Raw genomic sequence first — 57,671 nt, 5'->3', positions numbered from 1 at the left:
ACGAACGTCATGCGCGTGGACGAGGTCCGTCCGTCGCTCACCCCCGAGCAGGCGCTCTCCGGCGCCCCGGCCCAGGAGCAGCAGCGTTTCAAGGTGCCGCAGATCCTGGGGGAGGACTAATCACCATGACGGACACCAACGTCAACATCATCAAGCTCACCGCGGCCGAGATCGCCCAGAAGATCGCGGCCGGCGAGCTCACCGCCGTCGAGGTCACCGAGGCCCACCTGGCCCGGATCGAGGCCGTCGACGAGAAGGTGCACGCCTTCCTGCACGTCGACCGCGAGGGCGCGCTCGCGCAGGCCCGCGCCGTGGACGCCAAGCGCGCGGCAGGCGAGAAGCTCGGCCCGCTGGCCGGCGTCCCGCTCGCGCTGAAGGACATCTTCACCACCGAGGGCATCCCGACCACCGTCGGCTCGAAGATCCTCGAAGGCTGGATCCCGCCGTACGACGCGACGCTCACCAAGCGCCTCAAGGCCGCCGACGTCGTCATCCTCGGCAAGACCAACATGGACGAGTTCGCCATGGGGTCCTCCACCGAGAACAGCGCGTACGGCCCGACCGGCAACCCCTGGGACCTCACCCGGATCCCCGGCGGCTCCGGCGGCGGCTCCTCCGCGGCCCTCGCCTCGTACCAGGCGCCCCTCGCCATCGGCACCGACACCGGCGGTTCCATCCGCCAGCCGGCCGCCGTCACCGGCACGGTCGGCGTCAAGCCGACGTACGGCGCGGTCTCCCGCTACGGCATGGTGGCGTTCTCCAGCTCCCTCGACCAGGGCGGCCCCTGCGCCCGTACGGTCCTGGACGCGGCCCTGCTCCACGAGGTCATCGCCGGGCACGACCCGCTCGACTCGACCTCCATCGACGCCCCGGTCCCGCCGGTCGTCGAGGCCGCCCGCAACGGCAGCGTCTCCGGCATGCGCGTCGGCGTCGTCAAGCAGTTCCGCGGCGAGGGCTACCAGGCCGGTGTCGTGCAGCGCTTCGACGAGGCCGTCACCATGCTCAAGGAGCTGGGCGCCGAGATCGTCGAGCTGGACTGCCCGTCCTTCGACCTGGCGCTCTCCGCGTACTACCTGATCGCCCCGTCGGAGTGTTCGAGCAACCTCGCCCGCTTCGACGGCCTGCGCTACGGCCTGCGCACGGGCGACGACGGCACCCGCTCCGCCGAGGACGTCACGGCCCTCACCCGCGAGGCCGGCTTCGGCCCCGAGGTCAAGCGCCGCGTCATGCTCGGCACGTACGCCCTCAGCTCCGGCTACTACGACGCGTACTACGGCAGCGCCCAGAAGGTCCGTACGCTCATCACGCGCGACTTCGAGAAGGCGTTCGAGCAGGTCGACGTGATCGTCTCGCCGACGACACCCACCACCGCCTTCCCGATCGGCGAGCGCGCCGACGACCCGATGGCGATGTACCTCGCGGACCTGTGCACCATTCCGACCAACCTGGCCGGCAACTCCGCCATGTCGCTGCCCTGCGGTCTCGCCCCCGAGGACAACCTCCCGGTGGGTCTGCAGATCATCGCCCCGGCGCTCAAGGACGACCGTCTGTACAAGGTCGGAGCCGCCGTCGAGGCCGCCTTCGTGGAAAAGTGGGGCCACCCGCTGCTTGAGGAGGCTCCGTCGCTGTGAGCAAGGCAATGTCCAAGGCCAAGGGTTTCAAGAAGTCCAAGTCCGGCACGTATCTGTCCATGGCGGGCACGGCGTTCGGCGCCCTCGGTGTCGCGAAGCAGGTCAAGAGGGCCCGCAAGGAGAACGACACGCTGCGCCTCATCGACGCCGCCGTGTCCGCCGCCGCCATCGTCACCGGCCTCGCCATCCTCTACCGGGAGCTCAAGCGCCTGGGCGACGACGACGTCCTGCTGGGCTGAGAGGGAAGTTTTCACCGTGACCACCACGATCGACCTGGTGTCGTACGAGGACGCGCTCGCGTCGTACGACCCCGTCATGGGCCTCGAAGTCCATGTCGAACTCGGCACCAAGACGAAGATGTTCTGCGGCTGCTCGACCGAGCTGGGCGCCGAGCCCAACTCGCAGACGTGCCCGACCTGCCTCGGCATGCCCGGCGCCCTCCCGGTCGTCAACGCGACCGGAGTCGAGTCCGCCATCAAGATCGGCCTCGCGCTGCACTGCGAGATCGCCGAATGGTGCCGCTTCGCCCGGAAGAACTACTTCTATCCGGACATGCCGAAGAACTTCCAGACCTCGCAGTACGACGAGCCGATCGCCTTCAACGGCTATCTGGACGTCCAGCTCGAGGACGGCGAGATCTTCCGCGTGGAGATCGAACGCGCCCACATGGAGGAGGACACCGGTAAGTCGCTGCACGTCGGCGGTGCCACCGGCCGCATCCACGGCGCCTCGCACTCCCTGCTCGACTACAACCGCGCGGGCATCCCGCTCATCGAGATCGTCACCAAGCCGATCGAGGGCGCGGGCGAGCGGGCTCCCGAGGTCGCCAAGGCGTACGTCGCCGAGCTGCGTGAGCTCATCAAGGCGCTCGGCGTCTCCGAGGCCCGCATGGAGCAGGGCCAGATGCGCTGCGACGTGAACCTCTCGCTGCGTCCGCACGGGCGTGAGAAGTTCGGCACGCGCTCCGAGACGAAGAACGTCAACTCCCTGCGTTCCGTCGAGCGTGCCGCCCGCTTCGAGATCCAGCGCCACGCCGCGGTGCTGAACTCCGGCGGCACGATCATCCAGGAGACCCGTCACTTCCACGAGGACACCGGGTCCACGACCTCGGGCCGCGTGAAGGAGGAGGCGGAGGACTACCGGTACTTCCCGGAGCCCGACCTCGTCCCCGTCGCCCCGTCCCGTGAGTGGGTCGAGGAGCTGCGCGCCGGACTGCCCGAGCAGCCGCTGGCCCGCCGCAACCGGCTGCGCGAGGAGTGGGGCGTCAACGCCCACGACATGCAGTCGATGCTCAACGCCGGTGCCATCGACTCGATCGTCGCGACGATCGAGGCCGGTGCCGACTCCACCTCCGCCCGCAAGTGGTGGATGGGCGAGCTGGCCCGCAGCGCCAACGAGTCGGCCACGGCCCTGGAGGACCTGCCGATCACCCCGGCACAGGTCGCCCGGGTGTCCGAGCTGGTCGCCTCCGGCGATCTGAACGACAAGCTGGCCCGTCAGGTCATCGAGGGCGTCCTCGCCGGCGAGGGCACCCCGGACGAGGTCGTCGACAAGCGCGGTCTGAAGGTCGTCTCGGACGAGGGCGCGCTGACCGCCGCCGTCGACGAGGCCATCGCCGGGAACCCGGGCATCGCCGACAAGATCCGTGGCGGCAAGGTCCAGGCCGTCGGCGCGCTCGTCGGCGCGGTCATGAAGGCCACCCGCGGCCAGGCCGACGCCGCTCGCGTCAAGGAGCTCATCCTGGAGAAGCTGGGCGTCTCCGAGGGCTGAGATCCGGGTTTTCCCACATCCCAGGGGGTGCGCCGTGACCGGTGCACCCCCTGGGGTCTGTGTCGGCGTGCTCAGGTCAACGCGCTACGCTCCCGCGCCATGAGTGGAAGCACCGACTCCGAGACGCACGACGGCACGGCCGGAACGCACGACGGCACCAGCGAGACGCACGACGAGACGCACGACGCCACGACCGGGACGCGTGACCGTACGGCCGGGACGCATGACGGCACCGCCGAGACCCGGGACCGCGCGCCGCGTGACCCCGACGGCCGCGAGGACCCCGACCCCGCCGAGCCGGAGGACGAGGCCGAGGGCGGGGACGAAGATCCGGAGGACGAGGGCGAGGACGAGGACGGGGACGAGGATCCCGAGGCGCGCCGGGCGCGCTGGACCGCGATCGGCACCGGAGTCCTGCTGACCGTCGCCGGACTCGCCGCGTCGGCGATGCGCACCGGCGGCTCGGGAAGCGCGCTCATACCCCTCTCCTACGCCTCGGGGGCCATCCTGTGCGCCGGCGCGTCGGCGCTCGGCGCCAGAGGCCGCACCCGGCGGGCCCTGTGGCTGATGATCGCCGGAGTGATGGTCATGGCCGTGGGTGACCAGTTGGACTGAGCTGTGGCCGGTGGGGTGACGGAGGCCACGCGCATGCCGTGTGACATCGGTCGCCACCCTGTGAGTAAGCCCACGAATGCGACAAAGGATCAGTTCGTGCTGCAAGAGTGATGACGCATTAGTCATGTGTTCTTTGCGGGCAGTTCCCGATAAAGATCCACAAATCCCCCAGGGAGCTCGCTCGTGGCAGCCCTTGCACGGTGGTGCGTCCAGCATCGCCTCGTCACCGTCCTGCTCTGGCTTCTGGCCTTCGGCGGTGTGACCGCGGCCGCGTCCGCGGCGGGCTCCTCGTACTCCAACGACTACGAAGTCCCCGGCACCGAATCGGGCCGTGCGACGCAGCTCCTGAACAGCGGATTCCCCGGGCTCGGCGGCGACAGCGACACCGTTGTCTGGCACACCGGCTCGGGCACGGTCCGCTCCGCCGACGTCGAACAGTCGATGACCCGGGCCCTGGACAAGATCGAGAAGCTTCCCGGAGTGGCCTCCGTCGACAGCCCCTACAAGCACGAGGGGTCGGGCCGGACGGGCACGGACGGCGGGATCAGCCGGGACGGCCGGACGGCGTACGCGACCGTCACCTTCGCCGACCGGGCCGAGAACCTCGACAAGGGCGAGGTCCAGGCCGTCGTCGACACCGCCAAGGACGCCGAGGCCAAGGGACTCGACGTCGAGCTGGGCGGCACCGCGATCTCCCTGACCAAGCCGTCCGGCGGACACACGGCCGAGATCGTCGGCGTGGCCGTCGCCGCCGTCGTCCTCTTCCTCGCCTTCGGCTCGCTCGCCGCCTCCATGCTGCCCATCGCCACCGCCCTGGTCGGCGTGGGCACGGCGTACTTCGGCATCGTGCTCCTCGGACACGTCATGACCGTCGCCGACTTCGCCCCCATGCTCGGCATGCTGGTGGGCCTCGGCGTCGGGATCGACTACGCGCTGTTCATCGTGACCAGACACCGGCGCGGCCTCAAACGCGGACTGCCGGTGGCCGAGGCGGCGCGGAACGCCGTGGCCACCACCGGACGCGCGGTCGTCTTCGCCGGCGCCACCGTCTGCATCGCCCTGCTGGGCATGCTCATCCTGCGGCTCAGCTTCCTCAACGGCGTGGCGATCGCTGCCTCCCTGACCGTCGTGCTCACCGTCGCGGCCTCCGTGACCCTGCTGCCCGCGCTGCTGTCCTTCATCGGCCCCCGCGCGCTCAGCCGCCGCGAGCGGCGGCGGCTGGAGGAGCACGGGCCCGAACCGGAGATGGCCACCGGGTTCGCCGCCCGCTGGTCCGCCTTCGTGGAACGCCACCCCAAGCTGCTCGGTGTCGTGGCCGTCGTCGTGATGGCCGTGCTCGCCCTGCCCACGCTCTCCCTCCACCTGGGCACGTCCGACCAGGGCAACGACCCGAGGACGACGACCACCCGGCAGGCGTACGACCTCGTCTCGGAGGGCTTCGGCCCCGGCGTGAACGGGCCCCTGACCCTCGTCACCAAGGTCGGCGGCGCCGAGGACCGGCTCGCCCTGGACAACCTGGACGCCACGCTGCGGTCCACCGAGGGCGTCGCCTCGGCGACCCCGGTGACGTACAACGGCGTCGGCGACACCGCCTTCCTCACCGTCGTCCCCGACTCCGCCCCGCAGTCCCAGAAGACCAGCGACCTCGTCGACCGGCTGCGCACCGACGTCCTGCCGCGCGCCGAGTCGGGCACCTCCCTGGACGTACAGGTCGGGGGTGTGACGGCGAGCTACGACGACTTCGCGGACGTCATCATCGGAAAGCTCCCGCTCTTCGTCGGTGTCGTGATCAGCCTCGGCTGTGTCCTGCTGCTGCTCGCGTTCCGTTCGATCGGCATCCCGCTCAAGGCCGCGGCCATGAACATCGCCGCCGTCGCCGCCGCCTTCGGAGTCGTCGTCGCGATCTTCCAGTGGGGCTGGGGCAGCGAGCTGCTCGGGCTCGGCCGGGCGGGCCCGATCGAGCCCTTCCTGCCCGTGATCATGGTGTCGGTGCTCTTCGGCCTGTCCATGGACTACCAGGTCTTCCTGGTGAGCCGGATGTACGAGGAGTGGCTGGAGACCGGTGACAACCGGCGTGCCGTACGCGTCGGCCTCGCCGAGACCAGCCGGGTGATCAACTCCGCCGCCGTCATCATGATCTCGGTCTTCCTCGCCTTCGTGCTCAGCGGCGACCGCGTGATCGCGATGTTCGGCATCGCCCTGGCCTCCGCCGTCGCGCTGGACGCCTTCGTCCTGCGCACGCTCCTCGTCCCCGCCCTCATGCACCTGCTCGGCGACGCCAACTGGTGGCTGCCCCGGGCGCTCGACAAGAGGCTGCCGCGCATCAGCATCGAGCCGCCCGAGTGCCGGGCCGCGCATGAGAGGCTGGCCGAGGCCACGGACGCCGAGGCGGCGGACGTACTGGGCCCCGCGGCGACCGACGCCGGGGCGCGGGGCGTCGCGGTGCCGGACGCCGGGGTGAAGGACGTGACGACGAAGGAGCGGTGACGGGATGTACGCGATATCCCTGGGCGACGACGGAGCGGAACTGCGGCCCCTGGAGCCCTGGCACGCGGAGGAGTTCCTCGCGCACCTGGACCGCGGACGCGAGTTCATCGGGCAGTTCATCCCCTTCGGCGCCCGGTCCACGGACGTGCCGTCCGCGCGGGCGCAGCTCCAGAGGTACGCGGACATGCGCTGCGCCGACACCGGTTCCCTGCACGGCCTGTGGCTGGACGGGAAGCTCGTGGGCGGTGTGCTCTTCCTGAACTTCGACGCGGCCCAGGGCAACTGCGAGGTCGGCTGCTGGCTGGAGCCCGCCGCCTCCGGACGCGGTCTGGTCACCCGCGCGATGCGGATCCTCATCGACTGGGCGGTGGAGGAGCGCGGCATCCACCGCGTCGAGTGGGTCGCCGCCGCGGGCAACGTCCCGAGCCTGAACGTGGCCCGGCGGCTCGGCCTGAGCCGGGACGGCGTGCTCCGCGAGAAGCACCCCCACCACGGGGTCCGGCACGACCTCGAGGTGTGGTCCGTACTCGCCCCCGAGTGGCGTGCCGCACGCGGGCACACCCCCTCCGCGGAACATTAAGGAAGCTCTCAGACAGCGTCCGTACGGTGCCACGCATGGGAACCAAGACAGTTGACGAGACCGGGGCCGACACCGGTACCGAGGCGCAGCGCGACGAGCAGACCGTGGACGTCACCAAGGCCGGAACGGCCGAGGCGGCCGCGGACGAAGGGACCGTGATCCCGGCCGCGGCCGACGAGAAGCCGGACGAGGCCGACGAGGACCTCGACGAGCAGGCCGACGACGACCTCGCCGCGCTCGCGGACGCCGAGACGGCACGGGACGGCGGGGTCGGCCAGGGCGCCGCCGCCGTCGTGTCCGCCGCACTCGGCCTGGTGTCGCTGACCGGGAGCTGGGTCGCCACCGTGGCGGCCGCCCGCGAGACCCTGATCGGCCAGCTCCAGACCTCGTCGACCGCGAGCGTGGCCACGCAGGTCAAGGAGGTCTACGGCGACGCCTGGGCGACCACCGCCCTGGTCGGCGGCCTCTTCGCGCTCGCCGCGCTGATCGTCGGCGTCGTGGTGCTGGTCCGGCCCGCTTTCGGCGCCCCCGGCAGGCCGCAGGCCGCCTGGATCAAGTCCGTCTCCTGGGCGGGCGTCTCCCTCGGCGTCGTGGGCCTGGTGCTCGCGGTCGCCAAGTACTCCGACATCCTCCTCGGACTGCCCTCCACGAGCTGAGTCCCGGGCCCGGCACCGCCGGCGGACCGGCACCTCAGAGGGGCCTTAGGGCCGGCACGGGAATCCGGCCGCCGCCCTAAGGCCCTTCGCGTCCCCAAGATGCGGAACTCTCCCGATGTGGCGCACCCCCCTGGGAGACGAAGGTTGAGGCATCGCGAACAAGCGAGACCGAAACCGACTCTTCACGAGGGGTACGAGATGTTCGAGTTCGAGCTCCAGCAGATCCGGTCCGACGAAATGATCCGCAGGGCCCAGACCTACCGGCTCGCCAAGGAAGCCGCCGACGGCCGCCGGGCCGCCCGCCGCGCCGCCCGGCGGTCCGCACAGAACGACGGCGAACGCGCCCATAGCGACAGCCCCCGCAGGCACCGGTCGGCCCGCACCGCGTGAACACCGGGGCTCCCGTGGACGGCCCGGCGCCATCAGGCCGCCCACGGGCCGTGCGGGACGGCCACCCCGCGGCGGCCGTCCCGCACCCACCGTCCACCGGCCGTCCGGCGGGCGGGGCACTGATCGCCGTACCGGCGACCGGTGCCCCCCTGCCGGACGCCTGTGCCATGCTCGGGCCCGTGGAGACCAGGTCCGTCAGCCCCGTGTTCGTCGGACGAGCCGACGAACTGGGTGTGTTGAACGACGCGCTCGCCCGCGCCGCCGCCGGGGGAGAGCCCCAGGCGTTCCTGCTCGGCGGCGAGGCCGGCGTCGGCAAGACCCGTTTCCTGGAGGAGTTCTCCGGCGCCGCCACCCGCGAGGGCGCCGTCGTCGCCTCCGGCGGCTGCGTCGAGATCGGCGCCGACGGACTGCCCTTCGCACCCTTCTCCACCGCCCTGCGCGCCCTGCGGCGCGCCCTGCCCGACGAACTCGCCGCCGCGGCCGCAGGACAGGAGGAGGAACTCGCCCGCCTCCTCCCCGAGCTCGCCCCGACGCCCCGGGGACGGCAGTACGAGGAGGACGGCATGGCCCGCCTCTTCGAGCTCACCGCCCGCCTGCTGGAACGCGTCGCCGCGGACCGCACGGTCGTCGTCGTGCTCGAGGACCTGCACTGGGCCGACGCCTCCACCCGCCATCTGCTCGCCTACCTCTTCCGCATGCTGCGCAGCGGCCGCCTCGTCGTGATCGCCACCTACCGCGCCGACGACATCCACCGCCGCCATCCGCTGCGCCCCCTGCTCGCCGAGCTCGACCGCCTCCGCACGGTCCGACGCATCGAGCTGAGCCGCTTCAACCGGGCGGAGGTCGGCCGCCAGATCGCCGGGATCATCGCCCGCGAACCCGACACCGCCGAGGCCGACGAGATCTTCGCCCGCTCCGACGGCAACGCGTTCTTCGTCGAGGAACTCGCCGTCGCCGCCCGCGAAGGCTGTCGCACCGGACTCACCGACACCCTGCGCGACCTGCTCCTCGTCCGCGTCGAAGGACTGCCCGAGAGCGCCCAGCGGGTCGCCCGGATCGTCGCCGAGGGTGGCAGCACCGTCGAGTACCCCCTGCTCGCCGCCGTGGCACGGCTCGCCGAGGACGACCTCATCGAGGCCCTGCGCGCCTGCGTCGGCGCCAACATCCTCATCGCCACGCCCTCCGGCGACGGCTACCGCTTCCGCCACTCCCTGGTCCGCGAGGCCGTCAGCGACGACCTGCTGCCCGGCGAACGCTCCCGCTTCAACCGCCGCTACGCCGAGGCCCTGGAGGCCGACCCGACGCTCGTACCGGCCGACGAACGCGTCACCCGGCTGGCCAGCTACTGGTACCACGCCCACGACGCCGCCAAGGCCCTGCCCGCCGTCCTCGACGCCTCGGTCGAGGCCCGCCGCCGGCACGCCCACTCCGAGCAACTGCGGCTCCTGGAGCGGGCGATGGAACTGTGGGAGGCGGTCCCCGACACCGTACGGGCCGAACTGCGCCCCATCGACTACGTGGAGGCCTACCCGCCTCCGCTGCCCGAGGGGCACGGACAGACCCCCGCCGGCCCCGACTGCGCGGCCACACCGCTGAGTTATCTGGACCTCATGGCCGAGGCCGCCGTCGCCGGACGGCTGTGCGGGGAACGCGAACGCGCCCTGAAGACGACCAGACGGGCGCTGCACCTCCTGGAGGACGAGCACGACCCGCTGCGCGCCGCCTGGTTCTGGATCCAGCGCTCCCGGCTCGTGCAGGCACAGGTCCGCGGCAACGGCTGGAAGGAACTCGCCACCGCCCAGGACCTGGTGCGCGGTCTGCCGCCCTCCCAGGTCCACGCCGAGGTCCTGTCCATGGTCGCCGCCTGGTGCATGGTGCACCAGCCGGGCCACGGCGCCCTCTCCGCGGCCGAACGCGCCGTGGAGTACGCGCACATGGTGGGCGCCCGGGACACCGAGCTGAACGCCCGGCTCACCCTCGGCGGCCTGATGGTCGACGCGGGGGAGACCGAGGCCGGGCTCGCCGAGATGTACCGGGTCAGGGAACGGGCCAACCGCCAGGGCGCCGCGTACGTCGTGGGCCGTCTGCACATCAACCTGCCCTCCCACCTGGAATCGGTCGGCCGCTCCCGGGAGGCCGTCGCCATCCTGCGCGAGGGCATAGAACTCGCCTGCCGGAACGGCCTGCTGGACACCCAGGCCTGGGTCTGGGGCAACCTCTCCGAGTCGCTGTACGCGCTCGGCCGCTGGGACGAGGCCGCCGAGGCCGCCCGCAACGCCCTGGCCATCGGACTCGGCGGCAAGGCCTCCGGGGTGGGCGCGTCCCGGCTCGCGCCCGTGGCCCTGGGCCGCGGGGACCTCGTCGAGGCGGGACGTCAACTGACCGCCGCCCGGGGCCACTTCGGCACCCATGATCCGATGCCCCAGCACTCCCTGCCGCTGCTGTGCACCACCATCGGCATCGCCGCGGGCGAGGGCCGCTTCCTCGACGCCCGCACCGCCCTGGAGGAGGCCCTGGCCGCGGGCTTCCCGCCCGGCACCCAGCGCTACGCCTGGCCGCTGCTGCTGGCCGCCGTCGCCGCGGAGGCCGACGCCCGCGGCCTGCCCGTCGCCGCCCCGGGCCGCGCCCCCACCCTGGACCGCGTCCGCACGGCCGCGAGAACCCTGGCCACCGGAGCGCCCGTCTGGAGCGCCCACGCCGAATGGCTGCGCGCCGAACTGAGGCGGGCCGACGGCGCGAGCAGCCCCGACCAGTGGTCCGAGGTGGTCGAGGCCCTCGAACCCCTGGAGCGCCCCTACGACCTCGCCCGGGTCCGGCTCCGGCTCGCCGAGTCCCTGCTGCTCACGGGCGCGGACGACGACGAGCGCGGCCGTGCCGCGGAACTCCTGCGGCTGGCCGGCGCCGTCGCGGGACACCTCGGGGCCCGTCCGCTTGCCGACGCCGTCGCGCTGCTCGCCCAGCGTGCCCGCATCACCCTGGAGCACCCGCCCGGACCGCCCCGGACCGCTCCCGCCGACCCCGCGGCCGCGTTCGGCCTCACCAGCCGCGAGCGGGACGTCCTGCGCCTGGTCGCCGCCGGCCGCAGCAACCGCCAGATCGCCGAGGAACTCTTCATCTCCCCGAAGACGGCCAGCGTCCACGTCTCGAACATCCTGGCCAAGCTGGACGTCTCGGGACGGGGGGAGGCGGCCGCGCTCGCGCACCGGTTGCGGCTCTTCCCGCCGGACGGCCCGCCCGCCCGAGCGGCCGGCTGAGGAGTGCTCCCCGGGGGAGACCGGGCCGGGGGAGTGCCGCGTCCACCGCGGTCACCCCTCCGGCCCACCCTGCTCGTGCGGCCGACCCGGCCGGCCCCCCGGGCTATTTCACCTCCAGCTCCAGGAGCCGGTCGTCGCCCTTCACGGGGGTGCCGCGGCCGTCGGTCTCGCTCGTCGTCAGCCAGAGCTTGTCGCCGCCCGCGGAGACGACGGTGCGCAGGCGGCCGTACTTGCCCGTCAGGAAGGCCTCGGGCGCCGCGGACGCCTCGGTGCCGTTCAGCGGGATGCGCCACAGGCGTTCGCCCTTGAGGGCCGCCATCCATATGGACCCCTCGGCGTAGGCGATCCCGCTCGGGGAGGCCTCGTCGGTCTTCCACTGGACGATCGGATCGTGGTACGCCGAGTCGTGGCTGATCCCTTCCACCACCGGCCAGCCGTAGTTGTCGCCCGGCTTGATCTGGTTCAGCTCGTCCCAGGTGTCCTGGCCGAACTCCGAGGCCCACAGCCGCTGTTTGTCGTCCCAGGCGAGACCCTGGACGTTGCGGTGCCCGTACGAGTACACGACCGAGTCCGGGAACGGGTTGCCCGGCGCGGGCTCGCCCTCCGGCGTCATGCGCAGGATCTTCCCGCCGAGCGACTTCTTGTCCTGGGCCAGGCCACGGTCGCCCGTCTCGCCCGCGCCCGCGTAGAGCATCTTGTCCGGACCGAAGGCGATCCGGCCACCGTTGTGGATCATGCCCTTGGGGATGCCCTTGAAGATCGTGTCCGGAGCGCCGAGCTGCTCGCCGGCCGGCTTGCGCTCGTCGTACAGCATGCGCACGATGCGGTTGTCGGAGGCCGTGGTCAGGTACGCGTAGATCATGTGGTCGGAGGCGTAGTCGGGCGAGAGCGCGATGCCGAGGAGGCCGCCCTCGCCGGCCGGGGCCACCCCGGGAACCTCGCCCAGCACGGTCTTTGCGCCGGTCTTCTCGTCGATCCGGGTGATCGTCCCCTTGTCCCGCGAGGACACCAGCAGACCGCCGTCGGCCAGCGGCGCGAGGCCCCAGGGCGTGTCCAGGCCCTCGGTGACGGTGCGCAGGACCCGCACCGAGCCCTTCGCGGGCGGCGTCGGCCCGGCGGTGGCGCTCGGGGCGGCGGACGCGTGCGTGGCCCCGCCCTCGATGCCGGGCGGTGTGTTCGGGCCGCCGCCTCCCCCCTCACCGGAGGAGCAGCCGGCCGTCACCAGAAGCACGCTCGCGGCCAACACGACTGTCACTGCTCGAACTTGCACCATCAGTGTCCCTTCGACGCGGCGGTCCCCCTGTTCATACACCGCTCGCGTCCCCCGGGTTCCCGGTCCCGGCCGGGAGATCCGCGCCGGGCCGCGGAAGCGCCGTTCAGTCCCAGGATCCCAGCGCCCCCGGCAGTGCCGCCACCTCGGCGAGATCCTCCGCCGTCAGCCGCAGTCCGGCCGCCCCCGCGTTCTCCGTGACCCAGCGCTCCCGCTTGGCCCCCGGCACCGGGACGACGTGCGGACCCTGCGCCAGCACCCAGGCCAGCGCCACCTGCGAGGGCGTGACCGGACGGTCACCGCCCCCGTGCCGCCGCGCGACGCGCCGCAGCCCGACGACGATGGGCTGGTTCGCGGCCATCATCTCCGCGGTGAAGCGCGGATGGCGGGCCCGGGCGTCGTCGGGCTCGAAGCCCCCGCCCGGGGTCAGCGTCCCGGTCAGGAAGCCGTTGCCGAGCGGCATCGCGGCGAGGAACCCGACCCCGCGCGCCGCGCACCACGGCAGCAGCGCCTCCAGCGCCTCCGTCGACCACACCGACAGCTCGGCCTGCACGGTGCTCACCGGGAAGATCTGCTGCACCCGCTCCAGCAGCCGGATCGTTCCGTCGTGCGGCCGCGCCCCCGCCCGGCGGCCGGACGCGGCACCCACCGCGCACAGCCCGAGCGAGCGGACCTTTCCGGCCGCGACGAGCTCGGCCATCGCGCCCCACGTCTCCTCGACCGGCACTTCCGGGTCCGCGCGGTGAAGCTGGTAGAGGTCGATGACATCCGTCTGGAGCCGGCGCAGCGAGGCGTCGCACGCCCGTCTCACATAGCCGGGGCGGCCGTTGGCCACGAGGTGCTGGTCGCCCACCAGCAGGCCGACCTTGGTCGACACGAAGGCCTCGGCACGCCGTTCCTTCAGGACGCGTCCCAAGAGCAGCTCATTGGTGAAGGGCCCGTACATGTCGGCCGTGTCGAGCAGCGTCGACCCCCGGTCCAGTGCCGCGTTCACCGCGCGCAGCGATTCGTCGCCGCGTTGTTGTGACCCGGTGTAAGCCCAGCTCATCGGCATGCATCCGAGTCCGACCGCCCCCACACCGAGCGCCGCGGCCCCGATCGTTCTGCGCTCCACCTGGCCGTGATCCTCCTTCTGCCGGCCCCCAACCTAACCTCTGCGCGCAAGAGCGCCTGGCATAACCTCCTGACCATGACTTCCCATGTCTGGCTCCCCTTCCACGCGGACGAGATCGACGGACTGCCCGAGGGCCTGGACTACCTGTTCTGGGACGGCGGACAGGAGTTCCCCGCGGACCCCGCCGACTGCGTCTTCTACGTCGTGCCCTACATGAAGCCGCCCGCCGTCTCGCGCCGGCCGATGGCCGAAATGACGTCGGTGCGGGCCGTGCAGACCCTCTCCGCCGGCGTCGACCACGTCCTGCCGGGCCTCGGCTCCCTGCCGTCCGGCGTGCAGTTGTGCAACGCCCGGGGGGTGCACGAGGCGAGCACCGCCGAACTCACCCTGGCCCTGGTCCTCGCCTCGCTGCGCGGGATCCCCGACTTCGTGCGCGGCCAGGACCGGCAGGAGTGGCGCTCGGGCTTCCACCCCGCGCTGGCCGACAAGTCCGTCCTCATCGTCGGGTACGGGTCCATCGGGTCCGCCATCGAGGACAGGCTCGCGCCGTTCGAGGTCGCGCGGGTGGCGCGCGTCGCGCGCTCCGCCCGTGCCACGGAGCGCGGTCCCGTGCGCCCCCTCACCGAACTGCCCTCCCTCCTCCCCGAGTTCGACGTCGTCATCCTGTCCACTCCCCTCACGGACAGCACCCGCGGTCTGGTCGACGCCGCTTTCCTGGCCCGGATGAAGGACGGCGCCCTCCTGGTGAACGTGGCCCGCGGACCCGTCGTCGACACGGACGCCCTGCTCGGCGCGCTGAAGAGCGGGCGCATCACCGCGGCCCTCGACGTCACCGACCCCGAACCGCTGCCCCCGGGCCACCCGCTGTGGCACGCGCCCGGCGTGCTCATCAGCCCCCACGTCGGAGGGCCCACCTCGGCGTTCTGGCCGCGCGCCAAGCGGCTGCTGGCCGATCAGCTCACCCGCTTCGTGAACCGGGAGCCGTTGCGCAACGTGGTCCTTACCACCGGCACCTGAGCAGCGCCCTGTTCGCTCGCCGTCCGCCTCGGGCACGCTCCGCAGTTCCCCGAACGCGGGCAGTGCCGGCATAGTCCCTGGTCGTTACGGAGCGTAGAGGAACTATGTCCCTGAGTGACGAGACTGGTGTATCGTCCGGACAGGGGCTGCGCCGCGCACCGTTCGGCGCCGGGGACGGACTTTGAGACTGCGAGGGGGGCGACGGGCGATGCACGGCCTATGGACCGACGATCCGACGCGGCGGGGCCGCCGCCGACGACCCTGGCGCGCGGCCACGCACAGCCGCGGTCACGGCAGCCATCACCACCGCAGGCATCCGGGCCGCCGGAGGCACGGGCACCCGGCCTGCCGGGACCGGCGGGATCCCGGGGCGCGGACCGGGTGGGCCCGGTGAGCTCCCCAGGAGCGCTGGTGATCCGTCGGACGGTGTTCGACGGTGGGACGGGCCTGTTCTCGCAACTCGCGGTGGCCCTGGTGTGCGCGGCCTACGCCGTCGGATCCGCGCTCGGCTGGGGCTCCACGAGCCTCGCGCTGGTCATGGGCGACTTCGGGCTGAGCGTCGCCGCGGGCACCGCCGCGGTCTCCTGCTTCCTCTACGCCCGCAGCCGCCGCAGCCGCTTTCGACCCGCGTGGCTGCTGTTCGCGCTCTCCTCGGCGATGGCCTCGCTCGGCAACCTGGTCTGGGGGTGGTACGAGGTCGTCCTCGACCGCCCCGTGCCCACCCCGAGCTACGCCGACCTGTTCTTCCTCTGCTTCGCGCCGCCCGCCATCGTGGGCCTGCTGGTGCTCGCCAAGAGGCCCGTCACCAGGGCGGGCTGGGTGTGTCTCGCGCTGGACGCCTGGCTCATCGGCGGATCGCTGCTCACCCTGTCCTGGAGTCTGGCGCTCGCCCAGGCCGCGCGGTTCGACGGGCCGAGCGTCGCGCACACCGCGCTGTCCCTCGCGTACCCCCTGCTGGACATCGCGCTGGTCAGCATGGTGCTCGCGCTGCACTTCAGGCGCTCGTCGGTGAACAGGTCGGCGGTCAACACGGCGATCGGGGCCCTCGCCCTGACCGTGATGTGCGACGCGCTGTTCACCTCGCCCCTCCTGCACAACAGCTACCACTCGGGCCAGCTCCTCGACGCGGGCTGGTTCGCCGGCTCCCTGCTCCTCGCCTACGCCCCCTGGGTCGTCACCCGGCACGGGCAGGAGACTGGGGAACACCCTGGCGAGGAGCACACCGGCGAGCACGGCATCGACGCGTACGGCCCGGACCTGCGCGGCCCCGAACCCCGAGGCCCCGAACCGGGCGGACCCGACCGGCGCGGACCGGACGAGCCGGGCTCGGAGGAGCACGCGCGCGTGGCGCACGAGGGCATCCCCGGGCAGCGCAGGGAAGGGCAGCACGGGCCCCCGGGAAGCCGTCCGGCGCCCGCGGCCCAGGGCGCCCGTCCGGGACCGGGAACCCCGCAGGAGCGGCCCGGGTCCCACGACGGCCCGCCGCGGCACGAGGAGCCGGACCCCCGCCACGACGGTCAGGGCGGACCCGCGCCCGCGGACGGCCAGGACCCGGGCCACGCCCCGGCGGCGCGTCCGATCACCGGATCACTGGCCGCCCTGACGCCCTATCTGGCGGCCGCCGTCTGCACGTTGGGGATCCTGTACAACATCCTGAACGGACGCAGGGTGGACCGCGTGGTGCTCGTCACCGCCGGCCTCGTCGTCCTCGCCCTCGTGGTCCGCCAGGGCATCATGCTGCTCGACAACATCACCCTCACCCAGGAACTGGCCCAGAAGGAGAACCACTTCCGTTCCTTGGTCCAGGGTTCGAGCGACGTCATCATGATCGCCGCGCCGAACGGCATCCTCAGATACGTCAGTCCGGCCGCCGCCGGGGTCTACGGCCGTGACGCCGAGGAACTGGTCGGCTCCGAACTCGCCTCGCTCATCCACCCCGAGGACCTCGGCTGCGTGGTCCACGAAGTGCGGCGCTTCCTCGCGGCCAGCCAGGCCGAGGAACCCACCACCCGCATCGAGTGCAGGTTCCGCTCCGGCGACGGTGGCTGGCTCAACGTGGAGTCCACCGTCAACCGGCACCACGGCGGCCTCATCTTCAACAGCCGTGATGTCACCGAACGCGTGCGGCTCCAGGCCCAGTTGCAGCACAACGCCGAGCACGACCCGCTCACCGACCTGCCCAACCGCGCGCTGTTCACCCGGCGCGTCCAGCAGGCCCTGTCCGGGCGCCGCTCCACCGACCGGGGCACCGCCGTCCTGTTCATCGACCTCGACGGCTTCAAAGGCGTCAACGACACCATCGGGCACCAGGCGGGCGACGAACTGCTCGTCCAGGCCGCCCGCAGACTCCAGGACTCCGTCCGGCACGGCGACACCGCCGCCCGGCTCGGCGGGGACGAGTTCGCGGCCCTGATCGTCGGTGACGGCGGCCGCGACCGCACCGCCCGTGAGCAGCAGGTACGGGAACTCGCGGACCGTCTGCGGATCAGGCTCTCCCAGCCGTACTGTATCGACGGCAACGATGTCCGGGTCGCCGCGTCCATCGGCGTCGGCTTCGCCGAACCGGGCCTCGGGGCGGGCGAGTTGCTGCGCAACGCCGACCTCGCCATGTACCGCGCCAAGGCCGCCGGGAAGGGCCGCGTCGAGCTCTACGCGCCCCAGATGCAGCAGGACGTGGTCCGCAGGGCGGAGCTGGCGACCCGGCTGCGCTCCGCCCTCCAGGACGGCGAGTTCGCCCTGCTGCACCAGCCCGTGGTGTCGCTGGAGAACGGCCGGATCGCGTCGGTCACCGCACAGGCGCGCTGGCGTTCCTCCCAAGGGGTGCTCTTCACGCCCGCCGAGTTCCTGCGGGTCGCCGAGGACAGCGAGCGGACCGCCGAGCTCGGCCGCTGGATGCTCGACGAGGCCGTCGGGCAGGCCGCCGAGCGCACCGCCGCGGGGGTCGCCGTGCCGGTCACGGTCCGGATGACCGCCCGGCGCCTGGTGGACCGCTCGATGCCGCTGGGCTCCGTGGAGTCCCTGCTGACCCGGCACGGGCTCGCCTCCGGCGGCCTGATCATCGAACTGTCCGACACCGACCCGAGGGTCCCCCTGGACGAGCTGGAGCGCCGGCTGAACGCGCTGAGGCGCCTCGGCGTGCGGATCGCCCTGGACGGCTTCGGCAGCGGCTATGCCGCGATCACGGCGCTGAGACGGCTCCCGGTCGACGTCCTGCGGCTCGACCGGAGTCTGGTCGAGGGGGTCGTCGAGTCCGCCCGGCTGCACAAGATCACCAGCGGGCTGCTGCGGATCGCCGCCGATCTGGGACTCCAGTCCGTGGCCGACGGGGTGGACCTTCGCGAGCAGGTGGTCGCCCTGCGCGCGATGGGCTGCACCCACGGGCAGGGCATGGCGTTCTCCGGGCCCCTGGACGAGTACCGGCTGCGCCGGGCGCTCTCTTCCGGCCACTATCCGGTGCCCAACGGCCCCGCCGAGCCGGTGTTCGCCGGTGGCGGGGGCGCGGGGGTGTATACGAGTGGTGTGCCCGTCGTCCTGGGGGGCGGAACGACCCTCCGCTCACATAATGAGACTCCCGTCCCACCCACTTGACAGTCGGTGCGTGCCGGGGGGAGGGTCAATGCCATGCGCACCCGAATTCTCGTACTTGGAAAGCGCGTCGGCTGAAGCTAGGTGGCCTCCGGAAAGGTCCGGAACACCCAGCGACCGCACCCGGCGCGCTCCCCTCGCTTGCCTCACGGCACGAGGGGTTTTTTGTTGCACAGGCATCAGTCGTACACCGCACAAAAGTCGCAAAAACCCTCAGCATCGAGAAGAGAATGCCGATGACCGAGCAGGCCACCGGGGCCCACCATCCGCAGCCGCGGCCCCGTTCCGGAGGACAGCAGTCCGCCCCCGAGCACGTCACGGGCGCGCAGTCCCTCATCCGCTCGCTCGAGGAGGTCGGGGCCGAGACCGTATTCGGCATCCCCGGCGGTGCGATCCTTCCGGCCTACGACCCGCTGATGGACTCCCAGCGGGTGCGCCACGTGCTCGTCCGCCACGAGCAGGGCGCCGGCCACGCGGCCACCGGCTACGCGCAGGCCACCGGCAAGGTCGGTGTCTGCATGGCGACCAGCGGCCCCGGCGCGACCAACCTGGTCACCCCGATCGCCGACGCGCACATGGACTCGGTGCCGCTCGTGGCGATCACCGGGCAGGTCGCGTCCAAGGCGATCGGCACGGACGCCTTCCAGGAGGCGGACATCGTCGGCATCACGATGCCGGTCACCAAGCACAACTTCCTGGTCACCAGGGCCGAGGACATCCCGCGGACGATCGCGGAGGCCTTCCACATCGCCTCCACCGGCCGGCCCGGCCCCGTCCTCGTCGACATCGCCAAGGACGCCCTCCAGGCCAAGACCACCTTCCAGTGGCCGCCCGCCCAGGACCTGCCCGGCTACCGCCCGGTGACCAAGCCGCACGCCAAGCAGATCCGCGAGGCCGCCAAGCTGCTCAGCCAGGCCAAGCGGCCGGTGCTGTACGTCGGCGGCGGCGTCCTCAAGGCGCACGCCACCGCCGAGCTGAAGGTCCTCGCGGAACTCACCGGAGCGCCCGTCACCACCACCCTGATGGCGCTCGGCGCATTCCCCGACAGCCACCCGCTGCACGTGGGCATGCCGGGCATGCACGGTTCGGTCACCGCCGTCACCGCGCTGCAGAAGGCCGACCTGATCGTCGCCCTCGGAGCCCGCTTCGACGACCGCGTCACCGGCAAGCTGGACAGCTTCGCCCCGTTCGCCAAGATCGTCCACGCGGACATCGACCCGGCCGAGATCGGCAAGAACCGCGCCGCCGACGTGCCGATCGTCGGAGACGCCCGCGAGGTCATCGCCGACCTGGTCCAGGCGGTCCAGAAGGAGCACAGCGAGGGCAACGCCGGCGACTACACCGCCTGGTGGAGCGACCTCAACCGCTGGCGCGAGACCTACCCGCTCGGCTACGAGCAGCCCGACAACGGCCAGCTCTCCCCGCAGCAGGTCATCGAGCGCATCGGACAGCTCGCCCCGGAGGGCACGATCTTCGCGGCCGGCGTCGGCCAGCACCAGATGTGGGCCGCGCACTACATCCAGTACGAGCAGCCCTCGACCTGGCTGAACTCCGGCGGCGCCGGGACGATGGGCTACGCGGTCCCGGCCGCGATGGGCGCCAAGGCGGGACAGCCGGACCGCACGGTCTGGGCGGTCGACGGCGACGGCTGCTTCCAGATGACCAACCAGGAACTCACCACCTGCGCCCTGAACAACATCCCGATCAAGGTCGCCATCATCAACAACGGCGCCCTCGGGATGGTCCGCCAGTGGCAGACCCTCTTCTACAACCAGCGCTACTCCAACACCGTGCTGCACAGCGGCCCGGACGCGGACGGCAAGCAGCCGAGCGCCGGCACCCGCGTCCCCGACTTCGTGAAGCTGTCGGAGGCCATGGGCTGCCACGCCATCCGCTGCGAGTCCCCGGACGACCTCGACAAGGTGATCGAGGAGGCGAACTCGATCAACGACCGCCCGGTCGTGGTCGACTTCATCGTCCACGAGGACGCGATGGTGTGGCCGATGGTCGCCGCCGGCACCTCCAACGACGAGGTCATGTTCGCCCGGGACGTCCGCCCCGACTTCGGCGACAACGAAGACGACTGAGAGAGAGCCGAGTCAGACCCATGAGCAAGCACACCCTCTCCGTCCTCGTCGAGAACAAGCCCGGTGTCCTCGCCCGGATCACCGCCCTGTTCTCCCGGCGCGGCTTCAACATCGACTCCCTCGCCGTCGGTGTCACCGAGCACCCCGAGATCTCCCGCATCACCATCGTGGTGAACGTGATCGAGGAACTTCCGCTCGAACAGGTCACCAAGCAGCTCAACAAGCTCGTCAACGTCCTGAAGATCGTCGAACTGGAACCCGGTTCGGCCGTTCAGCGGGAACTCGTTCTGGTGAAGGTGCGCGCCGACAACGAGACGCGCTCCCAGATCGTCGAGATCGTCCAGTTGTTCCGCGCCAAGACCGTCGACGTCTCGCCCGAGGCCGTCACCATCGAGGCCACCGGCGGCGCCGACAAGCTGGAGGCCATGCTCAAGATGCTGGAGCCCTTCGGCATCAAGGAGCTCGTCCAGTCCGGCACGATCGCGATCGGGCGCGGGGCGCGTTCGATCACCGACCGGTCGCTGCGCGCACTGGACCGGTCGGCCTAAGCAAGGAAACACCGGTCGTACGGGCGGGCCGCCCACCCGGACCGCCCGTATACCGAGACCCGAGAACTTCACTTCCCCCGCCCGCCGTACGGTGGGACGCAACACCGGAAATACCGGAAAACAAGGAGAACCCCAGTGGCCGAGCTGTTCTACGACGACGACGCCGACCTGTCCATCATCCAGGGCCGCAAGGTCGCGGTCATCGGCTACGGCAGCCAGGGTCACGCCCACGCGCTGTCGCTGCGCGACTCGGGTGTCGACGTCCGCGTCGGTCTGCACGAGGGCTCCAAGTCCAAGGCGAAGGCCGAGGAGCAGGGCCTGCGCGTGGTGACCCCGTCGGAGGCCGCCGCCGAGGCCGACGTCATCATGATCCTGGTGCCGGACCCGATCCAGGCCCAGGTCTACGAGGAGTCCATCAAGGACAACCTCAAGGACGGCGACGCGCTGTTCTTCGGCCACGGCCTGAACATCCGCTACGGCTTCATCAAGCCCCCGGCCGGCATCGACGTCTGCATGGTCGCCCCCAAGGGCCCGGGCCACCTCGTGCGCCGCCAGTACGAGGAGGGCCGCGGCGTTCCCTGCATCGCGGCCGTCGAGCAGGACGCGACCGGCAACGGCTTCGAGCTCGCCCTCTCGTACGCCAAGGGCATCGGCGGCACCCGCGCCGGCGTCATCAAGACGACCTTCACCGAGGAGACCGAGACCGACCTGTTCGGTGAGCAGGCCGTCCTCTGCGGTGGCACCGCCGCCCTGGTCAAGGCCGGCTTCGAGACGCTGACCGAGGCCGGCTACCAGCCGGAGATCGCGTACTTCGAGTGCCTGCACGAGCTGAAGCTCATCGTCGACCTCATGTACGAGGGCGGCCTGGAGAAGATGCGCTGGTCCGTCTCCGAGACCGCCGAGTGGGGCGACTACATCACCGGCCCGCGCATCATCACGGACGCCACCAAGGCCGAGATGAAGCAGGTCCTCGCCGAGATCCAGGACGGCACGTTCGCCCGCAACTGGATGGACGAGTACCACTCGGGCCTGAAGAAGTACAACGAGTACAAGACCCAGGACGAGAACCACCTCCTGGAGACCACCGGCAAGGAGCTGCGCAAGCTCATGTCGTGGGTCAACGACGACGAGGCGTAAGCCGTGGGAAGGGGCCGGAGCGGCATGCTCCGGCCCCTTCGTCGAACCCCGGGTAACGCCCGTGGTCACGGTGTTGGACATCCCGTCCAGCCACGGACGGGTGATCCTTCCGCAGAGGCGCAGGACGACCTCCGCGGCGCCACTACACTGCACAGCAACAACGCGTCAGGCCCACAGCGTCGTGCGTCTTCCACGCGGCTCGAGCGACCCCCCAGAAGTGCAGGCACACCCCGGGGCCGCTGCAAACCCTCCACCGCCTGCGGCCGTCGGGACGGCCGTCCGCATTGGACTTGTGAGGACTCACGTGAGCTCGAAACCTGTCGTACTCATCGCTGAAGAGCTGTCGCCCGCGACCGTAGACGCCCTGGGCCCGGACTTCGAGATCCGGCACTGCAACGGCGCGGACCGTGCCGAGCTGCTGCCCGCCATCGCCGACGTCGACGCCATCCTGATCCGCTCGGCCACCAAGGTCGACGCCGAGGCCGTCGCCGCCGCCAAGAAGCTGAAGGTCGTCGCACGAGCCGGCGTCGGCCTGGACAACGTCGACGTCTCCGCCGCCACCAAGGCCGGCGTGATGGTCGTCAACGCCCCCACCTCGAACATCGTGACCGCGGCCGAGCTGGCCTGTGGTCTCCTCCTCGCCACCGCGCGCCACATCCCGCAGGCCAACACGGCCCTGAAGAACGGCGAGTGGAAGCGCAGCAAGTACACGGGTGTCGAGCTCGCCGAGAAGACCCTCGGAGTCGTCGGCCTCGGCCGCATCGGCGCGCTCGTCGCGCAGCGCATGTCCGCCTTCGGCATGAAGGTCGTCGCCTACGACCCCTACGTCCAGCCCGCGCGGGCCGCGCAGATGGGCGTCAAGGTCCTCACCCTCGACGAGCTGCTCGAGGTCGCGGACTTCATCACCGTGCACCTGCCGAAGACCCCCGAGACCCTCGGTCTCATCGGCGACGAGGCGCTGCACAAGGTCAAGCCGACCGTGCGGATCGTCAACGCCGCGCGCGGCGGGATCGTCGACGAGGAGGCGCTGTACTCGGCGCTCAAGGAGGGCCGCGTCGCCGGCGCCGGCCTCGACGTGTACGCGAAGGAGCCCTGCACGGACTCCCCGCTGTTCGAGCTCGACGAGGTCGTCTGCACCCCGCACCTCGGCGCCTCCACTGACGAGGCCCAGGAGAAGGCCGGTATCTCCGTCGCCCGCTCCGTGCGCCTCGCCCTCGCCGGTGAGCTCGTCCCGGACGCGGTCAACGTCCAGGGCGGCGTCATCGCCGAGGACGTCAAGCCGGGTCTGCCGCTCGCCGAGAAGCTCGGCCGCATCTTCACCGCCCTCGCGGGCGAGGTCGCGGTCCGCCTCGACGTCGAGGTGTACGGCGAGATCACCCAGCACGACGTCAAGGTGCTCGAACTGTCCGCGCTCAAGGGCGTGTTCGAGGACGTCGTCGACGAGACCGTGAGCTACGTCAACGCCCCGCTGTTCGCGCAGGAGCGCGGCGTCGAGGTCCGGCTGACCACGAGCTCCGAGTCCCCCGACCACCGCAACGTGGTCACCGTGCGCGGCACGCTCGGCGACGGCCAGGAGGTCGCGGTCTCCGGCACGCTGGCCGGCCCGAAGCACCTCCAGAAGATCGTCGCCGTCGGCGAGTACGACGTGGACCTCGCGCTCGCCGACCACATGCTCGTCCTTCGCTACGAGGACCGTCCCGGTGTCGTCGGCACCGTCGGCCGCATCCTCGGCGAGTCCGGCATCAACATCGCCGGCATGCAGGTCGCCCGCGCGGACGTCGGTGGCGAGGCCCTCGCGGTCCTCACCGTCGACGACACCGTGCCGCCGGCCGTTCTCGCCGAGCTCTCCGAGGAGATCGGCGCGACGTCGGCGCGGTCGGTCAACCTGGTCTGAGGCCGGTTCGCGACGGCTCGCCCCACGTGAGCGAGGGCCGGGACACCCACGGGTGTCCCGGCCCTCGGCCGTTTCGGGCCCTCGGGCGGAACCCTCAGGCGGACGGTGTCGTCTCCGGTTCGATCAATCCCTCGCGGTAGGCGATGGCCACGGCCTCGGTGCGGCTCGCGGCACCCAGCTTGGCGAGGATGTTGGAGACATGGACGCTCGCCGTCTTGCCGCTGATGAACAGCTCCTCGCCGATCTGGCGGTTGGTGCGCCCGCGGCCGAGCAGCCGCAGCACATCGCTCTCCCGGGCGGTCAGCGCGGCGATGCGGTCCCCGGCGGCCGGTGACCCGTCGAGGCGGCCGCGCCGTACGAGCGCGTCCAGCGCCTCGCGCAGCGGTTCCGCGCCGAGGTGTACGGCGGTGTCGTGGGCCGCGCGGGCCTGTTCGCCGGCCTCCTCCCGGCGGCCCGCCGCGAGCAGGGCCTCCGCGAGCCGCCGTTTGCAGCGGGCCAGCTCGTACGGATCGCCGTAGCCGAAGGCCGCGACCGCCTGTTCCCAGGCCGCCACGTCCGGACCGGTGCGGGCCCGCAGCCACTCCGCCTCGGCACGGGCGGTCCAGGCCCGGCCCTCGGGTCCCTGCTCGGCTTCCTTGCCGTCGGGGCCCGCCGCGGTCCTCGCCAGTTCCACCAGTTCGGTCGCGGTGTCCGCCCAGCGGTCGCCGCCGGCCGTGTCGCCGTCGCGGCGCGCCTCCTCCGCCGCGTCCGCGACCGCGGCCAGCGCGAGCGCGGCGAGCCGCACCACGACGGGCGGCGGGCCGGTGCCGGAGACGTCCGTGAGCGCCTCGGCCGCGGTGCGCAGCCGCCGTACGGCCTCCTCCGCGTCGCCGCCGAGGGCCGCCGCGTCGGTCAGGACGATGCTCGCGACGAGCGTCGACATCCATTCGAAGGGCTGGTCGAGCAGCGCGCGGGCTCCGGTGACGGCCGCCTCGTGCGCGCCGCGGGCGAGGGCGACGTACAGGGCGGGCCCGGAGGCGAACCCGGCCGCCGCCGGGAGCAGTTCGGCGTTCTCGGCGGCCGCTCGGGCGCAGGCGTCCCAGCGGCCCAGCGTGTAGAGCACCAGCGACTGGAGGTAGCGCAGCTCCAGGGCGTACGGAGAGGGGAGGAGGCCGGCGCGACGGGCGCGGTCCACACCGTCGCCGAGCCAGGTCAGGCACTCCTCCAGGTCACCGGATTCGTAGCACCCGATGGCCAGGTTGAACAGCGCCCGCATCTCCACCGGGAAGTTCCCCGCGTCGTGCGCCAGTTCACGCGCCCGGCGCAGGCGTTCGCGGCCCTTGGGGGTGCGCCGGTTGTCCGCCTCCATGCCGACCAGGGAGATCGTCAGGTCGGCCTGGGCGTCGGCCAGCCGGAGCTGTTCGGCGGTGCCGAGCGCCTGGCGGGCCACCCGCTCGGCGTCCTCGCCCCGCCCCACCAGACGGGCCGCCATGACATGGGTGGCCGCCGCCCACACCCAGGTGTACGAGGGCGGTTCGGACGGGATCAGGGCGAGCGCCTCGCTGCTGTACGTGAACGCGTCCTTCAGGCTGTCGATCCGCATCAGGTTGCCCGCGAGGGTGTAGCGGACCCGGGCGGCGAGCTCGGAGTCGGCGTCGGAGCCGACCCTGGCGAGCGCGTCACGGGTGAGGTGCACCGCGCGGTGCGTCTCCCCGGCGCTGGCGGCGGCGGCCGCGGCGCGCAGGGTGAGGGGGACCGGACCGGCGCCCTCGGGGCGGGCGGCGCTGTCCACCGCGGGCCACAGTTCGAGGGCGGTCTCCAGGTGGCGCAGCTCCTCGGCGGGCGCGCCGACGCGCTGGGCGTGATCGGCGGCTTCGAGGGAGGCGGTGAGCGCGTCGGCCAGGTCGTGGCTCTCGCGCGAGTGGTGGGCGCGCTCGGCCGCGCTCTTCGCCGAACGGGCCGGGCCGGCGAGGAGTCCGGCGAACCGGCTGTGCAGCCGCACCCGTTCACCGGGCAGCAGGTCCGCGTACACGGCCTCCCGGGTGAGCGCGTGCCGGAACGAGTACGTCGCGTCGCCCCCGGGCACCAGGAGTTGGTGGCCGACGGCCTCCCGCAGCGCCGACTCCAGTTCGTCCTCGGGGAGTTGTACGGCCTCACGCAGCAGTTCGTGCTCGACGCGGCGCCCCGCGACCGCCGCCGTGCGCAGCACCTGCTGGGCGGTCTCGGAGAGTTGCTCGATGCGGATGAGCAGGACGTCGGCGAGTCCGCTGGGCATGGCGGGGGAGACGGGGGAGTCGTCGCCGGGCAGCGCGGCGAGCAGCTCCTCGGCGTAGAAGGCGTTGCCCTCGGCGCGCTCGACGATGCTGTGGACCGTGGTGTCGGAGACCGGGCCGGTGCGCAGCGCGCGCACGAGCCGGGCCACGTCGGCGTCGGCCATGGGCCGCAGCTCCAGCCGGTCGACGGCGGGCAGCCGGATCAGTTCGGCGAGCAGGGGGCGCAGCGGATGGCGGCGGTGCAGGTCGTCCGCGCGGTACGAGGCGAAGACGGCGAGGCGCCGGGCCGGGTCCCCGGCCCGGGGCCGCTGGAGCACGCCCCGGCTGAGCAGGAAGCGCAGCAGGTCGCGGGAGGACTGGTCCGCCCAGTGCAGGTCCTCGATGATCAGCAGGAGCGGGGTGATGTCGGCCAGGTCGGCGAGGAGTACGGCGACGGCCTCGAAGAGCCGCAGCCGGCCGCCGGGGTCGGACGCGCCGCCGGGCCCCGGGCCGGAGCCGGTCAGCCGGTCCACCGCCGGGTGGGCCGCGAAGGCCGGGGCGAGACGCTCGTCGGCGGCCGCCGCGCCCAGGATCTCCGTGAACGGGAGATACGGCAGGCCGACGTCGCCGAGGTCCACGCAGTGGCCGGTCAGGACCGTCGTCCCGGAGGTCGTCGCGTGCGCCGCGGCCTCCGTGAGCGTGCGGGTCTTGCCGACGCCGGCGTCGCCGGCCACCAGGACCGCGCGCGGCTCGCCGCCCCCGGCGCGCTCCAGCACGCCGGTGAGCCGGGCGAGTTCGTCACTCCGGCCGATGAACGGCGTACCGAAAGTCTGTGTCACAGGCCCATCCTGGCACGCCCCGCCGACAACTCCCCGGCGTCGCCTCCCTGATCGGGAACGGGGACCGCGAGCCGGCCGGAGAGCCCGGGCGCCGTCATGCCGGTGCCGGGCGGACCGGGGTTCTCCGGTCCGCCCGGCGGGGGGCGTTTCAGGGCGCGGTCCGCCCGGTGGGCGGGTTCAGGCGGGTGTCAGGCCGGTCCCCGGATCGGACGCGGCCGCTTCGAGCGGTTTGCCGGTCCCGGCGTCGGGGGCGTCGCCGTCCTCGCGTACCGCCACCTTGCGCAGGCTCGCCGCGGCGAGGGCGGCGGCGCCCAGCAGCAGGACCGCTCCGGCGACGGCGGCGGCCTGCATGCCGTGGGTGAAGGCCTCCCGTGCCACGCCGGCCAGCGCCTGCCCGGCGTCGCCCGGCAGCCGTCCGGCCACCGCGAGCGCGCCGCCGAGCGTCTCGTGGGCCGCGGCCGGGGCGCCGGCCGGGATGTCGTGGCGGTAGACCGCGGTGCCGATGGAGCCCAGGACGGCCATGCCGAGGGCGCCGCCGAACTCGGCGCCGGTCTCCAGCAGCGAGGCGGCCGAGCCCGCGTTGCCGACGGGCACGGTGCCGAGGGCCAGGTCCATCATCTGGGACATCACGGTGACGATCCCGGAGGCGAGGACGCCCGCGCCGGCCAGCACGAGCCACAGGGAGTCGGTGCCGGCGAGGGCCAGCAGGCCGTAGCCCAGGGCGGCGACGACGAAGCCGCCGGAGACGACGTGGGCGCGGTGGACGCCCTTCTGCACGAGCTGCGCGGAGACCGGCGCGGCCACCCCCACCAGGACGGTGGGGAGCAGGGACCACAGGGCGGCCGCCAGGGAACTCTTCCCGAGCACCGACTGGAGGTACTGGGTGGTGAAGAACGCCGAGCCCAGCATGCCGAAGGACGAGATCAGGTTGAGGACGACCGCGGGCGCGAAGCCGCGGCCGCGAAACAGGGCGGGGGAGATCAGCGGGGACTTCGCGGTGCGCTGGCGGTGGACGAACAGGGCGGCGAAGACCAGGCCGACGAGGACCGAGACGACGTACTCGGTCTTCCAGCCCTCGGACGGGATCTCCTTGATGCCGTAGATCACCGGCAGGACGGCGGCCATCGACAGCGGAACGCTCGGCAGGTCGAAGCGGCCGGGCTCCGGGTTCCTGGACTCGGGCAGCAGGAACGGGCCGAGGACCAGCAGCAGCGCCATCGCGGGCAGGTTGACCAGGAAGACCGAGCCCCACCAGAAGTACTGGACGAGGACTCCGCTCATCACCGAACCGAGGGCGATGCCGCCGGTCATGACGCCGGACCACAGGCCGATCGCCTTCGCCCGCTGTCCGGGGTCGGTGAACATCGTCCGGATGATCGCCATCGTCGACGGCATCAGGGTCGCCCCGCCGACGCCGAGGACCGCGCGGGCCGCGATCAGCATCTCGGCGCTGTTCGCGTAGGCGGCCAGCACCGAGGCGGTGCCGAACGCGGCGGCGCCGAACAGGAGCAGCTTGCGGCGCCCGATGCGGTCGCCGAGCGAGCCCATCGTCATCAGCAGACCGGCGAGCACGAACGCGTAGATGTCGAAGATCCAGAGCTGCTGGGTGCCGCTCGGCTCCAGGTCCGCGCTGATCGAGGGGATCGCGAAGTAGAGGACGGAGACGTCCATCGAGACCAGGAGCAGCGGAAGCATCAGGACGCCGAGGGCGGTCCATTCGCGGCGGCCGGCCAGAGCGCCGGGGGCGTCGGCGGCGGGAGTCGTGCTCGTCGGGTTCGTCATGGCAGGGACTGTACGGGCGTCTTAAACGCTTGTCTAGTACGTGCGTTTAAGACGTGTGTATCAAACGGCTGTCCTTGACGGGCGTATGGGACGGTTGTCTGAATCGGGGGTAGGGTGACGGGCATGGGACACCGTGAGGATCTGCTCGAAGGCGCCAAGCGCTGCCTGCTGGAGAAGGGCTTCGCGCGCACCACGGCGCGCGACATCGTCAAGGAGTCGGGGACGAACCTGGCGTCCATCGGCTACCACTACGGATCCAAGGACGCGCTCCTCGCGCAGGCCTATGTCGCCCTGGTGGAGGAGATGCCCTTCGACGGCGACGGGGTGACCGGGATCAGCGGCGCGCCCGGCTCGCTGGAGCGGTTCCGCGAGGTCTGGTCGAACATCGTCGGCACCATGCGCGAGCCCGGCTCGCTGTGGCGGCTGAGCATGGAGGTCATGACCATCGAGCTGCCCGAGGTGCGCGACCATCTGGCCCGCGCCCAGCGGGAGGGCGGGCGGGGCCTCGTCGCGATCCTCATGGGCGTGCCCGAGGAGGAGGTGACCGACGAGTCCGCGGACACGCTGGGCCGCTTCTACCTGACCCTCATGACGGGCCTCATCGCGCAGTGGACCTTCGACCCGAAGACCGCTCCCGACGGGGACGCCCTGACCGAGGGGCTGCGCCAGGTGATCGAAGGGGTGCGCGAGGCGGGGTGAACGAGGGCGATCCCCCGCTCATTCCCGGGGGGCGGGGACACGCCGGTCCCGGAGCGCCGGGACCAGCGCCGACAGCATCAGGACACCCGTGACGGTGAACGCCGCCGGGTACCCCCACGGTCCGGCCAGGACGCCGAAGCCGAGCGCGCCGACGCCCATGCCGCCGTCGTAGGCGAGATTCCACAGCGCGCTGACCGTGCCGTAGCCGGAGGCGCGGACCCGTGCGTACATCAGGCTCAGCGTGGCGTTCTGCGCGATGCCGAAGCCGGTTCCGAAGACGGCCACCCCGGTCAGGACGGCGGCCGTGCTCCCGGTGAACGCGGTGATCAGCATGCCGCCGGCCGACAGGAGCAGACCCGGCACCACGAGCCCCGCGGGCCCGTGCTGGTCGCCGTACCGGCCCGCCGCCCACCGGGCCGCGGTCGACGCCGCGGGCTGCACGAAGAGGGCCGCCGCGACGACCGAGGAGGCGGCGGTGGGCACCGCCACCGGCAGGAAGGTGACGACGATCCCGGCGGCGACAGCCGTGGTCGCGAAGACGGCCGCGGGCCGCGCCAGCCCACCGGTGCGCAGTGCCGCCGACATCCTCACCGGCTTCTCCGACGCCCGCTCCCGGCCGGGCAGACCCGGCACCGACGCGACGGCGGCGAGCGCGGCCACCCCGGCGGCGACGGCGACCGGGGCGAAGCCGACGCGCCCGGCCAGCCACATGCCCAGCGGCAGGGCGATCAGGGACGGCACGCCCGAGACCACGCCCACCAGCGCCAGCCCCTCACCCCGCCGCTCGGCCGGGATCAGCGAGGCGGTCAGCGCCCCGCCGGCCACCAGCGTCAGCGCGAAGCCGAGGCCGCGGACCAGGCACACCAGCACGATCCACACCAGCGAGTGCGACAGGGTCAGCACCAGCGCCGGAGCGCCGAGCAGCGCGAGGCCGGCGGTCAGCGCGGCCCGGTAGCCGTAGCGCGCGACCAGACGGGGAGCGCCCAGTTCGCCGAGCACGGTGGCCAGCATCAGCGCGCCGGTGGCCGGGCCCGCCCCCGAGGCCGTGGCGTAGGCGGGCACGACCGACAGCAGCAGGAAGAAGCTCACCGACGCCCCGATCATGCTCACGAAGCGGAGCATCAGGGGCCGGGTGAGCAGCGGAGGCCGCCCGGCGGATCCCTCGGCCGGACGCGCCACACCCCCTGCCGCCCCGCCTGCCGGAACGGCCGCCCCCTCCGCCGCTGCCGCCCCCTCCGCCGCTGCCGCGCCCTCCGTCGATCCGGCGGCCGGAGCCGGTACGGCCGTCGGGTGGGGTTTCGGGGACGCGGTCGAGGGCGGTGCGGGCGCCGCGACCGGCGTCCGCGTGGTCGGCCGGGAGGTCCGTCGCATCGGGAAAGGCGTCATGCGAACGACGCTAGGCTCCGGCCGGACCGCCGGTAAGCTCCAATTCCATGCCTCCGCAGTGGACCGGTTCGTCACCCGCCCTGCTGCTGTCCGTCGACCGCGACAGCGGCGAGCACCTGCGGGTCCAGCTCGAACGGCAGCTTCGCCACGCGATCCGCACGGGCCGCCTCGGCGCCGGGGAACGGCTTCCCTCCTCCCGCGGGCTCGCCCGCGAACTCGGTCTGTCCCGCGGCCTCGTCCAGGACTGCTACGCCCAACTCCAGGCGGAGGGCTATCTGGTGACCCGGGTCGGCTCCGCCACCCGGGTCGCCGCGGGAGCGCACGTGCCGCCCGCGCCCGCGCCCCGGGGCCGGACGGCCCCACGGCTGATCGCCGATTTCCGGCACGGCGTACCGGACCTGGGGAGCTTCCCGCTCGCCGACTGGCTCTGGGCCACCCGCGAGGCGGCCCGCGCGATGCCTACGTCGGATCTCGACTACGGCGATCCACGCGGGAGTTCGGCGCTGCGCGAGGTGGTGGCCGGATATCTGCGCCGGGTGCGCGCGGCCGCGGCCGACCCCGAACGGATCGTCGTCTGCTCCGGCTACGCGCAGGGGCTCGGACTCACCTTGCGCGGCCTGGCGCTCGCCGGGGTGCGGGTGGTGGCGTACGAGGATCCGGGCGGCCCCGCCACCGCGTCGGCCGCCGCCGGCGCCGCGGGTCTCACGGCCGTGCCCGTGCCGGTCGACGAGGACGGTGTCGACGTGCGCGCGCTCGACGCGACCGGGGCCCGTGCCGTCATCGTCACCCCGGCCCACCAGTGGCCCACCGGGGTCGTCCTCGCCCCCGAACGCCGGATCGCCCTGATCGAGTGGGCCATGCGCCGGGACGCGTACGTCATCGAGGACGACTACGACGCCGAGTTCCGCTACGACCGGGAGCCCGTCGGCGCGCTCCAGGGACTGGCCGCCGACCGGGTCGTCTCGATCGGCACCGTCAGCAAGTCGCTCGCCCCGGCGCTGCGCCTCGGCTGGATCCTCTGCCCGCCCGCGCTCGCCACCTCGCTGGCGGAGGCCAAGCTCCTGAGCGACCGAGGCTCCCCGACCCTCGATCAGCTCGCCCTGGCCAGGCTGATCGAGTCCGGGCGCCACGACCGCCATCTGCGCCGGATGCGCGCGCTCTACGCGGCCCGGCGCACCGCCCTGGTCGACGCGCTGGCCGCGCACGCTCCCGAGGTCCGGCTCACCGGCCTGGCCGCCGGCTTCCACGCGGTCCTGCACCTGGCCCCGGCCACCGACGAGCGGTCCGTCGTCCTCGCGGCCCGGGAGCGTGCCGTCGGCCTGTACGGCATGAGCGCGTGCCGCTCGGACGGGTCGGCGACACCGCCCCGGCTGGTGCTCGGCTTCGGTGACGTGGGGGAGCGGGCGATCGCCGAGGGGATCGCGACCGTCGGCGACCTGCTGACCGGCAGGGCTGGCCAGGTCCTGTCGGACAGGCCCTAGAGTCGGGCGCCCTTCAGTGCCATGTGCAGCAGCAGCCGGTCCTCGCCGTCGTCCAGGTCCAGGCCGGTGAGCTGCTCCACGCGGGACAGGCGGTAGTACAGCGTCTGGCGGTGGATGCCCAACTCGGCCGCCGTGCGCCCGGCCTGGCCCGCCCGGTCGAGGAACACCTCTGCCGTACGCGCGAGTTCGCGGTGGGCGGTGCCCAACAGGGCGCTCACGGCGGGGTCGTGGGCGGCGTCCGGCGGCAGCGCGGTGAGGAGCCGGAAGGGGCCGATCGCGCCCCACTCGGCGACCGGACCGAGCCGCGGCTCGGCCAGCACCGCACGCGCGGCGGCAGCCGCCTCGCGCCAGGCGGCGCCCAGCTCCCCGAGCCCCTCCCGGGCCCCGGCGACTCCGGCGGCCACCGTCCCGTGCGACGCGGGACCCGCGCCCGAGGAGGACCCCGGACCGCCGCCGTGCGTCGCGGCACCCGGGCCGCCGGGCGGGGAGCTCGCACCCCGCCCGCCCCCGGAGGCGGTGCCCGGGCCCCGGACGCCCGCGGTGGAGGCGGTGCCAGCGCCGCGGGCTCCCGCGGCCTCCCGTACGAACCGGCCGGCCGCCGTCAGCGCCGGAGTCATGACGTCCGGCGACCGCAGCCGGATCAGCAGGGCCAGGCTCTGGCCCGTGGTGCCCCAGGGGATCGTGCACAGCGCGGTCGCGCCCGGCACCGTACGGGCGGACGGGGCGTCGTCCGGGTCGGCCGAGGGCCACGGCGCCACGCACACCACCGTGTGCAGACCCTCGCCGCGCGGACCGAGCGCCGTGCGCAGTTCGGCCACCGCCATGTCCCGCTGCCAGCCGCGCTCGGCGGTCAGGACGGCCCGCAGCTCCCGGGTGAGATCGGCGCCGGCCTGCGCCTCGTCCGCGAGCAGCGCGCCGATGCGGGAGGCCACCTGCATGGCCCCGGCGAGCTGGGCGTCCGTGGGGCCCGGGTCGTCGTCGAGCAGCCAGACATAGCCGAGGACGACGCCCCGATGCCGTACGGGCAGACAGATCCGTCCCCGGTAGACCCCCGCCTCCGGGGTGGGCGGGATGCGGACCGGCCCGGTCGCGCGGGTGATGCCGAAGCCCTCGAACCAGGTGCGGACCGCGGTGGTGGACCGCCGGGTGAGGATCGAGCGGGTGCGCACCGGGTCCAGGTCGGACGGGTCCAGGTCGCCCTCGCTGTCGTACGCGCCGAAGGCGATCAGCTCGAAATCGCGGTTCTCCAGCGTCGCCGGGACGCCGAGGAGCGCCGAGATCTCGTCGACCAGCTCCTGATAGTCGCCTCTGTGTTCACCGCTCACCCCGGCATTCTCGCGCATTTCCGGGGACCCTTCATACAAATGTCTGAGATCTGGGTCAGGGATGCGTGACAGGTGTCGATGGCCCAGGATCGGAGAGATCCCTAGGTTTCACGGTGGTTCTCCGTGCCGTACCCGAATCGTCGGGATTCGGCCACCTGCTGACTTCGTTGTGGAGGTGCCCCGTGCTGGGTCCCGTGATTCTCGCCGCCTCGCGCAGCGACAAGATGCGCCGTCTGATCTCGGCCGCCCCGGTGACCAAGCCGGTCGTCGACCGCTTCATCCCCGGCGAGACCGTCGACCAGGTCGTCCCGATCATCAAGGACCTCACGGGCAAGGGCCTCGAGGTCACGATGGACGTCGTCGGCGAGGACATCACGACCCCCGAGCAGTCGTACGCCGCCCGTGACGCGTACCTGGAGCTGATCGGCCGCCTCGAGGAGCTCGGCCTCGGCACGAAGGCCGAGATGTCCGTCAAGCTGTCGATGTTCGGCCAGGCGCTGGAGGGCGGGCACGAGCTGGCCCTCGCCAACGTCCGCCCGGTCGTCGAGGCCGCCGCCGCCATCGGCACCACCGTCACGCTGGACGCCGAGGACCACACCACCCTCGACTCGATGTTCGCGATCCACGAGGAGCTGCGGAAGGACTTCCCGCAGACCGGCTGTGTGATCCAGGCCTACCTGTTCCGCACCGAGGCCGACGCCCGCCGCCTCGCCGAGAGCGGCAGCCGCGTCCGTCTGGTGAAGGGCGCCTACAAGGAGCCCGCCGAGGTCGCCTACCAGCAGAAGGCGGAGACCGACAAGGCGTACGTCCGCATCCTGAAGATCCTGATGGAGGGCGAGGGCTACCCGATGATCGGGTCCCACGACCCGCGCCTCATCTCGATCGCGCAGGAGCTCGCGCGGACGGCCGGGCGCAAACTGGACGAGTACGAGTTCCAGATGCTCTACGGCATCCGCAGCGACGAGCACGTGCGGCTCGCCGCCGAGGGCCACCGCATGCGCGTCTACACCGCGTACGGCACCGACTGGTACGGCTACTTCATGCGGCGCCTGGCGGAGAAGCCGGCCAACCTGCTCTTCTTCGCCCGCTCGATCCTCACCAAGGGCTGAGACCGAACCACCCGCTCGACTCAAGGAGTTACGGAAAAAATGGACGCTGTGACCCAGGTCCCCACCCCCGTCAACGAGCCGGTGCACGGCTACGCCCCCGGCTCGCCCGAGCGTGCTCGCCTGGAGGCCAGGCTCAAGGAGCTGGCCGAGAACCCGATCGACCTGCCGATGACCATCGGCGGGGAGAAGCGGATGGGCGGCGGCGACCGTTTCGACGTCGTGCAGCCGCACAACCACAAGGCGCGCATCGGCACCTACGCCAACGCCACGCAGCAGGACGCGCAGGACGCCGTGGACGCGGCCCTCGCCGCCGCCCCCGCCTGGCGCGCGATGTCCTTCGACGACCGCGCCGCGATCATCCTGCGCGCCGCCGAGCTGCTGGCCGGTCCCTGGCGCGAGACGCTGGCCGCCTCCACCATGCTCGGCCAGTCGAAGACCGCCCAGCAGGCCGAGATCGACACCCCCTGCGAGCTCGTCGACTTCTGGCGCTTCAACGTCCACTACGCCCGGCAGATCCTCGCCGAGCAGCCCCCGGCGAACTCCCCGGGCGTGTGGAACCGCATGGACCACCGCCCGCTGGAGGGCTTCGTCTACGCGATCACGCCCTTCAACTTCACCGCGATCGCCGGCAACCTGCCCACCGCTCCGGCGCTCATGGGCAACGTCGTCGTCTGGAAGCCGTCCCCGACGCAGACCCACGCCGCCGTGCTGCTGATGCAGCTCCTGGAGGAGGCGGGCCTGCCCAAGGGCGTCATCAACCTCGTCACCGGTGACGGCATCGAGGTCTCCAAGGTCGCCCTGGAGCACCGCGACCTCGCCGGCATCCACTTCACCGGCTCGACCAAGACCTTCCAGTACCTGTGGAAGACGGTCGGCAACAACATCGAGAAGTACCGCGCCTACCCGCGTCTGGTCGGCGAGACCGGCGGCAAGGACTTCGTCGTCGCCCACCCGTCGGCCGACCGCGCGGTCCTCAAGACCGCCCTGACCCGCGGCTCCTTCGAGTACCAGGGCCAGAAGTGCTCGGCGAGCTCCCGCGCCTACGTCCCGGCCTCCATCTGGAACTCCGGTTTCAAGGAGGAGTTCGCGGCCGAGGTCGACGGACTGACCATGGGTGACGTCACCGACCTGTCGAACTTCATCGGCGCGGTCATCGACGAGCGTTCCTTCGCCAAGAACAAGGCGGCCATCGACCGTGCGAAGGCCGACCCGACCTGCACGATCGTCGCGGGCGGCACGTACGACGACTCCGTCGGCTACTTCGTGCGCCCGACCGTCGTCGAGTGCTCGGACCCGGAGAACGAGGTCTTCACGACCGAGTACTTCGGCCCCTTCCTCGCCGTGCACGTCTACGAGGACGACAAGTACGACGAGATGCTGACCCAGATGGAGTCGGCGTCCGACTACGCGCTCACCGGCGCGGTCATCTCGAGCGACCGCGCGGCGGCCGCGTACACGATGGACAAGCTCCGCTACGCGGCGGGCAACTTCTACATCAACGACAAGTCGACCGGCGCCGTCGTCGGCCAGCAGCCCTTCGGCGGCGGCCGTGCCTCCGGCACCAACGACAAGGCGGGCGCCCCGCAGAACCTGATGCGCTGGACGCTGACCCGCGCCATCAAGGAGACGCTGGTCCCGCCGACCGACTACGGCTACCCGCACATGGGCTGACGGCCGAACGCGGCCGCCCCCCGGGCCGGCCGCCCTTGACTCCGCCCCCGCCTCACGGTCTCCCCCGTCCGTGGAGCGGGGGCGGTTCCAGTTCCCGGAGCGGCGGGCGGGGCCAGGCATCACCGGGCCGGCGGCGGCCCGGTGATCCGCCGCCTCCGCCCCGGAGCTATCCGGGCAGCTCCGTCCGCTCCCACCACTCGTACACGGGCAGCCTGCCCTCCGGCGAGTCCGCGTGCCGCGGGGTCGCCCTGAAGTGCTCGTATCCACCGCGCAGCGCGATCTTCACGTCCGATCCGGGGTCCGGGGCGGGGACGATCCGTTCGGGCAGGTCGTCCGGGCCGCCCTCGAGCAGTGCTTTCGTCGTGTCGCTCATGCCGTGACCGTTCCCTCTGCCGGGGTCCGATGCGGCATGCCCGGCCGAGGATCAGTCGTGCGGGTGATCCGGCTGCCGGTCGCCGGCCGTCACCTGCCGGCCGAGGAAGTCCCGGACGAGGGACGCGATCTGTGCCGCGTGGGTCTCCAGGGCGAAGTGTCCCGTCGGGAGCAGATGGATCTCGGCGGCCGGGAGGTCGCGGCGGAAGGCGAGGGCGCCCTCCGGGACGAAGATCTCGTCGTGGCCGCCCCAGACCGCCAGGAGCGGGACCCGGCTGGTGCGGAAGTACTCCTGGAACGCCGGGTAGAGCGCGAAGTTGGAACCGTAGTCGGAGATCAGGTCGAGCTGGATCTCCGGCTGGCCGGGGCGGGCCGTGAGGGCGGCGTCGTGCTCGTAGGCGTCGGGGCTCACCAGGGTCGGGTCCTGGACACCGGTCAGGTACTGCCACCGGATCCCGTCCGGGCCGCTGATCGCCCGGACCGGCGCCTCCGTCTCGGGGGTGCGCTTCTCGATCAGCGCCAGCACCGGCGCCCAGGCGTCCGCGCCCAGCCCCTCCTCGTAGGCGTTGCCGTTCTGCGTGATGATCGCGGTCACCCGCTCGGGGTGCGCGAGCGCCAGGCGCAGGCCGATGGGGGCGCCGTAGTCCTGGATGTAGAGCGCGTACTCCTCCAGGCCGAGCCGCTCGGTGAACTCCCCGGTGATCTCGGCCAGCCGGTCGAAGGAGTACGGGAAGTCGTCCGCCGCCGGGGCGTCCGAGCGCCCGAAGCCGAGATGGTCGGGGGCGATCAGGCGGTAGCGGTCGGAGAGCAGCGGCAGCAGGCCCCGGAACATGTGCGAGCTGGACGGGAAGCCGTGCAGCAGGAGCAGGACGGGAGCGTCCGCGGGACCCGCCACGCGGTAGGCGATGCGGTGGCCGGCGACGGTGACGACGCGGTGGTGGACCGGGTGACTGCGCATGATCGGATCCCCTAACCCCTGAAAGCCTCTTCGGTGGTGAGATCAGTTCAGCACGACTACCTCTAACCGGTCAAGGAGTTTTTGGAGGTTAGGTCATCTCGGGTACGCCGTCCGGCCGTACCCGGGGCGGTGCCGCCGTGCGGGTCGTCGTCGCAGGTCGGAGCGGTGTGACGTAACCCGCCGTCTCAGATAGTAGGAAGTCCGAGTAATTGTGGAGACAGATGCTCCGTCCTCGCCTAGCTTGGAAGAAGCCGAACGTCTCGCTCGACCAAGCGAATGGCGGTCGTGAGCCGGAGCCCCTGGCAGGCAACCCCTGCGGCACCGCTCCCCGCCCCTTCCGGCGTCTCGTAAATCCCTCATCGCACTTCCGGCCGCCCGTGTGGGCGTGACGCCGGAGGCAAGGAGTCGATTCATCATGGCCGAGACGACCGTCCGCCGAGTCCGTCACCTCTCCCGCACGAGCAGCGAGTCCGACCGCAAGAACGCCGCCGCCGCCCTCCAGCGCGCCCTCGACCGCAGGGACAACGGCGGAGCGACGGGCCACTGAGGCCCGCCGCCCTCTCGACCGGGAGCCGCACCCGCAGGGGTGCGGCGCGGGGTCCTGCCCCGCGCCGCACCTCGACGTGCCGTCCCGGCCGCCGTGCCGTCAGGTCCCGCGCCGCACCTCGAAGTGGTCGATGCGCTCACCGCTCTGGGCCAGCGCCGACACCGTGAGCCGGGGCGAGGGGCCCGCCTGCGCCTCCACCGAGAGGAACGAGAAGCCGGTGTACCGCACCCGTGACCAGTCCACGGTGTCCGCCTTCTGCTGCTTCGACTTCGTCCAGTGGAAGGTCTGCACGGCCTCGTGGCGCGTGACCTTGCCCTCGAAGCTGTCCTCCACCCCGGTGGGGAAGCGGTAGAGGCTCTTGCCCGCGCCGCCCGCCGTCACGTACACGATCCCGTCCCGGGTCGGATCGGTCGAGGCGCCCACCGGCACCCGCCGGCCCACCTTGCCGCCCTTGATGGCGTCGGTGCGCTCGTACACGTGGTTGTGCCCGTTGATCACCAGGTCCACCTGGTGCTTGGCGAACAGCGGCACCCAGGCGTCGCGCACCCCGCCGTCGGAGGCGTGTGTCGACGTCGAGTAGGCGCAGTGGTGGAAGAAGACCACGACGAAGTCGACCTGCTCGCGCAGCTCGCCGAGCCGCTTGTCGAGCCAGGCGGTCTGTCTGCCGTCCGAGTAGCCCTTGTTGGCGGGGATCTCGTACGACACGTCGTTGGCGTCCAGCGCCACGATGCCGACGTTGCCGTACACGAACGAGTAGGCGCCCGGCGCGTTCCGGGGGTCGAAGCCGTTGGAGGGGAGCGCCCAGCGTGCCGACTGGCCGCCGTAGCCGTTCGGCGAGTACCAGGCCTCCATGTCGTGGTTGCCGGTCGTCACCATCCACGGCACGGTCTTCGCGACCGTCTCGGTCTGCCTGAGGAACAGGTCCCAGGCCGCCGGGTCGTAGATGTCCGACTTCTGGCCGAGCCCGACCCCGTCCGCGTAGCAGATGTCGCCCGCGTGCAGATGGAAGGCGGGACCGCGGCCCAGGAGCACCTTGTCGTTGGCCAGCGCGTCGGGGGTGACGCCCTGGTCGCCGAAAGCGGTGAAGACGAACTTCTCGGGGTGCGCGGGCGCCGTGCGGAAGCGGCCGATCGTGGGGCGCCGCTCCTTGCTCGCCGGATCGAAGCCCTCGTGGCCGACCCCGTAGTAGTACGTCGTCCCGGGGCGCAGTCCGTCGAGCGCCGCGTGCAGGTAGTACTGGTCCAGGGCGGCGCGCTGCCCGGTGAGGCCCGGGGTGTGCAGATGGCGGACCTCGGCCTCGATCCTGCGGCTCAGCCCCCAGGGCGTCGAGCCCACCCGGATGAAGGGCTTCCTGACCGCGAACGGCACCTGCCAGGAGATCCGCATCTGGGTCTTCGGGTCCGCGCCGAAGGCGAGGTGGCGGCCGAACGGCGTGACGGCGGAGCCGGGAACCCGACTGGTGGCGGGATGCGGCGAGGAGCCGGACGCCGACCGGGCGGGCGACGTGGTGCCCTGGGCGCAGCCGGCCAGCAGCCCGCCGCCCGCGAAGGCGCTCGCCGCGACGAGGGCCCGGCGCCGCGTGAGCCTCGTCCTCAGGTACTCGTACTGCTCGGCCATGCTCATGTCGCGCGCGAGCTCGTACGGGATGCCGACATCGGGGACGGGGGACTCGGGGGAGGTCCCCGGGGAGGGAGCGGTCATGTCTGGAAAGTTCCCACCCTGCGCCAACGGCGTTCATACATACGAGTGAACGTGGGTCGAAGCGTAGACGTTGCGCGCCTCCGCCCGCGTCGGACTGCGGGGCGCGTCGCGTCTTCGCCGGCGTAGAAGCGCAGGGTGCGCCGTGCCTCCGCCCGTGCCGAGGCGTGGACGTGCCGCGACACCCGTCTGTCCGTATGCCGGACATCGCGTGTCATTCCATGGGACAAGGAGTACGGTGCCGTCATGTCTCGCAGCATCGATCTCGCAGTGATCCCCGGTGACGGCATCGGCCAGGAAGTCGTGGCCCAGGGGCTCAAAGTCCTCTCCGCCGTCCTCCCGCAGGACGTGAAGCTGGAGACCAAGGAGTTCGACTTCGGCGCCCGGCGCTACCACGCCACCGGTGAGACCCTCACCGACGCCGACCTCGACGCCCTGAAGGGGCACGACGCCATCCTGCTCGGCGCGATCGGCGACCCCTCGGTCCCGTCCGGTGTCCTGGAGCGCGGCTTCCTGCTCAAGCTCCGCTTCGCCTTCGACCACCACGTCAACCTGCGTCCGTCGAAGCTCCTTCCGGGTGTCGCCACCCCGCTGGCGGGCCAGCCGGAGATCGACTTCGTCGTGGTCCGCGAGGGCACCGAGGGCCCGTACACCGGCAACGGCGGCACGATCCGCAAGGGCACCGAGCACGAGGTCGCCACCGAGGTCTCCGTCAACACGGCCTTCGGCGTCGAGCGGGTCGTCCGTGACGCCTTCGCCCGTGCGCAGGCCCGCCCGCGCAAGAAGCTCACGCTGGTCCACAAGAACAACGTGCTGACCTTCGCGGGCCACCTGTGGACGAACATCTTCAACAAGGTGGCCGAGGAGTTCCCCGAGGTCACCACCGACTACATCCACGTGGACGCGGCGACGATCTTCCTCGTCACCCAGCCCGAGCGCTTCGACGTGATCGTCACCGACAACCTCTTCGGCGACATCATCACCGACCTGGCCGCGGCCGTCTCCGGCGGTATCGGCGTCGCCGCCTCCGGCAACATCAACCCCAGCGGCGAGTTCCCCTCGATGTTCGAGCCCGTGCACGGCTCGGCGCCCGACATCGCGGGCCAGGGCAAGGCCGACCCCAGCGCCACCGTGCTGTCCGTCGCCCTGCTCCTGCGCCACCTCGGCTACGAGACCGAGGCCGCCCGGATCGAGGAGGCCGTCTCCGCCGACCTCGCCGAGCGCGTCGGCAAGCCCGCCCGCAGCACCGAGGAGATCGGCGACGCGCTCGCCCTGCGAGTAGCCGGCTGACCCGGCGCACCGACTACGTTCCGTAGCAGCCGCCGGGTCGCATCCGCACCCGGCGGCTTTCGCTGTGCCCTCGCCGGGTGCCACCATCGACCCCTGGGTCGTCCCCGGGGTGCTCCCGGGGCATTCCCCGGGCCGTATTCACACCGTTTCGTCCACGGTCCTCCGCGCGCGATAATCGAGGCGGAGCCGCGGAACGAGGGAATGCTCGGACGTCCTAGCACTGGCCACGGACGGTTCGGATGTGAGCGCGGCCCGTCACATACAACCGGTGAAGGACAAAACCACTCATGACGCAGCCCACGATCGAGCTCAAGCCCTCCGCCAGTCCGCTCGCCGCCGCCGAGCGCGAGGCGATTCTGGCCAACCCGGGGTTCGGCCGCCACTTCACCGATCACATGGTGACCATCAAGTGGACCGAGGGCCGCGGCTGGCACGACGGCCAGCTCGTCCCGTACGGACCGCTCTCCCTCGACCCGGCGAACATGACCCTGCACTACGCGCAGGAGATCTTCGAGGGCCTCAAGGCCTACCGGCGGCCCGACGGCTCCGTCGCGACGTTCCGCCCCGACAAGAACGCCAAGCGTTTCCAGGCCTCCGCGCGCCGGCTCGGCATGCCCGAGCTTCCCGTGGACACCTTCATCGAGGCCTGTGACGCGCTCGTCCGCCAGGACCGCGACTGGGTTCCCGCGCACGGCGGCGAGGAGTCCCTCTACCTGCGTCCGTTCATGATCGCGACCGAGGTCGGTCTCGGTGTGAAGCCCGCCAACGAGTACCTCTTCCTCGTCATCGCCTCGCCCGCCGGCGCCTACTTCGCGGGCGGCGTGAAGCCGGTGTCGATCTGGCTCTCCGAGGACCGCGTCCGCGCCGTCCCCGGCGGCATGGGCGACGCGAAGACGGGCGGCAACTACGCGGCCTCGCTCCTCGCCCAGAAGGAGGCCGCCGCCAAGGGCTGCGACCAGGTCTGCTACCTCGACGCGGTCGAGCACAAGTGGATCGAGGAGCTCGGCGGCATGAACCTGTACTTCGTGTACGGCGACCGGATCGTCACCCCGTCCCTCACCGGCTCGATCCTGGAGGGCGTCACCCGCGACTCCCTGCTGACCGTCGCCCGCGACCTCGGCTACACCGCCGAGGAGGGCCGCGTCTCCATCGACCAGTGGCAGACCGACGCCGAGAACGGCACCCTCACCGAGGTCTTCGCCTGCGGCACCGCCGCCGTCATCACCCCCGTCGGCACGGTCAAGCGCGACGGCATCGAGTGGCGCCAGTCCGGCGGCGAGCCCGGCAAGGTCACCCTCCGCCTCCGCGAGGCCCTGCTCGACATCCAGCGCGGCATCACGGAGGACACCCACGGCTGGATGCACCCGCTGGCCTGATCCCCGCACACCTTCGTCCGGTCCCCGCCTTCCCAACAGGGTTGCGGGGACCGGCTGTTGGTCCGACGCGTAGCGCCCCGGCGACACGGGTATCCACACAGTCCACGGGGGGAGCGTGTCCTCCGGTGCGCCCGCACGGTCACGGAGGGAGCGCAGGTGAGGGCAAGGTCGCCGCTGTCACGGCCGAGCTGGCTGCTGCGCACCCTGCGCACGCCGCGCCGGCCGCAGAGCCTCACCGTCCTCGGCCTGCTCGCCGCCGTCGCCGCCCTGCTGCTCTGGAGCAGCCGGCGGATGGACAACTACGGGGAGAACCTCACCCTGAACCTGGGCACCGACATCGTCGGCGTCGTCGTCACCGTGTTCGTGATCGGCCCGCCGATCAGCCGAGCGCAGGAGGGCCGGGTCCGCGAGCACACCCGGCTGGACTACGAATGGTTCAGCGCCCAGGTGTACGGCGCGACCTCGAACGTCAAGGTCCTCGACACCTTCTCCAGCGTCTTCGGCCCGCAGTTCTCCGAACGGCTGTTCCGCGGCATCAAGGCGGCCACCGCGCACGGCGCCCGGGTCCAGATCCTGCTCCTGGACCCGGACTCGCTGGCGGTCATCCTGCGCGGCCGTGAACTGGGCGAGCAGAGCGCCGACATCCGCCGCGACATCATGCGCAACCTGCGCACCCTGGACCGCTTCGCGCTGCGGCTCGACGAGGACTGCCGTCACCTCCTCGAAGTGCGGCTGTGCTCCACCTCCCCGGGCGTGACCCTCTACCGCTGGGACGACCGCTCCCTCGTCTCCTTCCTCACCGTCGGCCGGCTCTCCGGTGAAGGCGTCCAGCTCGAGGTGGCGGTCCGGTCCCCGCTCGGCACCTTCGTCGAGCAGCGGTTCGACGAACTGTGGCAGCAGGGCAAGCCCATGGAGCGGTTCACCCATCTGCCGGTGACCCTGGTCGACGCGACCGACGGCCGCAGGGCGTTCAGCTGCCGTTTCGTCTACGTGGACGACGCCCTGTACGTCGCGGGGCACGACCTCGTGTCGTACATGGCGCGCCACCGTCTGGACCAACTGTCGGCGCACAGCGATGCCTTGAGCGCCCCCGGCGCACACGAACTCGTCGTGGTCGACGACGAAAGCGAGCTGCACGCCTTACTGCTCCAGCACTTCACGGAGAAGTACGATGCGTCGTCTACGGCCTTCGTCGAACTGAGGCCGCAGGGCTTCATCGCCGACTAGCGGGAACAGGAACAGAGGCCCCGGTCACCCATGTGCTCAGCGCTCCACCCGGCTCCGCACGCGAGCACAGGCTCCCCCGGCACGAGCCCCCGCTTCCGCGCCTTCACCCCGCGCGACCTCGACGGCCTCCTCCGGCGGGTGGCACTGTCGCCCGACGAACGGCTCGCGCTGCGGGCCGTGGCGGCCGTCCTGCCGTTCCGTACGAACAGCTACGTGGTCGACGAGCTGATCGACTGGTCGGCCGTGCCCGACGACCCGGTCTTCCGGCTGACGTTCCCCCAGGCCGAGATGCTGCCCGAGCCCGACCTCAAGCAGATGGCGGACCTGCTCCGCCACGAGGCCCCGAAGGCCGAGGTGCTGCGCGCGGCCCACGAGATCCGGATGAAGCTCAATCCGCACCCCTCAGGACAGCTCGACGCCAACGTCCCCGTGCACGGGGGCGTCCGCCTGACCGGTCTCCAGCACAAGTACCCGGAGACGGTGCTGATCTTCCCGCGCCAGGGCCAGACCTGCCACGCCTACTGCACGTACTGCTTCCGCTGGCCCCAGTTCGTCGGCGAGTCCGAGCTGCGGATCGCCACCGACGACATCGCCGCCACGTCGGCCTATCTGCGCGCCCACCCGGAGGTCACCAGCGCCCTGATCACGGGCGGCGATCCGATGGTGATGAGCACCGAGGTGCTGCGCCGGTACGTCGAACCGCTGCTGGAGATCGACACGGTCCGCTCGATCCGCATCGGGACCAAGTCGCTCGCCTTCTGGCCGTACCGTTTCCTCACCGACCGCGACGCCGACGACCTGCTGAGGCTGCTGGAGCAGGTGGTGGCGAGCGGCCGGAACCTCGCGCTGATGGCCCACTTCACGCATCCCCAGGAGCTGCGGCCCCCGGCCGTGCGGGCGGCGATGCGCCGGGTGCGCGACACGGGGGCCGTGATCCGCTGCCAGGGTCCCCTCGTCAGGGGGATCAACGACAGCGCCGGGGCGTGGGCCGAGCTGTGGAACGAGACGACGGCGCTGGGGGCGGTGCCCTACTACCAGTTCGTGGAGCGGGACACCGGCCCGCAGGGCTACTTCGGGGTGCCGCTGGCCCGCTGTCACGAGATCTTCCGCGACGCCTACGCCCAGGTGTCCGGCCTGGCGCGGACCGTGCGCGGCCCGGTGATGTCGGCGATGCCGGGCAAGGTCTGTGTGGACGGGACGGCGGAGGTGGCCGGGGAGAAGGTCTTCGTGCTCCACCTCATCCAGGCCCGCGATCCGGACCTGGTGGGGCGCCCGTTCTTCGCCGCGTTCGACGAGCGCGCCACCTGGTGGACCGACCTAAAGCCCGCTTTCGGCGCCGACCGGTTCCTGGACGGGCTCGGGCCGGGGTGAGGCGGAACGCGCCGTCAGGGCCAGGTAGGTGAGGCCGCCGACCAGGCCGGAGAGGATGAAGCTGCAGTCCACTCCGCCCGTCAGGGACAGCAGCGGGCCCTCGTAGGACGGCAGGGACACGGCCAGGAGGCCGACCACGGCGCCCAGCGCCCAGGCCGCCGTGGCCCGGACGTTCCAGCCGGCCCGGTACCAGTAGACGCCGCCGCGCGAACGGCGGTTGAAGACCTGGAGGGCGTCGGCGTCGTAGATCCCGCGGCAGCGGACGAAGCCGATCAGGGTGATGACCGCCCACGGGGTGCCGATCGCGGTCAGCAGCAGGACGAAGGACGTCATCGCGGACTGGGCGTTCCAGGCGTAGTGGCCGACGAACACGCAGAGCATGGCGACGACGGCGACCGCGCAGGTGGCGCGGGCGCGTGAGGCGCGGGGCAGGATCGCGTCGAGGTCCAGGCCCATCGAGTAGAGCATCAGACCGGCGTTGCCCACCGAGCCCGCGGAGGCCGCCAGCAGCAGCGGGATCAGGTACCAGCCGGGGGACGCGGAGACCAGCGGCCCCGCGTAGTCGAGGGCCGCGCGGGCCCCGTACGCCGTGAACGTGCCGAACAGCTGGGGCACCAGCAGACCGGCGATCAGCCCGAGCCAGGTGCCGTGCAGGACCGTGCGGGAGGAGTGGCGCTCGGGCGAGATGTAGCGGGTGTAGTCGCCCAGCAGCGTGATGAAGGCGATCGGGCCCGACAGACCGGCGGCGACGGCCGCGAGCAGCCAGGTGGGCCAGAAGGAGCCGAGCAGATAGCCGCCGGCCTCCGGGAGCGCCGCGGTGGTGAAGTGCGGGGCGTACGCGATCACGCCGACCACCAGCAGGGCCGACATGCCGATCGCGAGGGCGCGGGACATGGCGAGCAGCACCTTGTAGCCGTAGACGGCGCCCGCGACGGTGGCGGCGGCGAGCACCGCGTAGACCACGGCGTACGAGACCCCGTTCGCCGGGAGGCCGAAGAGGCGGCCGAGGACGCCGATCATGACGTCACCGCCGATCCACACGGTCAGCGCGGTGTAGCCGAGGGCGAGGAGCAGGCCCACGACCGAGCCGACCAGCCGTCCGCGCACGCCGAACTGCGCGCCGGAGGAGGTGGAGAGATTGGTGCCGGTCCGCAGCGAGACCAGGGCGAGCGGCGCGGTGAGCGCGGTGCCGACGACGGTGCCTGCCACGATCGAGCTCACGGAGGACCACCAGTCGAGCCCGAACGAGGGCGGCAGCCAGCCGAAGATGATCACCCCGAGGCAGAGGTTGGAACCGAGCAGGATCGACACGAGGTCGCGCGGCCCGCTGGTGCGTTCCTCGTCCGGGATCGTGTCGACTCCGCGCTGTTCGATCGGCATGGCTGGTCTCCTTTGACGGCCGCCCGGCGTGGTGCGGGCAGCATCACGTGAGTTTGAGCGACGCTCAATGTGGCGCCTCCGATGCTTATCCGTCAATGTTTCCCTTCCATGAATCCGACGTTTAGAGTGATGCTCTAAACGGAGGAAGGCGAGGAGGTGTCGCGGCGTGAGACTGACCCCCACGGAACGTGACCGACTGCTGCTGTTCTCGGCCGCCGAGCTGGCCCGGGCCCGCCGGGCGCGCGGCCTCAGGCTCAACGTGCCCGAGGCCACCGCGCTCATCGCGGACACCGTCTGCGAGGTCGCCCGTGACGGAGGACGGCTGGCCGAGGCCGTCGAGGCGGCCCGGTCCGTCCTCGGCCCGGACGACGTCCTGCCCGGCGTCGCGGACATCGTGACCGAGGTGCACGTCGAGGCCGTCTTCGACGACGGCTCGCGTCTCGCGGTGGTCGGCGACCCCATCGGCGGCGGCCTCGGCGAGCGGGCCCCCGGAGCCCTGCTGCCGGGCCCCGACCACGCCGAGCCGGAGGCCGTCGTCCACCTGACCGTGACGAACACGGCCGCGGTCCCCGTCTCCGTCACCTCCCACTTCCACTTCTTCGAGGCCAACCCCCGGCTCGACTTCGACCGCCCGGCCGCCTACGGCATGCGGCTGGCCGTGCCCGCCGGCTCCTCGGTCCGCTTCGGCCCGGGGGAGAGCGCCGAGGTCGGGCTCCTGCCCATCGGCGGAGCACGCGTCGCCATCGGCTTCGCCGGTCTGGTCGACGGACCGCTGGACGCGCCCGGAGCCAGGGAAGAGGCCCTGCGCCGCGCCGCCGCCTGCGGCTACCTCGGCGTACCGGACACCCGCGCGAAGGAGGCCGGGCGATGAGCCGCCCCGGAGGACACCCCGCCGAGGCGCGCCGCCTCACCCCCTACGAGTACGCCGCCACCCACGGCCCCCGCGCCGGCGACCGGGTCCGGCTCGGCGACTCGGGGCTGACCGTCCGTGTCGAGTCCGACGCCCAGCTCCCCGGGGACGAGTTCCTCGCCGGATTCGGCAAGACCGCCCGCGACGGACTGCACCTGAAGGCCGCCGCCGTCCGGGACACCTGCGACGTCGTCATCAGCAACGTCGTGGTGATCGACGCCGTCCAGGGCATCCGCAAGGTGTCCATCGGCATCCGTGAGGGCCGGATCTGCTCGATCGGGCGGGCCGGCAACCCCGACACGCTCGACGGCGTCGACGTCGTCGTCGGCACCGGCACGTCCATCGTCTCCGGCGAGGGGCTCATCGCCACCGCAGGCGCCGTCGACACGCACGTCCACCTGCTGTCCCCGCGCATCATGGAGGCCTCGCTCGCCTCCGGCGTCACCACGATCATCGGCCAGGAGTTCGGCCCGGTGTGGGGCGTCGGCGTCAACTCGCCCTGGGCGCTGGGTCACGCGTTCTCCGCCTTCGACGCCTGGCCGGTCAACATCGGCTTCCTGGGCCGGGGTTCGTCCTCCCACGACGCCCCGCTGATCGAGGCGCTCGCCGAGGGCGGCGCCAGCGGCTTCAAGGTCCACGAGGACATGGGCGCGCACACCCGGGCGCTGGACACGGCCCTGCGGGTCGCCGAAGAGCACGACGTCCAAGTGGCCCTGCACAGCGACGGGTTGAACGAGTGCCTGTCGGTCGAGGACACCCTCAGGGTGCTCGAAGGCCGCACCATCCACGCCTTCCACATCGAGGGCTGCGGCGGCGGCCACGTCCCGAACGTGCTGAAGATGGCAGGCGTCCCGAACGTCATCGGGTCCTCCACCAACCCGACCCTGCCCTTCGGCCGGGACGCGGTCGCCGAGCACTACGGCATGATCGTCTCCGTCCACGACCTGAAGACCGACCTGCCCGGCGACGCCGCCATGGCCCGCGACCGCATCCGCGCCGGGACCATGGGCGCCGAGGACGTCCTGCACGACCTGGGCGCCATCGGCATCACCTCCTCGGACGCGCAGGGCATGGGCCGCGCCGGCGAGACCGTGCGCCGCACCTTCGCCATGGCCGGCAAGATGAAGGCCCAGTTCGGCGCCCCCGAGGACCACGACAACGAACGCGTCCTGCGCTACATGGCCAAACTGACCATCAACCCCGCCATCGCGCACGGCCTCGCCCACGAGGTCGGCTCCATCCAGACCGGCAAGCTCGCCGACATCGTGCTGTGGCGCCCCGAGTACTTCGGCGCCAAACCGCAGCTCGTCCTGAAGGCCGGCTTCCCCGCCTACGGAGTCGTCGGCGACCCGAACGCCGCCACCGACACCTGCGAACCCCTCGTCCTCGGACCGCAGTTCGGGGCGCACGGCGCGACCCCCGCCGAGATCTCCGTGGCCTTCGTCGCCCAGGCCGCCCTCGACCAGGGCAACGACACCATGCCCACCCGCCGCCGCCGCGTCGCGGTCCGCGGCACCCGCGGCATCGGCCCCGCCGACCTGCGCCTCAACTCCCGTACCGGAGCGGTCGACGTGGACGGGCGCACCGGCCTCGTCACCCTCGACGGCGAACCCCTGCGCTCCGACCCCGCCGACGCGGTCTCCCTCAACCGCCTGTACTTCCTCTGATGGACACAGCCCGTAAGGAACCCCCCATGTCTGCTGCCGCCGACGGCTTCCGCATGCCCGCCGAGTGGACCCCGCACGAGCGCACCTGGATGGCGTGGCCGGGCCCCAACCCCACCTTCGACAGCCCCGAGGACCTGGCCGCCTCCCGCGCCGCCTGGGCGGAGGTGGCCCGCACGGTCCGCCGCTTCGAACCCGTCACCGTCGTGTGCGGCCCGGACCAGACCGCGGCGGCCGCCGAACTCCTCGGCCCCGGCATCGACATCGTCGAGCGGGAACTCGACGACGCCTGGATGCGCGACATCGGCCCCACCTTCCTCACCGACGGCCGGGGCGGACTCGCCGCCGTGGACTGGACGTTCAACGGCTGGGGGGCCCAGGACTGGGCCCGCTGGGAGCACGACTCCAAGATCGGCGCCCAGGTCGCCGGACTGGCCGGCGCGAAGACGTACGCCTCCCGGCTCGTCAACGAGGGCGGCGCGATCCACGTCGACGGCGAGGGCACCGTACTGCTCACCGAGACCGTGCAGCTCGGCCCCGAGCGCAACCCCGGCTGGAGCCGCGAACAGGTCGAGGCGGAGATCCACGCCCAGCTCGGCACCGAGAAGGCCATCTGGCTGCCGCGCGGCCTCACCGGCGACTACCCCCCGTACGGCTTCGGCACCCTCGGCCACGTCGACATCGTCGCCGCCTTCGCCCGGCCCGGCGTGATCGTCGCCCACTCCCAGCAGGACCCCGCCCACCCCGACCACGAGGTCAGCCGGGAGGTCATCGGGCTGCTCAGGGCCCAGACCGACGCGCGCGGCCGCGCCATCGAGGTCGTCGAGGTCCCCGCCCCGACCGTCCTGGAGGCCGACGGCCACTGGGCCGACTACTCGTACATCAACCACTACCTCTGCAACGACGGCGTCGTCCTGTGCGGCTTCGACGACCCGCGCGACGAGACCGCGGCGGGCATCTTCCGCCGGCTCTTCCCCGAGCGGACCGTGACGCTGGTGGACGCACGTACGATCTTCGCGGGTGGCGGTGGCATCCACTGCATCACCCAGCAGCAGCCGAAGGTCTGACAACGGGAGTCACGGATGGCCGGTGCGCGGAAGAACGCGCCACCGCGCGAGGAGGTCCTCGCCGCCGCCATGGAGATGATCGCCGAACGCGGTCTGGAGAAACTCACCATGGCGGCGCTCGGCCGTGAGGTCGGCATGAGCAGCGGCCATCTCCTCTACTACTTCCGCTCCAAGGACGAGCTGCTGCTGCGCACCCTGGAGTGGAGCGAGGGCCGCCTCGGCACCGAGCGCGGCCGGCTGCTCGCCGCGCGCGGCACCGCCCGCGAGCGTCTGGACGCCTATGTCGACCTGTACGTCCCCGACGGCCACCGGGACCCGCACTGGACCCTGTGGCTGGAGGTCTGGAACCACTCCCAGAACGCGGACGACGACGCCCGCGAACGGCAGGCCGCCATCGAGGGCGCCTGGCACCGGGACCTCGTCGCGCTGCTCGCCGAGGGCGTCTCGCGCGGGGAGTTCCGCCCCCTCGACGCGGACCGCTTCGGCGCCCGGCTGCGTGCCTTGCTGGACGGCTTCTCCATCCATGTGGCGATCGGCCTGCGCGGCACCAGCCGCGAGCAGGTCCTGTCCCACGTGCGGGAGTTCCTCGACGACGCGCTGGCCTGAGCGGCCGGCGTCCGCCGATCATGTAGCCGAGTGCTCGCATCCTGAGACACCGTGTGACCACGGGGGCGGGTATGTGCCAGACTGCCCCCGTGCTCTCGTTCGCCATGATTATTGGCAGCAGGCGCGCCGGTCCGCAGTGACCGCCACGTACGACCAGGTACGGGCGGACACCGTCGTCCTCGACCCGCGCGCAGACCTCTCGCACCCGCGAGGGGTTTTTCGCATTTCTGGCCCACCTTCAGCCGGGAGCGCAGCGCGAGGGATCATTGGGGGACGGTGGAGCCGGTCATTCCGGTAGACCGAGTTTCAACACAGGAGCCTTGAGACCATGACGGAAACCAGCGAAGTCGACGATTCCTTCCACGTCTTCGACACGACGCTGCGCGACGGCGCGCAGCGCGAGGGCATCAACCTCACCGTGGCGGACAAGCTGGCCATCGCGCGGCACCTGGACGACTTCGGGGTGGGCTTCATCGAGGGCGGCTGGCCCGGCGCCAACCCCCGCGACACCGAGTTCTTCGCCCGCGCCGCCCAGGAGATCGACTTCCGGCACGCCAAGCTCGTGGCCTTCGGAGCGACCCGCAGGGCCGGCGGCAAGGCCTCGGAGGACCCCCAGGTCAAGGCACTCCTGGACTCGGGTGCCCCGGTGATCACGCTGGTCGCCAAGTCCCACGACCGGCATGTGGAACTGGCGCTGCGCACCACGCTGGAGGAGAACCTGGAGATGGTCCGCGACACCGTCTCCCACCTTGTCGCACAGGGCCGCCGGGTCTTCGTGGACTGCGAGCACTTCTTCGACGGCTACCGCGCCAACCCCGCCTACGCGAAGTCCGTGGTGCGGGCCGCGCACGAGGCCGGCGCCGACGTGGTCGTGCTGTGCGACACCAACGGCGGCATGCTCCCGGCGCAGGTGCAGGCCGTGGTCTCCACCGTCCTCGCGGACACCGGCGCGCGGCTCGGCATCCACGCCCAGGACGACACCGGCTGCGCGGTCGCCAACACCCTGGCCGCCGTCGACGCGGGCGCCACCCACGTGCAGTGCACGGCCAACGGCTACGGCGAGCGGGTCGGCAACTCCAACCTGTTCCCCGTGGTGGCGGCCCTGGAGCTCAAGTACGGCAAGAAGGTGCTCCCCGAGGGCGCGCTGCGCGAGATGACGCGGATCTCGCACGCGATCGCCGAGGTCGTGAACCTGACCCCCTCCACCCACCAGCCCTACGTGGGCGTGTCGGCGTTCGCGCACAAGGCCGGCCTGCACGCCTCGGCGATCAAGGTCGACCCGGACCTGTACCAGCACATCGACCCCGAGCAGGTCGGCAACACCATGCGGATGCTGGTCTCCGACATGGCCGGGCGCGCCTCCATCGAGCTCAAGGGCAAGGAGCTCGGCGTCGACCTCGGCGACGACCGCGAACTGGTCGCCCGGGTCGTGGAACGCGTCAAGGAGCGCGAGCTCCAGGGCTACACGTACGAGGCCGCCGACGCGTCCTTCGAACTCCTGCTCCGCGAGGAGGCCGAGGGCCGCAAGCGCACCTACTTCGAGGTCGAGTCCTGGCGGGCCATCGTCGAGGACCGCCCCGACGGCAGCCACGCCAACGAGGCCACCGTCAAGCTCTTCGCCAAGGGCGAGCGCATCGTCGCCACCGCCGAGGGCAACGGCCCCGTCAACGCCCTGGACCGCGCCCTGCGCGTGGCCCTGGAGACGCTCTACCCGCAGCTCGCCAAGCTGGAGCTGGTCGACTACAAGGTCCGCATCCTGGAGGGCAAGCACGGCACGCAGTCCACGACCCGGGTGCTCATCTCCACGTCCGACGGCGCGGGGGAGTGGTCCACGGTCGGCGTGGCGGAGAACGTCATCGCCGCGTCCTGGCAGGCCCTGGAGGACGCGTACACCTACGGCCTGCTGCGGGCCGGGGTCGAGCCGGCCCTGTAGCGGACACCCAGCGGGAGTCCGTGTCCCGTCCCCGGCAGGGACGGGACACGGACCGCGCTACCGCAGCTGCCACTTCTGGTTGGCGGCCCCGGTGCACGACCAGATCTGCGCCCGCGCCCCGTTCGCCGACGAGTTGTCCGTCACGTCGAGGCACTTGTTCGCCGCCGTGTCGACCACGTCACCCGTCGAGGAGTTGTACGACCACCGCTGGGCGCCCGAGCCGTTGCAGTCGTAGAGCTGGACCTTGGCGCCGTCGGACGTCGACCCCGAGGTGACGTCGAGGCACTTGCCGAGCGCGCGCACCGAACCGTCGGCCCCCACCGTCCAGGACTGCGCGGCGCTGCCGTTGCAGTCGTAGAGCTGCACCGCGGTCCCGTTGGCGCTCGATGCGCCCGCCACGTCGAGGCACTTGCCGGCCAGCCCGACGAACGCTCCGGACGAGCTGCCCCCGCCCGACTGCGTGCCGGACCAGGTGAAGGTCGCGGACGTCTTGCCGGGCAGCGAGTAGGTCGCGTGCTGACCGCCCCAGTTGACGGTGACCGTCTTCGCCGCGGAGGCGTCGTTGTAGGCGATCAGCGCCTTGGAACCGTCCGGGTTGCGCCAGGCGACGTTCGGGACGGCCGAGGAGGCCGTGGAGGCGATCCGCTGCGCCCCCGGCCGGACGAACTTCGTCAGATGGCCCATCGTGTAGTACTCGACCGTGTAGTCGACGGTCCCGCTCGCGCCGTCCCCGTTGTGCACGGTGATCAGCCCGGTGCAGGTGCCGCACCCCCCGTTGTGCGGGCCCTTGTTCTGGTCCACGGCGAGCGACCACTTGGTCACCGACTTCGCCCAGTTGCGGGTGTAGTCGACGATGTTGAGCATGTCCTCGCGCTGCTGGTTGGCGATCCAGGTGCCACCCGAGTGCTCGGTCCCGAAGGCGTCGAGACCCGGGTACTGGTTGTGCACGGACGTCTGCTTGGCGATGTCGCCGCCGTACCCGTGCCAGGCGATCCCGCCGAAGTTCGGATGCGAGCGGACCGCCGCGTCGTCGACGGTCTGGGCGGCGTAGGAGTCGTACACGTCCCAGTTCCAGTCGTGGGCGAGCACCTTCGTGGACAGCCCGGCGGCCTGGAGCTTGGGCAGCAGCTCGCTCTTGGTGAAGTAGGCGAGCCCCGAGGCGTTCCAGCTCATCGAGGGGTAGCCCGAGCAGCAGGTCGGCTCGTTCTGCGCGGTGACGTACGAGACGGGGACGCCCTGGTCCCGGTAGGCCTGGAGGTACTTCACGAAGTACGAGGCGTACGCGCCGTAGTCCTCCGCCTTCAGCCAGCCGCCGTTCAGCGACCCGCTGTCCTTCATCCAGGCCGGCGCCGTCCACGGCGAGGCCATCACGGTCAGGGAGGGGTTGAGCTGGAGGGCCTGCTTCGTGAGCGGCACCACGTCGGCCAGGTCGTGCGCGATGGAGAACTGCGCCAGGTTCGCGTCGCTCTGTCCGGCCGGCACGTCGTCGTAGGTGTAGCCGTAGCGCGCGAGGTCCGAGGCGCCCATGGGGTTGCGCAGGAAGGACAGCCCGATCCCGTCCGTGGGGGAGAAGAGCTTGCGCATCGTCGCGTCACGGGTGCTCTGCGACAGCGCGCCGCTGCTGTTCATCAGCCAGGCCGCGGTGTCCGTGAAGGACGCGCCGCCGCCGGTGAAGGTCTGGTACCGGGTGTTCTCGTCGACGGTGATGTTCTCGCCGCTGCCGCCGCTGCCCGACTGGAAGGCGAACGGCGCCTGCGCCTGGAGCCCGCGCACGACGTGCCGTCCGCCGTCGTCGTCCGTCGTCGTCAGATAGGCGGTGACCTGTTCGCCCGCGGCGTGCGCGGGCGCGGCCGCCGTGAATCCCGCGGTGGCGAGCAGCCCGGCGACGATCAGCCGGGCCGCCCGAGTGGATCTCCTCATGGAGCGCCGCCCTTTCGGAGGTGGGGGTGGGGAGGCGTGCGAGGCGTGAGTAAATGACGGCTGCGAAGGCGCGTCAAGGGGTTGCGCGTTCAGACTTTGAAGGAACAACTGCCCTGATCCGGCCGGGACTTGAGTCTGTACCGGTTCTGGCGTGAAGTCTTGACGGGTTGCCGGGGCACCAGTTAACTCACGCCGTGATCTAAGTCGTGAGAAGAGCGAGGGAACAGAGCAGCACGTCATCGTCAGGAAGCACGTCGTCAGAACCACGTGAGAGTCGAGGGGAACCCCATTGACCGGGCTCGATCGGAATTCCGTACGAAGAACCGCTCTGCTGGCCGGTGCCGCGCTGATCGCCGGACTGCTTCCGCTCGCTTCGGCGGGCGCGGCGGCGGCCGTTGATCCCGCGCCCGTCCCGGTCGACCGCTTCGAGGGCGAGGTGCCCTTCGCGAACCAGCCCGCCGAGGGCCTCTTCACCTGGGGCGGCGACAGCGACGACCCGCCGAAGCTCGCCCTGACCGCGCGCTCCGACGCACCCGAGGGCGCCAAGGTCCTCACCGGCGACTACGACATCAGCGGCTACGGCGGGTTCACCCACGACTTCGCCGCGGACCAGCCGGCCCACGACTGGTCCGCGCACAAGGGCATCCGCTTCTGGTGGGACGGCCGGAACACCGCCAAGAAGATCTCCTTCGAGATCAAGGACGGCGGCGCCAACGGCGAGGCCTCGGAGCTGTGGACGACCTCCTTCACCGATGACTTCAGCGGTTGGAAGCAGATCGAGATCCCCTTCGCCGACTTCGTCTACCGCACGGACTACCAGCCCGTCGGCGGTATCGACCACGTCCTGGGCCTGACCCAGATGTGGGGCTACGCCCTCACGCTCCCGGTCGGCGTCCAGGGGCAGTTCGCCATGGACGACGTCGAGCTGTACGGCAAGGCCGACCAGTCCCTGCGCGCCTCCGTCACCACCGACGCGGCGGTCTACCCGGTCAGGGAGGGCGGCACCGCGCGGGTGAAGGTCTCCGTCGCCACCACCGGCTCCGCCCCGATCGACGAGCCCGTGACCGTCGCGTACGAGAGCGCGGGCGGCGGCGCCGAGCCCGGCAGGGACTACGCCCCCGTCAAGGGCGAGATCACCTTCCCGGCCGGTACGACGTCCGGCACGAGCCGCACCGTCACCGTCCGGACCCTGCGCGACAAGTCCGCCGAAGCGGCCGAGACGATCCCCCTCAAGCTCACGGTGACCGGCGCCAAGGCTCCCGCCGAGACCCCGCAGGTCGTCATCGACGCCCACGGGCTGCCGTATCTCGATCCGAAGCTGCCCGTGCGGAAGCGGGTCGCCGACCTGGTCTCCCGGATGTCCCTGGAGGAGAAGACCGGGCAGATGACCCAGGCCGAGCGCGGCGCGATCGGCACCGGCGGCGACATCGCCGCCTACGACCTCGGGTCCCTGCTCTCCGGCGGCGGCTCCACACCGACCCCCAACACCGCCGCGGCGTGGGCGTCGATGATCGACGGCTACCAGCTCCGGGCACAGGCCACCCGATTCCAGATCCCGCTGATCTACGGCGTGGACGCGGTGCACGGCCACAACAACCTCGCCGGGGCGACGGTCATGCCCCACAACATCGGCATCGGCGCCACCCGTGACCCCGCCCTGGCGGAGCGGACGGGCGCGGTGACCGCCTCCGAGGTCCGCGCCACCGGCATCCCCTGGGACTTCGCCCCCTGCCTGTGCGTGACCCGCGACGAACGCTGGGGCCGCTCCTACGAGTCCTTCGGCGAGGACCCCGCGCTCGTGAAGGCCATGGAGACGGTCGTCCAGGGCCTCCAGGGCGCCCGCGACGGCAGCGACCTCAAGGACGACGACAAGGTCCTCGCGACCGCCAAGCACTACGTCGGCGACGGCGGCACCGGCTACGGCACGTCCACGACGGGCTCGTACACCGTCGACCAGGGCGTCACCAAGGTCACCAGGAAGGAGCTGGAGGCCGTCCACCTCTCGCCGTTCCAGACCGCGGTCGACCGGGGTGTCGGCTCGGTCATGCCGTCGTACTCCTCGCTCGACATCATCGGCGACGGCCAGGGCCCGGTGAAGATGCACGCCCGCGCCGACATGATCAACGGCGTGCTCAAGGGCCGGATGGGCTTCGACGGCTTCGTCATCAGCGACTGGAACGCCATCGACCAGCTCCCCGGCGACTACGCCTCGCACGTGCGCACCTCGGTCAACGCGGGCGTGGACATGATGATGGTGCCGTACTCGTACAAGGACTTCCGTACGACGCTCACGGACGAGGTGAAGGCGGGCCGCGTCACCGAGCGGCGGATCGACGACGCCGTGTCGCGCATCCTCACCCAGAAGTTCGATCTGGGGCTCTTCGAGAAGCCGTACGCCGACACCAGCGGCGCGTCGCGGATCGGCTCCGCCGCGCACCGCTCCGTGGCACGGCAGGCGGCGGCCGAGTCCCAGGTCCTGCTGAAGAACGCGGGCGGCGTCCTGCCGCTGAAGAAGTCCCAGAAGGTGTACGTCGCCGGTTCGAACGCCGACGACCTCGGCAACCAGACCGGCGGCTGGACCCTCACCTGGCAGGGCTCCTCCGGGGACATCACCAAGGGCACGACGGTCCTCCAGGGCATGCGGAACGCCGGCGGTGACGTCACCTACTCCAAGGACGCCTCGGCACCGACGAGCGGCTACGACGTCGGTGTGGTCGTCGTCGGCGAGACCCCGTACGCGGAGGGCGTCGGCGACGTCGGCAACGGCAACGACCTGGAGCTGACGGCGGCCGAC

Annotated in this window: 42 protein-coding genes (2 of these 42 running past the window's edge); 31 read left to right on the top strand and 11 right to left on the bottom strand. The window is 71.9% G+C overall.

Annotated elements, in window-relative coordinates; genetic code table 11:
- The 10 genes from gatC to ACFRIC_RS28020 form a co-directional block, all read left to right on the top strand.
- A protein-coding gene (gene gatC / locus ACFRIC_RS28065; RefSeq protein WP_037622623.1) for an Asp-tRNA(Asn)/Glu-tRNA(Gln) amidotransferase subunit GatC crosses the window boundary here: on the top strand, nucleotides 1-120 show its final stretch. Its footprint begins 177 nt before the window's first position; only the last 120 of its 297 coding nucleotides appear in the window; its start codon lies off the left edge, out of view; the stop codon is at nucleotides 118-120.
- 5 nt (nucleotides 121-125) lie between these two features.
- Nucleotides 126-1,631: an Asp-tRNA(Asn)/Glu-tRNA(Gln) amidotransferase subunit GatA gene (gene gatA, locus ACFRIC_RS28060; protein WP_382791053.1), complete on the top strand. Its 1,506-nt coding sequence runs from the start codon at nucleotides 126-128 to the stop codon at nucleotides 1,629-1,631.
- Nucleotides 1,632-1,639: 8 nt separating this feature from the next.
- Nucleotides 1,640-1,870 carry a hypothetical protein gene (locus tag ACFRIC_RS28055; RefSeq protein WP_361693558.1) on the top strand — a complete coding sequence of 77 codons (231 nt, stop codon included), beginning with the start codon at nucleotides 1,640-1,642 and terminating at the stop codon, nucleotides 1,868-1,870.
- A gap of 16 nt (nucleotides 1,871-1,886) precedes the next feature.
- Nucleotides 1,887-3,401, top strand: a complete 1,515-nt coding sequence (gene gatB / locus ACFRIC_RS28050; protein WP_382791050.1) for an Asp-tRNA(Asn)/Glu-tRNA(Gln) amidotransferase subunit GatB — start codon at nucleotides 1,887-1,889, stop codon at nucleotides 3,399-3,401.
- A gap of 99 nt (nucleotides 3,402-3,500) precedes the next feature.
- Complete coding sequence (locus tag ACFRIC_RS28045; RefSeq protein ID WP_382791047.1) at nucleotides 3,501-4,016, top strand: hypothetical protein; 516 nt, start codon at nucleotides 3,501-3,503, stop codon at nucleotides 4,014-4,016.
- 183 nt (nucleotides 4,017-4,199) lie between these two features.
- Entirely contained in the window at nucleotides 4,200-6,503 is a 2,304-nt protein-coding gene (locus tag ACFRIC_RS28040; protein WP_382791043.1) for an MMPL family transporter, read from the top strand.
- 4 nt (nucleotides 6,504-6,507) lie between these two features.
- Nucleotides 6,508-7,083 carry a GNAT family N-acetyltransferase gene (locus ACFRIC_RS28035; RefSeq protein WP_382791040.1) on the top strand — a complete coding sequence of 192 codons (576 nt, stop codon included), beginning with the start codon at nucleotides 6,508-6,510 and terminating at the stop codon, nucleotides 7,081-7,083.
- 35 nt (nucleotides 7,084-7,118) lie between these two features.
- A complete protein-coding gene (locus tag ACFRIC_RS28030) occupies nucleotides 7,119-7,739 on the top strand; it encodes a hypothetical protein (RefSeq protein WP_382791036.1) in 621 nt (206 codons plus the stop codon).
- Nucleotides 7,740-7,937: 198 nt separating this feature from the next.
- Nucleotides 7,938-8,129, top strand: coding sequence for a hypothetical protein (locus ACFRIC_RS28025; RefSeq protein ID WP_382791033.1), 192 nt, complete (start codon nucleotides 7,938-7,940; stop codon nucleotides 8,127-8,129).
- A 167-nt stretch (nucleotides 8,130-8,296) separates the two neighbouring features.
- Nucleotides 8,297-11,383, top strand: a complete 3,087-nt coding sequence (locus ACFRIC_RS28020) for an AAA family ATPase (RefSeq protein WP_382791030.1) — start codon at nucleotides 8,297-8,299, stop codon at nucleotides 11,381-11,383.
- A gap of 103 nt (nucleotides 11,384-11,486) precedes the next feature.
- Here the strand turns inward: ACFRIC_RS28020 and ACFRIC_RS28015 are convergent, their stop codons facing one another.
- Both ACFRIC_RS28015 and ACFRIC_RS28010 read right to left on the bottom strand, forming a co-directional pair.
- Entirely contained in the window at nucleotides 11,487-12,656 is a 1,170-nt protein-coding gene (locus ACFRIC_RS28015) for a PQQ-dependent sugar dehydrogenase (protein ID WP_382791027.1), read from the bottom strand.
- 103 nt (nucleotides 12,657-12,759) lie between these two features.
- Nucleotides 12,760-13,767, bottom strand: a complete 1,008-nt coding sequence (locus ACFRIC_RS28010; protein ID WP_382791024.1) for an aldo/keto reductase — start codon at nucleotides 13,765-13,767, stop codon at nucleotides 12,760-12,762.
- Between the two features lie 75 nt (nucleotides 13,768-13,842).
- On the opposite strand from ACFRIC_RS28010, the gene ACFRIC_RS28005 reads away from it, so the two are divergent.
- The 6 genes from ACFRIC_RS28005 (at nucleotide 13,843) to serA (ending at nucleotide 24,035) form a co-directional block, all read left to right on the top strand.
- Nucleotides 13,843-14,784 (top strand): 2-hydroxyacid dehydrogenase, encoded by a 942-nt coding sequence (locus ACFRIC_RS28005; protein WP_382791021.1) that lies wholly within the window; start codon nucleotides 13,843-13,845, stop codon nucleotides 14,782-14,784.
- A 219-nt stretch (nucleotides 14,785-15,003) separates the two neighbouring features.
- Complete coding sequence (locus ACFRIC_RS28000; RefSeq protein WP_382791018.1) at nucleotides 15,004-18,372, top strand: EAL domain-containing protein; 3,369 nt, start codon at nucleotides 15,004-15,006, stop codon at nucleotides 18,370-18,372.
- Between the two features lie 227 nt (nucleotides 18,373-18,599).
- Nucleotides 18,600-20,456, top strand: coding sequence for an acetolactate synthase large subunit (locus ACFRIC_RS27995; protein ID WP_382791015.1), 1,857 nt, complete (start codon nucleotides 18,600-18,602; stop codon nucleotides 20,454-20,456).
- Nucleotides 20,457-20,476: 20 nt separating this feature from the next.
- Nucleotides 20,477-21,004 (top strand): acetolactate synthase small subunit, encoded by a 528-nt coding sequence (ilvN, locus tag ACFRIC_RS27990; RefSeq protein ID WP_037622651.1) that lies wholly within the window; start codon nucleotides 20,477-20,479, stop codon nucleotides 21,002-21,004.
- 135 nt (nucleotides 21,005-21,139) lie between these two features.
- Nucleotides 21,140-22,141, top strand: a complete 1,002-nt coding sequence (gene ilvC / locus ACFRIC_RS27985) for a ketol-acid reductoisomerase (protein WP_382791008.1) — start codon at nucleotides 21,140-21,142, stop codon at nucleotides 22,139-22,141.
- A gap of 304 nt (nucleotides 22,142-22,445) precedes the next feature.
- Complete coding sequence (gene serA / locus ACFRIC_RS27980; protein ID WP_382791006.1) at nucleotides 22,446-24,035, top strand: phosphoglycerate dehydrogenase; 1,590 nt, start codon at nucleotides 22,446-22,448, stop codon at nucleotides 24,033-24,035.
- 94 nt (nucleotides 24,036-24,129) lie between these two features.
- Here the strand turns inward: serA and ACFRIC_RS27975 are convergent, their stop codons facing one another.
- Nucleotides 24,130-27,105 (bottom strand): helix-turn-helix transcriptional regulator, encoded by a 2,976-nt coding sequence (locus tag ACFRIC_RS27975; protein ID WP_382791003.1) that lies wholly within the window; start codon nucleotides 27,103-27,105, stop codon nucleotides 24,130-24,132.
- Between the two features lie 177 nt (nucleotides 27,106-27,282).
- On the bottom strand, nucleotides 27,283-28,887 hold the full coding sequence (locus ACFRIC_RS27970) for an MFS transporter (protein ID WP_382791000.1): 1,605 nt from the start codon (nucleotides 28,885-28,887) through the stop codon (nucleotides 27,283-27,285).
- Nucleotides 28,888-29,010: 123 nt separating this feature from the next.
- On the opposite strand from ACFRIC_RS27970, the gene ACFRIC_RS27965 reads away from it, so the two are divergent.
- Nucleotides 29,011-29,586, top strand: a complete 576-nt coding sequence (locus ACFRIC_RS27965) for a TetR/AcrR family transcriptional regulator (protein ID WP_382790998.1) — start codon at nucleotides 29,011-29,013, stop codon at nucleotides 29,584-29,586.
- 18 nt (nucleotides 29,587-29,604) lie between these two features.
- On the opposite strand, the gene ACFRIC_RS27960 is transcribed toward ACFRIC_RS27965, so the two are convergent.
- Nucleotides 29,605-30,690, bottom strand: coding sequence for an MFS transporter (locus ACFRIC_RS27960; RefSeq protein ID WP_382791285.1), 1,086 nt, complete (start codon nucleotides 30,688-30,690; stop codon nucleotides 29,605-29,607).
- A gap of 329 nt (nucleotides 30,691-31,019) precedes the next feature.
- On the opposite strand from ACFRIC_RS27960, the gene ACFRIC_RS27955 reads away from it, so the two are divergent.
- The gene (locus ACFRIC_RS27955; RefSeq protein WP_382790995.1) at nucleotides 31,020-32,453 is read left to right on the top strand and encodes a PLP-dependent aminotransferase family protein; all 1,434 of its coding nucleotides are present in this window, start codon (nucleotides 31,020-31,022) and stop codon (nucleotides 32,451-32,453) included.
- Here ACFRIC_RS27955 and ACFRIC_RS27950 read toward each other — a convergent pair.
- Nucleotides 32,450-33,796, bottom strand: a complete 1,347-nt coding sequence (locus ACFRIC_RS27950) for a PucR family transcriptional regulator (protein ID WP_382790993.1) — start codon at nucleotides 33,794-33,796, stop codon at nucleotides 32,450-32,452. The genes ACFRIC_RS27955 and ACFRIC_RS27950 overlap by 4 nt on opposite strands.
- A 164-nt stretch (nucleotides 33,797-33,960) precedes the next feature.
- Between ACFRIC_RS27950 and ACFRIC_RS27945 the strand changes: the two genes are divergently transcribed.
- Nucleotides 33,961-34,887 carry a proline dehydrogenase family protein gene (locus tag ACFRIC_RS27945; protein ID WP_339131774.1) on the top strand — a complete coding sequence of 309 codons (927 nt, stop codon included), beginning with the start codon at nucleotides 33,961-33,963 and terminating at the stop codon, nucleotides 34,885-34,887.
- 39 nt (nucleotides 34,888-34,926) lie between these two features.
- Entirely contained in the window at nucleotides 34,927-36,558 is a 1,632-nt protein-coding gene (gene pruA, locus ACFRIC_RS27940) for an L-glutamate gamma-semialdehyde dehydrogenase (protein ID WP_382790989.1), read from the top strand.
- Nucleotides 36,559-36,724: 166 nt separating this feature from the next.
- On the opposite strand, the gene ACFRIC_RS27935 is transcribed toward pruA, so the two are convergent.
- Together ACFRIC_RS27935 and ACFRIC_RS27930 are read right to left on the bottom strand one after the other, a co-directional pair.
- Entirely contained in the window at nucleotides 36,725-36,931 is a 207-nt protein-coding gene (locus ACFRIC_RS27935) for a DUF5988 family protein (RefSeq protein ID WP_382790986.1), read from the bottom strand.
- A 51-nt stretch (nucleotides 36,932-36,982) separates the two neighbouring features.
- Nucleotides 36,983-37,888, bottom strand: a complete 906-nt coding sequence (locus tag ACFRIC_RS27930; protein WP_382790983.1) for an alpha/beta fold hydrolase — start codon at nucleotides 37,886-37,888, stop codon at nucleotides 36,983-36,985.
- 415 nt (nucleotides 37,889-38,303) lie between these two features.
- On the opposite strand from ACFRIC_RS27930, the gene ACFRIC_RS27925 reads away from it, so the two are divergent.
- Nucleotides 38,304-38,435, top strand: a complete 132-nt coding sequence (locus tag ACFRIC_RS27925; RefSeq protein WP_103550476.1) for a hypothetical protein — start codon at nucleotides 38,304-38,306, stop codon at nucleotides 38,433-38,435.
- Nucleotides 38,436-38,534: 99 nt separating this feature from the next.
- Here the strand turns inward: ACFRIC_RS27925 and ACFRIC_RS27920 are convergent, their stop codons facing one another.
- Nucleotides 38,535-40,136, bottom strand: a complete 1,602-nt coding sequence (locus tag ACFRIC_RS27920) for a purple acid phosphatase family protein (protein ID WP_382790980.1) — start codon at nucleotides 40,134-40,136, stop codon at nucleotides 38,535-38,537.
- A 243-nt stretch (nucleotides 40,137-40,379) separates the two neighbouring features.
- Between ACFRIC_RS27920 and ACFRIC_RS27915 the strand changes: the two genes are divergently transcribed.
- The 4 genes from ACFRIC_RS27915 to ACFRIC_RS27900 all read left to right on the top strand — a co-directional run bounded on the left by ACFRIC_RS27915 (nucleotide 40,380) and on the right by ACFRIC_RS27900 (nucleotide 45,397).
- On the top strand, nucleotides 40,380-41,423 hold the full coding sequence (locus ACFRIC_RS27915; protein WP_382790977.1) for a 3-isopropylmalate dehydrogenase: 1,044 nt from the start codon (nucleotides 40,380-40,382) through the stop codon (nucleotides 41,421-41,423).
- Nucleotides 41,424-41,710: 287 nt separating this feature from the next.
- Nucleotides 41,711-42,799, top strand: coding sequence for a branched-chain amino acid aminotransferase (locus ACFRIC_RS27910; protein ID WP_382790974.1), 1,089 nt, complete (start codon nucleotides 41,711-41,713; stop codon nucleotides 42,797-42,799).
- A 156-nt stretch (nucleotides 42,800-42,955) separates the two neighbouring features.
- Complete coding sequence (locus tag ACFRIC_RS27905) at nucleotides 42,956-44,026, top strand: hypothetical protein (RefSeq protein WP_382790972.1); 1,071 nt, start codon at nucleotides 42,956-42,958, stop codon at nucleotides 44,024-44,026.
- Between the two features lie 30 nt (nucleotides 44,027-44,056).
- Nucleotides 44,057-45,397: a KamA family radical SAM protein gene (locus ACFRIC_RS27900; RefSeq protein WP_382790969.1), complete on the top strand. Its 1,341-nt coding sequence runs from the start codon at nucleotides 44,057-44,059 to the stop codon at nucleotides 45,395-45,397.
- Here the strand turns inward: ACFRIC_RS27900 and ACFRIC_RS27895 are convergent.
- Nucleotides 45,344-46,777 carry a cytosine permease gene (locus ACFRIC_RS27895; RefSeq protein ID WP_382790967.1) on the bottom strand — a complete coding sequence of 478 codons (1,434 nt, stop codon included), beginning with the start codon at nucleotides 46,775-46,777 and terminating at the stop codon, nucleotides 45,344-45,346. The two genes, ACFRIC_RS27900 and ACFRIC_RS27895, sit on opposite strands and share 54 nt — an antisense overlap.
- Before the next feature lie 166 nt (nucleotides 46,778-46,943).
- Here ACFRIC_RS27895 and ureA point away from each other — a divergent pair, with 166 nt between their 5' ends.
- The 5 genes from ureA (at nucleotide 46,944) to cimA (ending at nucleotide 52,957) form a co-directional block, all read left to right on the top strand.
- Nucleotides 46,944-47,648 (top strand): urease subunit gamma, encoded by a 705-nt coding sequence (gene ureA, locus ACFRIC_RS27890; protein ID WP_382790964.1) that lies wholly within the window; start codon nucleotides 46,944-46,946, stop codon nucleotides 47,646-47,648.
- A complete protein-coding gene (locus ACFRIC_RS27885; RefSeq protein ID WP_382790962.1) occupies nucleotides 47,645-49,354 on the top strand; it encodes an urease subunit alpha in 1,710 nt (569 codons plus the stop codon). The genes ureA and ACFRIC_RS27885 overlap by 4 nt, the downstream gene beginning before the upstream one ends.
- Nucleotides 49,355-49,380: 26 nt before the next feature.
- On the top strand, nucleotides 49,381-50,418 hold the full coding sequence (locus ACFRIC_RS27880; protein ID WP_382790958.1) for an agmatine/peptidylarginine deiminase: 1,038 nt from the start codon (nucleotides 49,381-49,383) through the stop codon (nucleotides 50,416-50,418).
- Between the two features lie 15 nt (nucleotides 50,419-50,433).
- Complete coding sequence (locus ACFRIC_RS27875) at nucleotides 50,434-51,024, top strand: TetR/AcrR family transcriptional regulator (protein ID WP_382790956.1); 591 nt, start codon at nucleotides 50,434-50,436, stop codon at nucleotides 51,022-51,024.
- 328 nt (nucleotides 51,025-51,352) lie between these two features.
- The gene (gene cimA, locus ACFRIC_RS27870; protein WP_382790953.1) at nucleotides 51,353-52,957 is read left to right on the top strand and encodes a citramalate synthase; all 1,605 of its coding nucleotides are present in this window, start codon (nucleotides 51,353-51,355) and stop codon (nucleotides 52,955-52,957) included.
- Between the two features lie 57 nt (nucleotides 52,958-53,014).
- Here cimA and ACFRIC_RS27865 read toward each other — a convergent pair whose 3' ends face one another.
- Complete coding sequence (locus tag ACFRIC_RS27865; RefSeq protein WP_382790950.1) at nucleotides 53,015-54,877, bottom strand: lectin; 1,863 nt, start codon at nucleotides 54,875-54,877, stop codon at nucleotides 53,015-53,017.
- A gap of 289 nt (nucleotides 54,878-55,166) precedes the next feature.
- Between ACFRIC_RS27865 and ACFRIC_RS27860 the strand changes: the two genes are divergently transcribed.
- A protein-coding gene (locus ACFRIC_RS27860; RefSeq protein ID WP_382790946.1) for a glycoside hydrolase family 3 N-terminal domain-containing protein crosses the window boundary here: on the top strand, nucleotides 55,167-57,671 show its 5' portion. 537 nt of this gene lie beyond the right edge of the window; only the first 2,505 of its 3,042 coding nucleotides appear in the window; its start codon is at nucleotides 55,167-55,169; its stop codon lies beyond the right edge, outside the window.

It is taken from the genome of Streptomyces sp. NPDC056738, from assembly GCF_042790435.1.
Lineage (GTDB): Bacteria > Actinomycetota > Actinomycetes > Streptomycetales > Streptomycetaceae > Streptomyces.
Note: the sequence above shows the minus strand (reverse complement) of the source record. Positions and strands in the feature narration are given on the sequence as shown.

Bases quoted from the DNA above. Each gene is read 5' to 3' on its own strand.
- gatA (WP_382791053.1), top strand. From the start codon at position 126: ATGACGGACACCAACGTCAACATCATCAAGCTCACCGCGGCCGAGATC.
- ACFRIC_RS28055 (WP_361693558.1), top strand. From the start codon at position 1,640: ATGTCCAAGGCCAAGGGTTTCAAGAAGTCCAAGTCCGGCACGTATCTG.
- ACFRIC_RS28045 (WP_382791047.1), top strand. From the start codon at position 3,501: ATGAGTGGAAGCACCGACTCCGAGACGCACGACGGCACGGCCGGAACG.
- ACFRIC_RS28035 (WP_382791040.1), top strand. From the start codon at position 6,508: ATGTACGCGATATCCCTGGGCGACGACGGAGCGGAACTGCGGCCCCTG.
- ACFRIC_RS28030 (WP_382791036.1), top strand. From the start codon at position 7,119: ATGGGAACCAAGACAGTTGACGAGACCGGGGCCGACACCGGTACCGAG.
- ACFRIC_RS28025 (WP_382791033.1), top strand. From the start codon at position 7,938: ATGTTCGAGTTCGAGCTCCAGCAGATCCGGTCCGACGAAATGATCCGC.
- ACFRIC_RS28020 (WP_382791030.1), top strand. From the start codon at position 8,297: ATGCTCGGGCCCGTGGAGACCAGGTCCGTCAGCCCCGTGTTCGTCGGA.
- ACFRIC_RS28015 (WP_382791027.1), bottom strand. From the start codon at position 12,656: ATGGTGCAAGTTCGAGCAGTGACAGTCGTGTTGGCCGCGAGCGTGCTT.
- ACFRIC_RS28005 (WP_382791021.1), top strand. From the start codon at position 13,843: ATGACTTCCCATGTCTGGCTCCCCTTCCACGCGGACGAGATCGACGGA.
- ACFRIC_RS28000 (WP_382791018.1), top strand. From the start codon at position 15,004: ATGGACCGACGATCCGACGCGGCGGGGCCGCCGCCGACGACCCTGGCG.
- ACFRIC_RS27995 (WP_382791015.1), top strand. From the start codon at position 18,600: ATGCCGATGACCGAGCAGGCCACCGGGGCCCACCATCCGCAGCCGCGG.
- ilvN (WP_037622651.1), top strand. From the start codon at position 20,477: ATGAGCAAGCACACCCTCTCCGTCCTCGTCGAGAACAAGCCCGGTGTC.
- ACFRIC_RS27970 (WP_382791000.1), bottom strand. From the start codon at position 28,887: ATGACGAACCCGACGAGCACGACTCCCGCCGCCGACGCCCCCGGCGCT.
- ACFRIC_RS27965 (WP_382790998.1), top strand. From the start codon at position 29,011: ATGGGACACCGTGAGGATCTGCTCGAAGGCGCCAAGCGCTGCCTGCTG.
- ACFRIC_RS27960 (WP_382791285.1), bottom strand. From the start codon at position 30,690: ATGATCGGGGCGTCGGTGAGCTTCTTCCTGCTGCTGTCGGTCGTGCCC.
- ACFRIC_RS27955 (WP_382790995.1), top strand. From the start codon at position 31,020: ATGCCTCCGCAGTGGACCGGTTCGTCACCCGCCCTGCTGCTGTCCGTC.
- ACFRIC_RS27950 (WP_382790993.1), bottom strand. From the start codon at position 33,796: ATGCGCGAGAATGCCGGGGTGAGCGGTGAACACAGAGGCGACTATCAG.
- pruA (WP_382790989.1), top strand. From the start codon at position 34,927: ATGGACGCTGTGACCCAGGTCCCCACCCCCGTCAACGAGCCGGTGCAC.
- ACFRIC_RS27935 (WP_382790986.1), bottom strand. From the start codon at position 36,931: ATGAGCGACACGACGAAAGCACTGCTCGAGGGCGGCCCGGACGACCTG.
- ACFRIC_RS27930 (WP_382790983.1), bottom strand. From the start codon at position 37,888: ATGCGCAGTCACCCGGTCCACCACCGCGTCGTCACCGTCGCCGGCCAC.
- ACFRIC_RS27925 (WP_103550476.1), top strand. From the start codon at position 38,304: ATGGCCGAGACGACCGTCCGCCGAGTCCGTCACCTCTCCCGCACGAGC.
- ACFRIC_RS27920 (WP_382790980.1), bottom strand. From the start codon at position 40,136: ATGACCGCTCCCTCCCCGGGGACCTCCCCCGAGTCCCCCGTCCCCGAT.
- ACFRIC_RS27915 (WP_382790977.1), top strand. From the start codon at position 40,380: ATGTCTCGCAGCATCGATCTCGCAGTGATCCCCGGTGACGGCATCGGC.
- ACFRIC_RS27910 (WP_382790974.1), top strand. From the start codon at position 41,711: ATGACGCAGCCCACGATCGAGCTCAAGCCCTCCGCCAGTCCGCTCGCC.
- ACFRIC_RS27900 (WP_382790969.1), top strand. From the start codon at position 44,057: ATGTGCTCAGCGCTCCACCCGGCTCCGCACGCGAGCACAGGCTCCCCC.
- ACFRIC_RS27895 (WP_382790967.1), bottom strand. From the start codon at position 46,777: ATGCCGATCGAACAGCGCGGAGTCGACACGATCCCGGACGAGGAACGC.
- ACFRIC_RS27885 (WP_382790962.1), top strand. From the start codon at position 47,645: ATGAGCCGCCCCGGAGGACACCCCGCCGAGGCGCGCCGCCTCACCCCC.
- ACFRIC_RS27880 (WP_382790958.1), top strand. From the start codon at position 49,381: ATGTCTGCTGCCGCCGACGGCTTCCGCATGCCCGCCGAGTGGACCCCG.
- ACFRIC_RS27875 (WP_382790956.1), top strand. From the start codon at position 50,434: ATGGCCGGTGCGCGGAAGAACGCGCCACCGCGCGAGGAGGTCCTCGCC.
- cimA (WP_382790953.1), top strand. From the start codon at position 51,353: ATGACGGAAACCAGCGAAGTCGACGATTCCTTCCACGTCTTCGACACG.
- ACFRIC_RS27865 (WP_382790950.1), bottom strand. From the start codon at position 54,877: ATGAGGAGATCCACTCGGGCGGCCCGGCTGATCGTCGCCGGGCTGCTC.